The sequence below is a fragment of the Rhodococcus sp. USK13 genome (assembly GCF_018343855.1).
Lineage (GTDB): Bacteria > Actinomycetota > Actinomycetes > Mycobacteriales > Mycobacteriaceae > Rhodococcus_F > Rhodococcus_F oxybenzonivorans.
The window spans coordinates 5,347,462-5,402,805 of sequence record NZ_CP069242.1 but is presented as its reverse complement, the minus strand read 5'-3'; the positions used below and the strand labels follow the sequence as shown (position 1 = coordinate 5,402,805).

Annotated in this window: 56 protein-coding genes, 1 tRNA gene and 4 pseudogenes (2 of these 61 cut by a window edge); 36 read left to right on the top strand and 25 right to left on the bottom strand. The window is 65.9% G+C overall.

The genetic code is table 11. The annotated features are described in order from the left end of the window. Positions 1-423, bottom strand: the 5' end (the start) of a protein-coding gene (gene pdhA / locus JQT59_RS27365; RefSeq protein WP_213572726.1) for a pyruvate dehydrogenase (acetyl-transferring) E1 component subunit alpha. It extends 675 nt beyond the left edge of the window; 423 of the gene's 1,098 nt are visible here — the first part of the coding sequence; its start codon is at positions 421-423; its stop codon lies beyond the left edge, outside the window. Between the two features lie 342 nt (positions 424-765). On the opposite strand from pdhA, the gene JQT59_RS27360 reads away from it, so the two are divergent. Next, positions 766-1,794, top strand: a complete 1,029-nt coding sequence (locus JQT59_RS27360) for a phosphotransferase family protein (protein ID WP_213572725.1) — start codon at positions 766-768, stop codon at positions 1,792-1,794. 30 nt (positions 1,795-1,824) lie between these two features. On the opposite strand, the gene JQT59_RS27355 is transcribed toward JQT59_RS27360, so the two are convergent. After that, positions 1,825-2,286 (bottom strand): acyl-CoA thioesterase, encoded by a 462-nt coding sequence (locus JQT59_RS27355; RefSeq protein WP_213572724.1) that lies wholly within the window; start codon positions 2,284-2,286, stop codon positions 1,825-1,827. 80 nt (positions 2,287-2,366) lie between these two features. Between JQT59_RS27355 and JQT59_RS27350 the strand changes: the two genes are divergently transcribed. Both JQT59_RS27350 and JQT59_RS27345 read left to right on the top strand, forming a co-directional pair. Further along, complete coding sequence (locus JQT59_RS27350) at positions 2,367-3,557, top strand: benzoate/H(+) symporter BenE family transporter (RefSeq protein ID WP_213572723.1); 1,191 nt, start codon at positions 2,367-2,369, stop codon at positions 3,555-3,557. A 7-nt stretch (positions 3,558-3,564) separates the two neighbouring features. Then, on the top strand, positions 3,565-4,074 hold the full coding sequence (locus tag JQT59_RS27345; protein WP_213572722.1) for an O-acetyl-ADP-ribose deacetylase: 510 nt from the start codon (positions 3,565-3,567) through the stop codon (positions 4,072-4,074). Positions 4,075-4,093: 19 nt separating this feature from the next. On the opposite strand, the gene JQT59_RS27340 is transcribed toward JQT59_RS27345, so the two are convergent. Beyond that, on the bottom strand, positions 4,094-4,909 hold the full coding sequence (locus JQT59_RS27340) for a shikimate 5-dehydrogenase (protein ID WP_213572721.1): 816 nt from the start codon (positions 4,907-4,909) through the stop codon (positions 4,094-4,096). Between the two features lie 84 nt (positions 4,910-4,993). On the opposite strand from JQT59_RS27340, the gene JQT59_RS27335 reads away from it, so the two are divergent. Beyond that, the gene (locus tag JQT59_RS27335) at positions 4,994-6,568 is read left to right on the top strand and encodes a molybdopterin-dependent oxidoreductase (RefSeq protein WP_213572720.1); all 1,575 of its coding nucleotides are present in this window, start codon (positions 4,994-4,996) and stop codon (positions 6,566-6,568) included. 5 nt (positions 6,569-6,573) lie between these two features. Here the strand turns inward: JQT59_RS27335 and JQT59_RS27330 are convergent, their stop codons facing one another. From JQT59_RS27330 to JQT59_RS27320, 3 genes are all read right to left on the bottom strand, one after another. After that, positions 6,574-7,269: an HNH endonuclease family protein gene (locus tag JQT59_RS27330; RefSeq protein ID WP_213572719.1), complete on the bottom strand. Its 696-nt coding sequence runs from the start codon at positions 7,267-7,269 to the stop codon at positions 6,574-6,576. Between the two features lie 68 nt (positions 7,270-7,337). After that, on the bottom strand, positions 7,338-7,655 hold the full coding sequence (locus tag JQT59_RS27325; protein WP_159921106.1) for a hypothetical protein: 318 nt from the start codon (positions 7,653-7,655) through the stop codon (positions 7,338-7,340). A gap of 120 nt (positions 7,656-7,775) precedes the next feature. Next, on the bottom strand, positions 7,776-9,044 hold the full coding sequence (locus JQT59_RS27320) for a DICT sensory domain-containing protein (RefSeq protein ID WP_213572718.1): 1,269 nt from the start codon (positions 9,042-9,044) through the stop codon (positions 7,776-7,778). Positions 9,045-9,218: 174 nt separating this feature from the next. Between JQT59_RS27320 and JQT59_RS27315 the strand changes: the two genes are divergently transcribed. After that, the gene (locus JQT59_RS27315; RefSeq protein WP_213572717.1) at positions 9,219-9,602 is read left to right on the top strand and encodes a hypothetical protein; all 384 of its coding nucleotides are present in this window, start codon (positions 9,219-9,221) and stop codon (positions 9,600-9,602) included. Between the two features lie 24 nt (positions 9,603-9,626). Here JQT59_RS27315 and JQT59_RS27310 read toward each other — a convergent pair whose 3' ends face one another. Then, entirely contained in the window at positions 9,627-10,535 is a 909-nt protein-coding gene (locus JQT59_RS27310) for an NADP-dependent oxidoreductase (protein ID WP_213572716.1), read from the bottom strand. An 86-nt stretch (positions 10,536-10,621) separates the two neighbouring features. Continuing rightward, positions 10,622-10,747 carry a hypothetical protein gene (locus tag JQT59_RS37770; RefSeq protein WP_268962579.1) on the bottom strand — a complete coding sequence of 42 codons (126 nt, stop codon included), beginning with the start codon at positions 10,745-10,747 and terminating at the stop codon, positions 10,622-10,624. Positions 10,748-10,903: 156 nt separating this feature from the next. Between JQT59_RS37770 and JQT59_RS27305 the strand changes: the two genes are divergently transcribed. The 3 genes from JQT59_RS27305 to JQT59_RS27295 are packed head-to-tail and all read left to right on the top strand — an operon-like array spanning position 10,904 to position 14,998. Then, positions 10,904-13,738, top strand: a complete 2,835-nt coding sequence (locus tag JQT59_RS27305) for a DEAD/DEAH box helicase (RefSeq protein WP_213572715.1) — start codon at positions 10,904-10,906, stop codon at positions 13,736-13,738. Beyond that, positions 13,735-14,508, top strand: a complete 774-nt coding sequence (locus tag JQT59_RS27300; RefSeq protein ID WP_213572714.1) for an SWIM zinc finger family protein — start codon at positions 13,735-13,737, stop codon at positions 14,506-14,508. The genes JQT59_RS27305 and JQT59_RS27300 overlap by 4 nt, the downstream gene beginning before the upstream one ends. Before the next feature lie 58 nt (positions 14,509-14,566). Further along, the gene (locus JQT59_RS27295) at positions 14,567-14,998 is read left to right on the top strand and encodes a YkvA family protein (RefSeq protein WP_502939881.1); all 432 of its coding nucleotides are present in this window, start codon (positions 14,567-14,569) and stop codon (positions 14,996-14,998) included. 43 nt (positions 14,999-15,041) lie between these two features. On the opposite strand, the gene JQT59_RS27290 is transcribed toward JQT59_RS27295, so the two are convergent. Further along, a complete protein-coding gene (locus JQT59_RS27290; protein WP_109334986.1) occupies positions 15,042-15,215 on the bottom strand; it encodes a CsbD family protein in 174 nt (57 codons plus the stop codon). Positions 15,216-15,431: 216 nt separating this feature from the next. Between JQT59_RS27290 and JQT59_RS27285 the strand changes: the two genes are divergently transcribed. Beyond that, positions 15,432-15,911, top strand: coding sequence for a DUF1990 domain-containing protein (locus JQT59_RS27285; protein ID WP_213572713.1), 480 nt, complete (start codon positions 15,432-15,434; stop codon positions 15,909-15,911). Here the strand turns inward: JQT59_RS27285 and JQT59_RS27280 are convergent. Together JQT59_RS27280 and JQT59_RS27275 are read right to left on the bottom strand one after the other, a co-directional pair. Further along, a complete protein-coding gene (locus JQT59_RS27280) occupies positions 15,897-16,370 on the bottom strand; it encodes a hypothetical protein (RefSeq protein ID WP_213572712.1) in 474 nt (157 codons plus the stop codon). The genes JQT59_RS27285 and JQT59_RS27280 overlap by 15 nt on opposite strands. A 117-nt stretch (positions 16,371-16,487) precedes the next feature. Further along, positions 16,488-16,739, bottom strand: coding sequence for a hypothetical protein (locus JQT59_RS27275; RefSeq protein ID WP_159921120.1), 252 nt, complete (start codon positions 16,737-16,739; stop codon positions 16,488-16,490). Between the two features lie 157 nt (positions 16,740-16,896). On the opposite strand from JQT59_RS27275, the gene JQT59_RS27270 reads away from it, so the two are divergent. The 6 genes and pseudogenes from JQT59_RS27270 to JQT59_RS27245 all read left to right on the top strand — a co-directional run. Continuing rightward, a complete protein-coding gene (locus tag JQT59_RS27270) occupies positions 16,897-17,340 on the top strand; it encodes a protein-tyrosine phosphatase family protein (protein ID WP_213572711.1) in 444 nt (147 codons plus the stop codon). A 139-nt stretch (positions 17,341-17,479) separates the two neighbouring features. Then, positions 17,480-19,015: a CoA-acylating methylmalonate-semialdehyde dehydrogenase gene (locus JQT59_RS27265; RefSeq protein ID WP_213572710.1), complete on the top strand. Its 1,536-nt coding sequence runs from the start codon at positions 17,480-17,482 to the stop codon at positions 19,013-19,015. 11 nt (positions 19,016-19,026) lie between these two features. Beyond that, positions 19,027-20,178, top strand: coding sequence for an isobutyryl-CoA dehydrogenase (locus JQT59_RS27260; protein WP_213572709.1), 1,152 nt, complete (start codon positions 19,027-19,029; stop codon positions 20,176-20,178). A 5-nt stretch (positions 20,179-20,183) separates the two neighbouring features. Then, complete coding sequence (locus tag JQT59_RS27255) at positions 20,184-21,290, top strand: enoyl-CoA hydratase/isomerase family protein (protein ID WP_213578123.1); 1,107 nt, start codon at positions 20,184-20,186, stop codon at positions 21,288-21,290. Continuing rightward, positions 21,287-21,925 (top strand): annotated as a pseudogene (mmsB, locus tag JQT59_RS27250) (3-hydroxyisobutyrate dehydrogenase); the annotation flags it as partial. The gene JQT59_RS27255 and the pseudogene mmsB, both read left to right, overlap by 4 nt. Positions 21,926-22,662: 737 nt before the next feature. Then, positions 22,663-22,917: pseudogene (locus JQT59_RS27245) on the top strand (enoyl-CoA hydratase-related protein); the annotation flags it as partial. Positions 22,918-22,975: 58 nt separating this feature from the next. Here the strand turns inward: JQT59_RS27245 and JQT59_RS27240 are convergent. Continuing rightward, positions 22,976-23,509, bottom strand: coding sequence for a MarR family winged helix-turn-helix transcriptional regulator (locus JQT59_RS27240; protein ID WP_009474224.1), 534 nt, complete (start codon positions 23,507-23,509; stop codon positions 22,976-22,978). 54 nt (positions 23,510-23,563) lie between these two features. Continuing rightward, entirely contained in the window at positions 23,564-24,814 is a 1,251-nt protein-coding gene (locus JQT59_RS27235; protein WP_213572708.1) for a multidrug effflux MFS transporter, read from the bottom strand. Between the two features lie 93 nt (positions 24,815-24,907). Between JQT59_RS27235 and JQT59_RS27230 the strand changes: the two genes are divergently transcribed. Next, positions 24,908-24,979, top strand: a tRNA-Cys gene (locus JQT59_RS27230). Positions 24,980-25,026: 47 nt separating this feature from the next. Here the strand turns inward: JQT59_RS27230 and JQT59_RS27225 are convergent. Together JQT59_RS27225 and JQT59_RS27220 are read right to left on the bottom strand one after the other, a co-directional pair. Next, the gene (locus JQT59_RS27225; RefSeq protein ID WP_213572707.1) at positions 25,027-26,331 is read right to left on the bottom strand and encodes an MFS transporter; all 1,305 of its coding nucleotides are present in this window, start codon (positions 26,329-26,331) and stop codon (positions 25,027-25,029) included. Between the two features lie 53 nt (positions 26,332-26,384). Next, a complete protein-coding gene (locus tag JQT59_RS27220) occupies positions 26,385-27,998 on the bottom strand; it encodes a class I adenylate-forming enzyme family protein (protein WP_213578121.1) in 1,614 nt (537 codons plus the stop codon). Positions 27,999-28,202: 204 nt separating this feature from the next. On the opposite strand from JQT59_RS27220, the gene JQT59_RS27215 reads away from it, so the two are divergent. The 3 genes from JQT59_RS27215 to JQT59_RS27205 are packed head-to-tail and all read left to right on the top strand — an operon-like array spanning position 28,203 to position 29,202. Beyond that, on the top strand, positions 28,203-28,505 hold the full coding sequence (locus tag JQT59_RS27215) for an ArsR/SmtB family transcription factor (RefSeq protein ID WP_213572706.1): 303 nt from the start codon (positions 28,203-28,205) through the stop codon (positions 28,503-28,505). Further along, positions 28,502-29,020, top strand: a complete 519-nt coding sequence (locus tag JQT59_RS27210; RefSeq protein WP_213572705.1) for an SRPBCC domain-containing protein — start codon at positions 28,502-28,504, stop codon at positions 29,018-29,020. Before JQT59_RS27215 ends, JQT59_RS27210 begins: the two co-directional genes overlap by 4 nt. Continuing rightward, positions 29,017-29,202, top strand: coding sequence for a hypothetical protein (locus JQT59_RS27205; protein ID WP_213572704.1), 186 nt, complete (start codon positions 29,017-29,019; stop codon positions 29,200-29,202). Before JQT59_RS27210 ends, JQT59_RS27205 begins: the two co-directional genes overlap by 4 nt. Before the next feature lie 6 nt (positions 29,203-29,208). On the opposite strand, the gene JQT59_RS27200 is transcribed toward JQT59_RS27205, so the two are convergent. Further along, the gene (locus tag JQT59_RS27200; protein ID WP_213572703.1) at positions 29,209-29,817 is read right to left on the bottom strand and encodes a TetR/AcrR family transcriptional regulator; all 609 of its coding nucleotides are present in this window, start codon (positions 29,815-29,817) and stop codon (positions 29,209-29,211) included. 97 nt (positions 29,818-29,914) lie between these two features. Between JQT59_RS27200 and JQT59_RS27195 the strand changes: the two genes are divergently transcribed. From JQT59_RS27195 to JQT59_RS27175, 5 genes and pseudogenes are all read left to right on the top strand, one after another. Then, the gene (locus JQT59_RS27195; RefSeq protein ID WP_213572702.1) at positions 29,915-31,702 is read left to right on the top strand and encodes an N-acyl-D-amino-acid deacylase family protein; all 1,788 of its coding nucleotides are present in this window, start codon (positions 29,915-29,917) and stop codon (positions 31,700-31,702) included. After that, the gene (locus JQT59_RS27190; RefSeq protein WP_213572701.1) at positions 31,699-32,544 is read left to right on the top strand and encodes an alpha/beta fold hydrolase; all 846 of its coding nucleotides are present in this window, start codon (positions 31,699-31,701) and stop codon (positions 32,542-32,544) included. Before JQT59_RS27195 ends, JQT59_RS27190 begins: the two co-directional genes overlap by 4 nt. 212 nt (positions 32,545-32,756) lie before the next feature. After that, positions 32,757-33,470, top strand: coding sequence for a cold-shock protein (locus JQT59_RS27185; protein ID WP_249353844.1), 714 nt, complete (start codon positions 32,757-32,759; stop codon positions 33,468-33,470). 239 nt (positions 33,471-33,709) lie between these two features. Further along, positions 33,710-33,979: pseudogene (locus JQT59_RS27180) on the top strand (MmyB family transcriptional regulator); the annotation flags it as partial. Positions 33,980-34,091: 112 nt separating this feature from the next. Next, a complete protein-coding gene (locus JQT59_RS27175; protein WP_213572699.1) occupies positions 34,092-34,424 on the top strand; it encodes a helix-turn-helix domain-containing protein in 333 nt (110 codons plus the stop codon). Here JQT59_RS27175 and JQT59_RS27170 read toward each other — a convergent pair. Then, positions 34,421-35,017 carry an ATP-dependent Clp protease proteolytic subunit gene (locus JQT59_RS27170; RefSeq protein ID WP_213572698.1) on the bottom strand — a complete coding sequence of 199 codons (597 nt, stop codon included), beginning with the start codon at positions 35,015-35,017 and terminating at the stop codon, positions 34,421-34,423. The genes JQT59_RS27175 and JQT59_RS27170 overlap by 4 nt on opposite strands. A gap of 4 nt (positions 35,018-35,021) precedes the next feature. Continuing rightward, on the bottom strand, positions 35,022-35,630 hold the full coding sequence (locus tag JQT59_RS27165) for a ClpP family protease (protein WP_109328632.1): 609 nt from the start codon (positions 35,628-35,630) through the stop codon (positions 35,022-35,024). Positions 35,631-35,916: 286 nt separating this feature from the next. Between JQT59_RS27165 and JQT59_RS27160 the strand changes: the two genes are divergently transcribed. Beyond that, on the top strand, positions 35,917-36,627 hold the full coding sequence (locus JQT59_RS27160) for an arsenate reductase/protein-tyrosine-phosphatase family protein (protein ID WP_213572697.1): 711 nt from the start codon (positions 35,917-35,919) through the stop codon (positions 36,625-36,627). On the opposite strand, the gene JQT59_RS27155 is transcribed toward JQT59_RS27160, so the two are convergent. The 3 genes from JQT59_RS27155 to JQT59_RS27145 are packed head-to-tail and all read right to left on the bottom strand — an operon-like array spanning position 36,617 to position 39,764. After that, a complete protein-coding gene (locus JQT59_RS27155; RefSeq protein ID WP_213572696.1) occupies positions 36,617-37,774 on the bottom strand; it encodes a sulfotransferase family protein in 1,158 nt (385 codons plus the stop codon). The genes JQT59_RS27160 and JQT59_RS27155 overlap by 11 nt on opposite strands. A 20-nt stretch (positions 37,775-37,794) precedes the next feature. Further along, complete coding sequence (locus tag JQT59_RS27150; RefSeq protein ID WP_397517759.1) at positions 37,795-38,583, bottom strand: SDR family oxidoreductase; 789 nt, start codon at positions 38,581-38,583, stop codon at positions 37,795-37,797. An 8-nt stretch (positions 38,584-38,591) separates the two neighbouring features. Further along, the gene (locus tag JQT59_RS27145; RefSeq protein ID WP_213572694.1) at positions 38,592-39,764 is read right to left on the bottom strand and encodes a DUF1214 domain-containing protein; all 1,173 of its coding nucleotides are present in this window, start codon (positions 39,762-39,764) and stop codon (positions 38,592-38,594) included. A gap of 100 nt (positions 39,765-39,864) precedes the next feature. Between JQT59_RS27145 and JQT59_RS27140 the strand changes: the two genes are divergently transcribed. From JQT59_RS27140 to JQT59_RS27110, 7 genes are all read left to right on the top strand, one after another. Further along, positions 39,865-40,791: a helix-turn-helix domain-containing protein gene (locus JQT59_RS27140; protein WP_502939880.1), complete on the top strand. Its 927-nt coding sequence runs from the start codon at positions 39,865-39,867 to the stop codon at positions 40,789-40,791. A gap of 102 nt (positions 40,792-40,893) precedes the next feature. Next, on the top strand, positions 40,894-41,820 hold the full coding sequence (gene cysD / locus JQT59_RS27135; protein ID WP_213572692.1) for a sulfate adenylyltransferase subunit CysD: 927 nt from the start codon (positions 40,894-40,896) through the stop codon (positions 41,818-41,820). Next, positions 41,820-43,670 (top strand): adenylyl-sulfate kinase, encoded by a 1,851-nt coding sequence (gene cysC, locus JQT59_RS27130; protein ID WP_213572691.1) that lies wholly within the window; start codon positions 41,820-41,822, stop codon positions 43,668-43,670. The genes cysD and cysC overlap by 1 nt, the downstream gene beginning before the upstream one ends. Then, positions 43,660-44,799: a 3'(2'),5'-bisphosphate nucleotidase CysQ gene (locus tag JQT59_RS27125; RefSeq protein WP_213572690.1), complete on the top strand. Its 1,140-nt coding sequence runs from the start codon at positions 43,660-43,662 to the stop codon at positions 44,797-44,799. The genes cysC and JQT59_RS27125 overlap by 11 nt, the downstream gene beginning before the upstream one ends. Then, the gene (locus JQT59_RS27120) at positions 44,786-45,184 is read left to right on the top strand and encodes a nuclear transport factor 2 family protein (RefSeq protein ID WP_213572689.1); all 399 of its coding nucleotides are present in this window, start codon (positions 44,786-44,788) and stop codon (positions 45,182-45,184) included. The genes JQT59_RS27125 and JQT59_RS27120 overlap by 14 nt, the downstream gene beginning before the upstream one ends. Before the next feature lie 159 nt (positions 45,185-45,343). After that, positions 45,344-46,336 carry a phosphotriesterase family protein gene (locus tag JQT59_RS27115; protein ID WP_213572688.1) on the top strand — a complete coding sequence of 331 codons (993 nt, stop codon included), beginning with the start codon at positions 45,344-45,346 and terminating at the stop codon, positions 46,334-46,336. Positions 46,337-46,441: 105 nt separating this feature from the next. Continuing rightward, complete coding sequence (locus JQT59_RS27110) at positions 46,442-47,089, top strand: TetR/AcrR family transcriptional regulator (RefSeq protein ID WP_213572687.1); 648 nt, start codon at positions 46,442-46,444, stop codon at positions 47,087-47,089. Here the strand turns inward: JQT59_RS27110 and JQT59_RS27105 are convergent. Continuing rightward, positions 47,083-47,709: a TetR/AcrR family transcriptional regulator gene (locus JQT59_RS27105; RefSeq protein WP_213572686.1), complete on the bottom strand. Its 627-nt coding sequence runs from the start codon at positions 47,707-47,709 to the stop codon at positions 47,083-47,085. The genes JQT59_RS27110 and JQT59_RS27105 overlap by 7 nt on opposite strands. Before the next feature lie 192 nt (positions 47,710-47,901). Here JQT59_RS27105 and JQT59_RS27100 point away from each other — a divergent pair, with 192 nt between their 5' ends. Continuing rightward, positions 47,902-49,278 carry an MFS transporter gene (locus tag JQT59_RS27100; RefSeq protein WP_213572685.1) on the top strand — a complete coding sequence of 459 codons (1,377 nt, stop codon included), beginning with the start codon at positions 47,902-47,904 and terminating at the stop codon, positions 49,276-49,278. A gap of 69 nt (positions 49,279-49,347) precedes the next feature. Here JQT59_RS27100 and JQT59_RS27095 read toward each other — a convergent pair whose 3' ends face one another. The 3 genes from JQT59_RS27095 to JQT59_RS27085 all read right to left on the bottom strand — a co-directional run bounded on the left by JQT59_RS27095 (position 49,348) and on the right by JQT59_RS27085 (position 52,455). Continuing rightward, on the bottom strand, positions 49,348-50,361 hold the full coding sequence (locus JQT59_RS27095) for an NADP-dependent oxidoreductase (RefSeq protein ID WP_213572684.1): 1,014 nt from the start codon (positions 50,359-50,361) through the stop codon (positions 49,348-49,350). After that, positions 50,358-51,887, bottom strand: coding sequence for an AMP-binding protein (locus tag JQT59_RS27090; protein ID WP_213572683.1), 1,530 nt, complete (start codon positions 51,885-51,887; stop codon positions 50,358-50,360). Before JQT59_RS27090 ends, JQT59_RS27095 begins: the two co-directional genes overlap by 4 nt. An 88-nt stretch (positions 51,888-51,975) precedes the next feature. Further along, entirely contained in the window at positions 51,976-52,455 is a 480-nt protein-coding gene (locus JQT59_RS27085) for a MaoC family dehydratase (RefSeq protein ID WP_213572682.1), read from the bottom strand. Between the two features lie 248 nt (positions 52,456-52,703). On the opposite strand from JQT59_RS27085, the pseudogene JQT59_RS27080 reads away from it, so the two are divergent. The 3 genes and pseudogenes from JQT59_RS27080 to JQT59_RS27070 all read left to right on the top strand — a co-directional run. Next, a pseudogene (locus JQT59_RS27080) lies at positions 52,704-53,895 on the top strand (acyl-CoA dehydrogenase family protein). Beyond that, positions 53,892-55,016, top strand: coding sequence for an acyl-CoA dehydrogenase family protein (locus tag JQT59_RS27075; protein WP_213572681.1), 1,125 nt, complete (start codon positions 53,892-53,894; stop codon positions 55,014-55,016). Before JQT59_RS27080 ends, JQT59_RS27075 begins: the two are co-directional and overlap by 4 nt. A 34-nt stretch (positions 55,017-55,050) precedes the next feature. Then, positions 55,051-55,344 carry the start of an NADPH:quinone oxidoreductase family protein gene (locus JQT59_RS27070; protein WP_213572680.1) on the top strand. Its footprint extends 690 nt past the window's final position, so 294 of the gene's 984 nt are visible here — the first part of the coding sequence; the start codon lies at positions 55,051-55,053; its stop codon lies off the right edge, out of view.

Here is a 55,344-nt window from a genome sequence, read left to right as displayed (position 1 = left end):
GGCGTGCAGTCCTTGAGATCCGACGACGATGGCCGGGTTGGTGACTTTCACCGCGTGTGGATCCCAGCCCGAGTGGGCCGTTCCGCGCCACATCCGGGTCATGTCTGCAGGATCGACGCCGCGGCAATAGGCGACGGCATGCTCGCGGTAGCTGACGAAGGCGTAGTCGTCGGGGCGGAGGGCTCGGGCCGAACCGACCTGCGCTGCCTCCTGGCCGAGCATGGGCGCCCACAGGCCGAGTTCGCCTTGTCGTTGCAGAGCAGTGGCTTCCACGTCGATGCGGCGGGTGACAACCAGATCTTCGTACAGTGCGCGCAATTCGTCCGGACCGATATCGCGCACCAGGTTCGTGTACTCGGGCCGCAGGACCCGTCGGCCGTCCGGCTGTAGGAGCTGGACCGGATAGGCAATCTTGTCGACCATCGGACTCACCTCGCTGTGTCGAGTCCCGGAGACCTTGTGAGTTCGCGGGAGACGTGCGCTGCGTTCAGGACGTGTATGTGTCCTACTTCACAGCATCCACGGGAACGCGAACTGCGCAAGTGGTCGCATTTCGGTAGAGCACATTGCCCAGTCGACGGGCCCGTGGAGGAGTCGTACTGCGTCTTATGACCAGTCCGGACGTCGCCGAAGCTGAACTGTTATGGAGTGGTGATCCGAGGATCCGTCCGGCGTGGCGGTCTCGGACCGATTCCACCTCACCGTTACCGCCGGTGCGTCACGGTTCCCACCGCACCGGGCCCCCGAGCGGTTAGCATCGAGCGCGTGAATGCTGTGGGGTTGAACGAAGATGCCGTCTCCGCGTGGATTGCCGGACTCGGTGTAGGAGCGATCGCACCGCTGAGCTTCGAACGGATCGGAAACGGTCAGTCGAACCTCACGTATGCGGTCAGTGATGCAGGTGGCGGTCGATGGGTGCTTCGGCGTCCGCCGCTCGGAAACCTGCTCGCCTCGGCGCACGACGTGGTCCGGGAACATCGAATCCTGTCCTCGCTGCAGGGTTCGGACGTGCCGGTGCCGAAGATTCTCGGACTCACCGAAGATCCCGAGGTGACCGATGCCCCACTCGTGTTGATGAGTTACGTGGCCGGCGTGGTGATCGACAGCATCGGGGTCGCCAAGGATTTGACACCCGAGCAGAGGCGCGGTGTCGGGCTCGCGATGGCGCGCGCGCTCGCGAAGATTCACGCCGTCGACCTGGCGGACACCGGGCTCGAGGACCTGGCGAGCCACAAGCCCTATGCGGCAAGACAATTGAAGCGTTGGGCAGACCAGTGGGAAAAGTCGCGGACACGTGATGTCCCGGAGGTCGAGCAGCTGGCGGATATTCTCCAGCGCAACATGCCCGAGCAGAAGGAGTTGTCGCTCGTGCACGGTGACTTCCATCTGAGCAATGTCATCACTTCGCCCGAGGAGGGCGAGGTGCTCGCTGTGGTGGACTGGGAACTCTGCACCCTCGGAGATCCGCTGGCTGACGTCGGTGCACTTCTGGCATATTGGCCGGAGGCCGGTGACGAGGATGCCGGACCCTTCCCTGCTTCCACACTGGAGGGATTCCCGACGAGGGCCGAACTCGTGGAGGCGTACACCCAGGAAACCGAGCGCGACGTCACTCATGTGGGTTATTGGCACGTTCTGGCACTGTGGAAACTGGCGATCATCGCCGAAGGCGTCCTGCGCCGGGTGACGGACGATCCACGAAACCAGGCCGAGACAGGTGCGCCCACGGTCAAGCTGATCGACGGCATCATCGCTCGGGCCGTGGCCACGGCGGAGGCCGAGGGCCTGCGCTGAACCGAGGCGCTGCTCAGTGGTGCCGGGCGCTCACTTCGTGCCCGGCACCACCAATAGCTCTGCCGCACTGAGAATGTCGGGTGGGATGGGCACCGGCTTGCGCGTCTTCGCGTCGACGTACACGTGGACGAATCGGCCGAGAGCCGCCAGGTCGAGGGCCTCGCCGCGTTCCCGGAAGATGGCGAGCGCGTACACGATGCTGCGAGTGCCGAGGCGCTCTATCGACAGTCCCACCTGGAGGCGGTCCGGGAAGGTCAGTTCACCGAGGTACTTGCAGGATGTCTCGGCAACGACGCCGATCGCCGGCAACTCCCGGATGTCCGTGCCCGTTTCCGCGATCAGCCAGGCGTTGACCGCGGTGTCGAAGTACGAGTAGTAGGTGACGTTGTTGACGTGACCGTAGTGGTCGTTGTCTGCCCAGCGGGTGGGTACCGGCCAGAGGACCGGGAAGTCGTCGGCGGTCGGCAAGGCGGGAACGTCGTCGTGTTTCATCGGTTCGACCTTAAACGGCGGGGTTCCCGTGCCCTGGCAGGCCCGCCGGACGTGCCGCGCATCGGGCAGAATCGCGTCCTATGTCCGTACCCGACAGTGACGTGCGTTCGCCTTCTTCCGCCGCCCAGCCGGTCAGTGCGGGAATCGTCACGGCCCTGGTGGGATTCACCAGTTCCTTCGCCGTGGTCCTCACGGGTCTGACCGCGGTCGGCGCGAATTCCGCCGAGGCGGCGTCGGGCCTCCTCATACTGTGTGTGACGCAGGCACTGGGGATGCTGTGGTTGTCGCGGCGTTATCGCATGCCGATCACCCTCGCCTGGTCGACGCCCGGCGCCGCGCTCCTCGCCGGGGCCGGGACCGTGGGCGGTGGCTGGCCCGCTGCGGTGGGCGCCTTCGCCATCGTGGGTGTTGCGATCCTTCTCACCGGGTTGTGGCCACGGCTCGGGCGGGTGATCGCCGCAATTCCTTCCGCGTTGGCGCAGGCGATGCTGGCCGGGGTGCTGCTGCCCCTGTGCCTGGCCCCGGTGCTCGCGTTACGGGACGCACCGCTCGCCGTCGCCCCGGTCGTGCTGGTGTGGCTGATTCTGCAGCGGTACTCCACACGGTGGGCGGTCCCGGCAGCATTCGCCGCTGCGGGTGTGGTGATCGCCGTCAGCCTCGTCGTCGGGAAAGTCGGACTGGATGCCAGCGCCTTGCTGCCGGAGCTGGTGCTGACGACACCGACGTGGTCCTGGCAGGCATTGATCGGGATCGCGGTGCCGCTGTACATCGTGACCATGGCGTCGCAGAACATTCCTGGAACCGCAGTGATGAAGTCCTTCGGATACGAGGTCCCGTGGCGGCCCGCGATGCTGGTGACGGGGATCGGAACCCTGGTGGGGGCACCCGCCGGTGGGCACGCCATCAACCTCGCGGCGATCAGTGCCGCCCTCTCCGCGGCACCCACCGCCCACCCCGACCCCCGGAAACGGTGGCGTGCGGCCTTCACCGCAGGCTGGGCGTATCTGGTCCTCGCGGCCTGCTCGGCGGCTGTGGCCGCGCTCATTGCGGCGGCTCCGGTGGGCGTCGTGGAGACGGTGGCCGGTCTCGCCCTACTCGCGACTCTGGGTGGTGCGCTCGCGTCCGCGCTCGCCGACATACGCGAACGTGAAGGGGCTGTCGTCACATTTCTGATCGCGGCGTCCGGGGTCAGCGTCCTCGGAATCGGTTCGGCCTTCTGGGCGCTGATCGCCGGACTGATCGTGCGGACGGCCCTGCACTTCCGGAGATAATGGACCGATGACGACCATCGAGGTAGTGCAGGGCGACATCACGACCGTGGCGGTGGACGCGATCGTCAATGCGGCCAACTCCGCCCTTCTCGGCGGCGGCGGCGTGGACGGAGCGATCCACCGTGTGGGCGGACCGGACATCCTGGCCGAGTGCAGGAAGTTACGGGCTACGGAACTGCCCGACGGACTGCCAGCAGGGGAGGCAGTGGCCACGACGGCGGGGAGGTTGCCGGCCCGGTGGGTGATCCACACCGTCGGACCGGTGTACTCGTCTTCCGAGGATCGATCACACCTGCTGCGGGGTGCGTACCTGAGCAGCTTGCGCGTGGCGTCCGACCTCGGCGCGGAATCGGTTGCCTTCCCGCTGATCTCGGCCGGTGTCTACGGGTGGCCGGCCGACGACGCCGTCCGTCAGGCCGTCAGTGCAGTGCGCGGATCGGACAGCGGTGTGCCGCGCGTCATGTTCGTGGCGTTCGACGCGCGGATGGCGGAAAGGCTTCGCGCGGTGGTCGGGTGATCCGCGACCCGCGCGTGTTTCACGACCGCGAATACTCCGACGCCCGCCGGATCTCTTCCGGAGAGGGGCGGACGCCGGTGTAGAGGACGAACTGCTCGGCCGCCTGCAACGCGATCACCTCGGCGCCGGTGATCACGGTCTTGTGGCGTTCGGCCGCCGCTCTGATCAACGGCGTGGTCGGGGGCATCGCCACCACGTCGAACACCGCCTCCGCGGCCTCGATCGCGTCCAGTTCGAACGCCAAAGCGTCCTCCTCGGCGCCACCGGCCATCCCGATCGGCGTCGCGTTGATCAGCAGGCCCGGACGAGCGTGACCCAATTCGGGTTGCCACGAAAAGCCGTACTGCTTCGCGAGCGCGCCGCCCGTCTCTGCGTTGCGGGCCACCACGGTGACATCGGTGAACCCGAAGTCGCGTACTGCTGCCACCACCGCCTTGGCAATCCCACCACTGCCCGCGACGGCCACGGACAGTGAATGTGGAAGTGCGTTCTCCCGCAGCAAGTTTGCTACTGCCTGATAGTCGGTGTTGTAGGCGTGCAGCACGCCGTCCTCGTTGACAATGGTGTTCACCGACTCGATGACCGACGCCGACGAGTGCATGACGTCTACGTGGTCGATCACCTGCTCCTTGAACGGCATCGAGATACCGGCCCCGCGGATACCGAGTGCGCGAACTCCGCCGACCGCGGCCGGCAGGTCGGTGGTGGTGAACGCCTTGTAGACGTAATTCAGACCAAGCTCACCGTAGAGATAGTTGTGAAATCTGGTGCCGATGTTGCTCGGTCGACCGGAAAGCGAGATGCAGAGAACGGTGTCTTTGTCGAGCGTGTTCATCAGCGCAATACTAGTGGTGGGCTCCCATCCGCGCGTGTTGTCGGCTCCGAATACCCCGTGACCACAACGAAGGAGCACGGCTGCATGACTACCACGATCGGTGACCGGCCCCACGCCGCACGAGCGCCCGAGAGGCGACGGCATCTGTTCTCCCGTGCACTCGCGGGAGTGATCGCCGCCGGTGTCGTTCTCGCGGTCGGTGAACTCGTGTCGGTGCTGATCGACCAGAACAGCTCGCCCTTCTATGCGGTGGGTTCCACCACGGTCGACCGCAGTCCGGCCTGGGCGCGCGAGTTCGCCATTTCGACGTTCGGAACGAACGACAAGCCGGCGCTCTTCGTGGGGATGACACTGCTGATCGTGTTGCTTGCCGCAGCGGCAGGCATCGTCGAGCGACCGCGCGCCCCCTTCGGCAGTGCCATCCTCGGAATTCTGGGCGCAGTCGGCGTATTTGCCGCCACACAACGCCCGAGCGCCTCGTGGGTCTACGCGGTGCCGACGCTCGCAGGGGTCGCGGCCGGAATCGTCGTACTCCGCATCTTGACGGCGGCGGCGCAGATGCCGGAAGGGGCCGATGGTGCGGATTCGCGGTTGCCCCGCCGAAAGTTTCTCGTGCTCGCGGCCACTGCCGCTGCGGCGGCAGCGGCGGCGGGAGCTGTCGGACGGCATCTGGGCCAGCAGATCGCTGGGGCCATCGACAACCGTCGGAATTTCGCGATTCCCTCGGTCGCGGACAAGGCGTCTCCGATCGCTCCGGGAACCGACATCGGCGTACCGGGCGCCACCCCGTTCGTCACCGCGAACGACGAGTTCTACCGCATCGACACCGCGCTGCGGGTCCCGCGGATGACGACGGACAATTGGGAGCTGCACATCCACGGAATGGTGGATCGGGAACTCACCCTCACGTGGGACGACCTCGTTGCACGGACCCCGGTCGAGCGGATTATCACGTTGACGTGCGTGTCCAACGAGGTCGGGGGAGTCCTCGCCGGCAACGCCACCTGGATCGGGTACCTGATCAGGGATCTCCTCGACGAGGTGGGCGTCGGTGCCGAGGCCGACATGCTGCTCTCGATGAGTATCGACGGCTTCACCGCAGGTACACCGATCGAAGCATTGCGCGACGGGCGCGACGCAATTCTCGCGGTGGCGATGAACGGTGAGCCCTTGCCGTTCGAGCACGGCTACCCCGTGCGCCAGGTCGTGCCCGGTCTCTACGGTTACGTCTCCGCCACCAAATGGGTGGTGGACTGGGAGTTCACCCGCTTCGACGCGGCCGAGGCGTACTGGACGCAGCGGGGGTGGGCCGAGAAAGCACCGATCAAGACCGCCTCCCGCATCGACGTGCCCGCTCCCTTCGCGCCGTTGGTACCGGGTCCGGTACTGGTCGCCGGAACCGCCTGGGCGCAGCGCCGAGGAATCGAGACGGTGGAAGTGCGGGTAGACAACGGCCCGTGGGAAAAGGCCGCGCTCGCACAGCAATACACCATCGACACCTGGCGTCAATGGACCTGGGAATTGCAGGCGACACCGGGCCTGCACACACTGCAAGTGCGGGCGACGGACCTCAGCGGCAACGTACAGGTCGAAGAACGGACGCCGCCGATTCCAGGCGGCGCCACCGGGTGGCACACACGCTCGTTCACGGTGTCCTGAGGAGCTCACGGGCACCTTTCCGCCACATCGGCGAGTGCCTTCCGGTCGGCGACGGTGACAGGAAGGCCGTACTCGACGGCGACGCTGAGATACTTGCCCGCATAGAAGCAGTGATACGCGGGATTCGGCGGAAGCCAGTCGCCGGGAGTCTGGTCTCCCTTGTCCTGGTTGTCGTCGCCGTTGACGGCCAGCAATTCGAACATCACGTCGTTGGCGAACCGCAGTCGGCGCTCCAGTGGCCACGTGGACGCACCCATGTCCCAGGCCGCGGCCAAAGGGTAGACGTGGTCGATCTGCACGGCCTTGGCGTCGCTGCGGTCGAAGGTGACGAGCTCGCCGGAGTACGGGTCGGCGAGGACCCCGCTCAGCACGACACACTCCCGGGTGCCGTCCCGGAACGACACCGATCGCAGGTCGGTGGCCAGCACGTTGTTGCGGGTGTCGCATCCGTCGTGCCCCGCTGGAGCGCTCTGGGCGTCTGTCCACGCCGGACCGAAGACGCACTGTTCCTTGCCTGAGCACCCGCGTTGGTACCCACCCGGGTGCGGGCGGGACTCGACCGTGTCGACCTGTGCCAGCAACTGTTCGATGTGCTCGCGCGGCGGACTGCCGGGCGCCGGGCCCGGCCCGCTCAGATCAAGGATTGATACCCCGCAGCCACTGACCGCAAGAGCCCACAGCACGACATACAGAACCCTCATTGCGTCCCCCCGGCGCTCGACGAGTGTCCGAACCGTCGACCCGCAGTATTGCGCGGGCCACCGACACGTCAGGCGAAGGGTAACTGCACGGCGGCGATCGAGGACAGGTGGGCACCGTCGTGCCCGATCACCCACGACCCACCACTCTCTCGGCACTCGGCCAGGACGTCGAGGGTGCGGAGGAGGAAGAAGATGGCTTCGCTGGGGACCGGCGTGATGGCAAGTTGATGCGCCTCACCGTGTTTCATCCCGTCGAGCCAGACGCCGGACTGCCCGTCGAGGCGGATCGTCACGATGTGCGTTGCGTCGACGAAAGCATACTTTCGCTGCTCCCACGGGGTGGTGAGTGCGTATCCCTGCTCGAGAACCTGAATGAGGATGCTCATGGGCCGACTCCGAGTCTCCGGCGTGGCGGGCGGACAAGTTCCAGCATCTCACCTGCCTCCTGCACGACGCCATGGCCCGGGCGGCGGAAATGTCGACACGGCGGTCGACCTCCGGCCGCTCTACCCGGCGCTCCTCGGATCGGCGGTGAACCGGTCGAGGACGGCGCGCGCACACCGCACAACCGTCGAGCGGTCGTAGGAGACGACGTAGTCGAATTCGCGTTCCGAATCTGCCTCTCCGCGGTGAAGATCCACGGCGGAGAGAACGCAACCGAAGTGGGGGCCCAGAACCACGACGTTCCACTCCTCCACCAGCTCGTCGTCGGCCGCGAGGGGAGCCTGATGAATGCCCTCGTCCACCGTGTGACCCATGCCGACGCCGTACACACCCGCGTAGGCGATCCGGCTCGCCATGTTCTGCCAACGGGTGCGCGTCCGGTCGGTGAAGTGCTCGGCGCGCTGGAAGGTTCCCAGCACCAGGGTTTCGGGCCCCGCGGCGGCGGCGTGCGTCTCGAGGGTGGTGCTCATGGTCACCAGGAGTCGCTTGAGACTGCGGACAGCGGTGCGCCCGGAGGAGGCGATGGCGTGTGGTGAGCGCGAGTCGTGGTCGGGAGTGTTCCAGGTCGGCGTGGGCGGGAACGGCTCGACAGTCGCGGAAGCCGGCCACGACGCCGGGGCCGACTCGATGTCCTCGAGATGCTCGCCGACCCCGTACGTCGCTCCCAGGCTGAGCGCACGCCGGCGCTGCACCTCGGTGCCCACTCCGGTGGCGACCACCACAGCACCGGAACTCTCCACGCGTGCAGCCACCGCATGCGCGGTGCGGGCGATGTCCGAGTCCGGGCGACGCGTGATCATGACGGGCGCGAGGAGGATGATGTCCGGCTCGATCAGCGACAGCAGTGCGATGGCTGCGGGGTGGGTGCCTACCTCGTCCACGGCGATGAGCCTTCCGCGGCCGCGTGCATCTGCGACGGCCCGCAGTGCGCGGGACGGATCGGCAGTGAATATCGCGGCGGTGACCACGACGATCTCTCGGCGCTGGCACTCGGGATCAGCCGCGCGATTCGCCAGGCCGGGGAGGGAGTCGAGGTCGATCGACACCAGTACGGGAACGCCGTCCGCTGCGACCGTACCGGCGACGTCCCAGGTGAGATGGTCGAGCTCGCGCTTCTCGTTCATGGCCCGGGCCACGGTCCGCAGTGCTTCGGGGGTCGCGAGTGGGCCGTCCGCTGGCCCGCGCAGCTGCACCTCGAGAGCGGCGAGGGCCCCATTGTCCAGGCGCCGCACGGCCGCCGTGTGCGGCGAGACCGCCAGTCCGCCCACCTCAGCAGTGTCGACGGACCGGTCAGGATTGTCGACGGACTGGTCAGGGGCGAGAACGAACATGCCGCGATTCTCGCACTGGTGCTCGCGCGCCGCAGCAGGGCACGGAGATTGCCGTTACCGTTCCGTGACTATTCGTTATTGTTTCGTGACTTTGTGGTCGCCCCCGCGACATGAGCGGCGGCAACGATCAGGACAGCGTCGTACGGTTCGGTCTCAGTAGAAAAGGTGGCGAACATGAGTGACTCACCGAAAATCGGGCGTTACCACGATGCTCTCCTCGCTCTCACCCTGGCGACAGATCGACCCGCACGCCTCGTCGAGACGGCGGCAGGTGTAGGTGTGCGCGTCGATCTGACGCTCGGCTGTCACCTCCTGGCGATCGCCACGGCCGACGGCGCCCTGCGGGATGCCGACGCCGATGGTGGCTGGACGGTGCACTTCGTCGGCCGCGGATCGGTCGACGCCGAAGAACCACTCGTCACCGTGCACGGCGACTGGCTCGTCGATGCGGTCGACCAGGTCTTGGCCCGAGTCGGTGCGCTCGACGGCCGGCAGTTGTGCCGCCCGACCCCCGGCCGGTCCACACGCTGGCCCTCCGCCGCTCGCGAAGCTGTCTGACGGGACGAGCCGAGCGGCGGGCGACTAACCCACCTCGATCACGACCTTGCCCGCCGCGTGGCCGGACTCGACCAGCGCCAGTGCCTCACCCGCCTGCGCGAGAGGGAAGCGGTGGGTGACCCGCGGGTCCAGGACACCGGAGGCCACCAGGGCAGCCAGTTCGGCGAAGACTGCGGTGGTGCGCCTTCGTTCCACGCCCGAACCGCCGAGATCACGGGCAGCGAGCGGGTCGCCGACGCTGACGATCGCGGCCGGATCTCGGGCGACCCTGACCGCATCGGCCAGCGCGTCACCCCCGACCAGGTCGAATACGGCATCGACCGGCTCCGATATCCGCGTCGCCAACCCGGTGCCGGACTCGAGCCACTCCGCGCCGAGGGACTCGACCACGTCACGCTTACTCCGGCTCGCGACTCCGAGAACAGCGATGCCCCGGGCGGCCGCCAATTGCAGCGCAGCGACCCCGACGCCGCCGCCGGCACCGATCACGAGTAATCGGCTTCCTGCGGGCAGGTTCAGCGTGGACATCGCGTCGTAGGCGGTGCCTGCTGCCACGGGAAGGGTGGCGGCGTCGGCGAAGGAGACGGACCCGGGCTTGTGTGCCGTCGACGACGCATTCAGCATCGTGTGATCGGCGTACCCGCCGTAACCGGTGGCCGTCGCTCCGAACACGGCATCGCCGACCGCGAAGTCGGCGACCCGAGGACCGACCGCGGTGACCACTCCCGCCACCTCGCGGCCCAGCACTGCCGGAAGCGTGACGGGCACGGTGTCCTTGCGGGTACCTGCCCGCACCTTCCAATCGGCGGGATTCACCCCGGCCGCGTGCACAGCCACCTGCAGCTGTCCGGGGCCCGGGAACGGGACGGCGACGTCGAAGAACTGCTGGGTTTCGGGGCCACCGTACTCGCGGAAGCCGTATGCGGTGCTCACGCCTCAACTCCTATCACGGACGGCGCGTTCGCGGATCGGGCACGACGAAGCCCGCCGGGCATCCCGACGGGCTCATTGTCGACAGGTCAGGAGCTGCCGAACAGGCCGCCCAACGATCCTGTGCCGCCCCCGCCGCCACCCTCGCCGCCCATCAAGGGTCCGAGCGCCTCGAGCAGGGCGAGCAAGCCTTCGAGAATCTGTGCAAAGTCCATGTCTTCCTCCGATCACTGCAGTGGTTCCGGCAGCGATCCGTGGTGCGCTTCGGCGCGGACAGCCGCCACCACGTTCATCGGTTCGGCCCCGGCCACGGTTACACGGAAAATGCAGGGACTTCGGATGCTGTCGGCTCCGCCTGATTGGATGGGTCCATGCTGCACGGTCTCTGGACACCGGGTTCGGGACTCATGCTGTGGGTCGAGGACCGCGATCTCGTGGCTGAGGAGTCCGCCGCCGATGCTGTCGGCCGGGTATTGCAGCGCAAGTTCCGGCACCATGTCAAGGTGCCGATGCCGGCGCCCTCGGGTCCGGAGCTGGTCGAGTGGCCGGCGGTGGCTTTGGCCCCGCCCGATGCCGCGGAGTTCCTGCTGGCGGTGTCGCCGTGGGATTCGCGGATCGCCGGCGATTTGCGGTACCTCGCCCATACGGTGCGCGGAATCGAGCGATGGGCGCGTGCCGGTCGGGTGGTCCCCGAAACGCATCGTGCGGAGGGCACATGGTGGCCGCGTTGGCGACTGCTCGGCGGTGAACGACAGCGTGCCTGGCTGACCGAACTTACTGTCGCGATGCCGCCGGTGCAGCGCCACGGGAGCGGCGCCCGCTCCGTGCTGGACGACCTCGTCACCGAACTCACCGACCCGATCACCCGTCACGTTCTCGGCCACCGCCCGCTCGACGGTCGGCGCAGCCATCCGCCGCATCCGCTCCTCGCCGCGCTCGCGCACGGCGATTCCTACGACGAGGGAACGCCGCAACTGTCCGGTTCGCTCGACCGCTGGCGTGACAGCCTCACCGTGGACGAGCCCGAACTGGTGTTGCGCCTGCTCGAACCGGACGACGCCGACGTCGAGGGGGACTGGGATCCGGACACCGCCCTGTGGCGGCTGGAGGTGTGCCTGCGTCCGGAAGGCGAAGCCCCGGTTCCGATTCCCCTGCATCACACGGACGCGAGCCGCCTCCAGATCGGTGTCCGCAAATTGACCGAGGCCGTGGCGGCGTATCCGCGACTGCAGGACGTGCCGAGCGACCCCGACAGCCTCGATCTGTTCCTCCCCACCGCGGTCGTGATCGACCTGGTCGGGCACGGGGCGGTCGCGTTGAAAGAGAAGGGCATCAGCCTGTTGCTGCCGCGGGCCTGGAGTGTGGCGTCGCCGTCCATGCGGTTGCGGGTCAGTTCGCCGGGGACCCCGGCGAGCGCGGAGAACCGGTCGGTCGGCAAGGACCAGTTGGTGCAGTACGACTGGGAGCTGGCGCTCGGGGACACCGTCCTGACGGCCGCCGAAATGACTCGATTGGTCAATTCCAAGAGCGATCTGGTGCGGCTGCGTGGTGAATGGGTGCGGGCCGATTCCGAAGTGCTCGCTCGCGCGGCACGCTACGTGACGGAACGGCAGGGAAGTGGCGACCGTGCCATCGTCGACTTGATCAAAGACCTTATTGCAGATGATCTCTCGCGCCTTCCGGTGGACGAGGTGACGGCGAGCGGGTGGGCTGCCGCGTTACTCGAAGGCGACGTGCAGCCGGAGCAGGTTCCGGTCCCCGACCGGCTGGACGCCACCTTGCGGCCGTATCAGCAGCGGGGGCTCGACTGGCTGGCGTTCATGAGCAGGCTCGGACTGGGGGCCGTCCTCGCCGATGACATGGGCCTGGGTAAGACCCTGCAACTGCTGGCGTTGCTGGCGCACGAGAACGCGCCTTCGCCGACACTTCTGGTGTGCCCGATGTCCGTGGTCGGCAACTGGCAACGAGAGGCGGCCCGCTTCGTTCCGACCTTGCGTGTGCATGTCCACCACGGCCCGCAACGGCTGACCGGTGAAGAGCTGACGGTTGCGGTCGGTGCGAGTGACCTCGTGATCACCACATACGCGTTGCTGGCACGCGACCTTGCGCAGTTGAAGGAACAGCAGTGGCGCCGGGTGGTGCTCGACGAGGCGCAGCACATCAAGAACTCGAAGACGTCCCAGGCCAGGGCTGCCCGTAGTATCCCCGCTGCGCACCGGGTGGCGTTGACCGGCACACCCGTCGAGAACCGGCTCGACGAATTGCGTTCCATTCTCGATTTCGCGAATTCCGGCATCCTGGGCTCCGAGGCGATGTTCCGCAAACGCTTCGTCGTTCCGATCGAGCGGGAGCAGGACGAGACCGCCGTGGCCCGGCTGCGGGCTGTCACCTCACCGTTCGTGCTCCGCCGGGTAAAAACCGATCCGGCGGTCATCGCCGACCTCCCCGACAAGTTCGAGATGACGGTGCGCGCCAATCTCACCGCAGAACAGGCGGCGCTGTATCGGGCGGTGGTCGACGACATGATGGCGCAGATCAGGGACAAGAAGGGGATGAAGCGCAAGGGTGCCGTGCTTGCCGCGCTGACCAAACTCAAGCAGGTATGCAACCATCCGGCGCACTTTCTGCGGGACGGGTCCGCGGTGACGCGCCGCGGTCAGCACCGGTCGGGAAAGCTCGGTCTTGTCGAGGACATCCTGGACTCCGTACTGGCCGACGGCGAGAAAGCGTTGCTGTTCACCCAGTTCCGCGAGTTCGGCGATCTCGTGGCACCGTACCTGTCCGAGCGTTTCGGTACCGCCGTGCCGTTTCTGCACGGAGGCGTCACCAAACAGAAGCGCGACGACATGGTGGCGGCATTCCAAGGTGACGGCGGACCGCCGATCATGCTGCTCTCACTCAAGGCGGGGGGTACCGGGCTCAACCTCACGGCGGCCAATCACGTCGTGCACCTCGACCGATGGTGGAATCCGGCGGTCGAGAACCAGGCCACCGACCGGGCGTTCCGCATCGGGCAGCGCCGAGACGTCCAGGTGCGGAAACTGGTGTGCGTGGGCACGCTCGAGGAACGGATCGACGCGATGATCGCGACCAAACAGGAGTTGGCCGATCTCGCGGTCGGAACCGGTGAGAATTGGGTGACGGAGATGAGCACCGAACAGCTCGGCGAGCTGCTGCGACTCGGCGACGAGGCGGTCGGCGAATGACGGATCGGCGACCGGCACCGCATTTCGCTCGGTACGGCTCACGACGACCGGTGCAGGGCGGCCTGGCAGCACGCTCGCGGCGGGGAGCATTCGGCCACACCTGGTGGGGACGGGAACTGGTCGACATCATCGAGTTCGTCGGCGACAAGGGGCGGATGAGTCGTGGCCGCAGCTACGCGCGCAGCGGACAGGTCGTCTCCCTCGAAATCAGCCATGGGATGGTGACCGGCGAAGTCCAGGGCAGCCAGCTCCAGCCGTTCGTCGCAACCGTCTCGATCGACCGGCTCGACGAGGACGAGATCGCCGAATTGGTCACGCTGGTGCGGAAACAGCCCGGCAGCCTTGCGATGCTCGCGGGTGGGGCGGTGCCGGAAATTCTCGGTCCCCTCCTGTTACCGTCCGGCTCTTCGGCGCTCCACTACGACTGCACCTGTCCGGACGACGGCTGGCCGTGTAAGCACGCCGCTGCGGTCGCATATCTGACCACGGAGCGGATCGACGAGAACCCCCTGGAGATACTGACCCTGCGCGGGGTCGACCTCGACATGCTGATCGAGGGAGTCGGCGGTGGCAACGCCGAGGAAGATGTCGCCGATTGGTTCGGTGACAGCGCCCAACTACCCGCCCTGCCCGACACCGACTTCCGGGCGGCGGTCGACGACCTCGACCCCCTGTTGCTGCGCAAGGCGATCCGATCCGTGTGCGCCGATGAGCGCGGGGTGGACGCCGTCATCGCGGACCTGAACACGCTATATCAGCATCTCCGTTGATCCTGGCGTTGGGTGATGTGGTGCTCCCCGCCGTGTGCGGGAAAATCGGTAGGTGACCCTGCACGAGCTGTGGGCAGCGGCCTGGCCGATGATCGTCGGTGCGGCTGCCGGCATCGCTGTGCTCTGGCTGCTGCTGGTGGTCGCTCTGATGCGAACAAATTCCGGGACCATGCCCGTCACCGATGTACTTCGGTTGTTGCCGGATGTCGTGCGTCTCGTGCGTCGACTGGCGGGAGATCCCACGCTACCCCGGGGCATCCGGATCCGGCTCACGCTTCTCCTGATCTACCTCGCCGCACCGATCGACGTCATACCCGACTTCATCCCCGTCATCGGATATGCCGATGACGTACTGGTGGTGGCTCTCGTTCTACGCTCGGTGACCCGTCGAGCGGGCGCACACGCACTTGCCCGGCATTGGCCCGGCACTCCTGAAGGTCTTGCGGCCGTTCAACATATCGCGCAACCGCGAACGCACCGTCGTGCCTGACGGTGCGTTCGGTTGGGAGGCGCTCCGGAAAGTTCGCTCCGCGTCAGTGTTTGAACACGTCCTTGACTCGCTCGGCGGCCTTCTTCACACTGGCCTTCCTTTGGTCCGCTTTGCCGATGTTCTTCAGCTCGTTGTCTCCGGTGGCCCGGCCGATCGATTCCCGGGACCTTCCCGCAGCGTGCTGGACGGCGTTCTTGGCCTTGTCGACGATGCTCATGGCGTGCTCCTCCGAGTGGATGACGTCCACTGCAATCCTAATCCGATTGCGGTTCGGCCACTCGACTACTTCTCGGGTGCACATCCTTTCGATGCGCCCCCGGCCGCACCCGGACTAGGCTGGCGTTCGTGCGGTCGGCATCGACCGACCGGGGATCGGGAGGAGCCTGCCGTCAGCCGCAAACCCTGTGACACGCGTGAGTTCACCTATACCGAGGTGGGCGCCAGTCGTGACCTTCCGTTTCCGAGTGGATACCACCATCTCGACGAGCAGAAGGTGATCGGTCGTGGTTCCGCAGTGTTCGACTCCGCCGTCGCACAGCTGTTCACCTGGGGGATGCACCGCGGCGCCGGCGTGAAGGTCGGCCTCAATACTCCTACGGCGACTCCCGACGCCGCCGTCGAGCTTCGGTGGGGGATCGGTCCGGTCGGACTCACCTTCTGTTGCCGGGTGATCTACGTCGTCGACGAGCCCCGTGTCAAGGGTTTCGCCTACGGGTCGCTCGAGGGACACCCGGAAACGGGGGAAGAGCGATTCGTCATCGAACACCGACCGGACGACGCCGTCGTTGCGAGTATCTCCGCTTTCTCGCGGCCCGGCCGGTGGTTCACCCGACTCGGCGGCCCCGCGAACCGGGCAGTGCAGAAGGTGATGACGCGGCGCTATCTCGACGCGTTGGTGTCACAGAAGCGATAACTTCGCGTCCTGCTGTCGGAGAACTGCATGGACGGCCGCGCCGTATGCTAGATGCGGGACGATGTCGCTGAGCCAATCCTGGACCGACCAATTCCGCGGATCACTGATGCCGCGGACGGCGATCGGGATGTCCGTGGCAGCCATCGCACCCGCACCGATGGCTACGGCACCTGCTGTCGGCGACAAGCGAAATCCGGTGCGGCGGACCAGGCCGGCGCCCACAGCAATGCCCAGGCCTACAGCAATTCCGCCGAGTGCGCCCAGCCCCGTCCGGCGGGACTGCATGGCACTTCCGCGCCCCGGTATTCGAACCCCGAGACTCGCGGCGACCGAATCGATCGTCTCTTCGGGGACCGTACTTGCGGGACGGCCGCGGACCACCATGTCGAGGTACGTCACCGTGTTGAGTGCGGTCACCCCGGCCGCTCCGGCGACGAGTCCGGACGTGACTGTGTTCATGACGACCCTCCCCGAAAAATTCGGCCGGATGCAGCGCGGATGCGCTCACAGAGCGAGCATCCCCACTCGGTGGAGTCGGCAAACCTCACAGGTAGCAGTCGGTGGCGGCCGCTGCGGTCAAGCCAAGGACAGCCGCTCGACGTGCCGCACAGCGGCCTCGAGGTGCCGGTCTGCGGTGGTCAAATCCAGACGGGCGTCACTGAGGTTGTCTATCACCTCGAGCACCATGGATTCGTCGCTGCTGGTGAGCATGCTCCGGTCGAGCAAGTCGAATGCTTCGGTCAGGTCCTTGATCCGCTGTTCGAACGCGTTCAGATCGGACCGCAGTCGAGCGGTGGACTGGGCAAGGTCGTCAACCGTCGCGGTCATGCCGGCACCCCTCGTTCGCACCACGTCGGGTCGCGTCCGCGGAAAACCGGGCGGCCTGACTCCACCAAGGAGATACCACCGTTCCTTGATTGGTAAACCAGGCGCGCCGGTTTCGTCGACGGGCATACGGGCGAACGATGCGGGTTATGGTCGTGCGGTGACCGATCCGTGGCAGCCCGGCGCGGCCGGAGTGCTGGAACTTCCGTCGGGTCGACGCGTGCGCGGACGGGGGCTGAGGCGCCCGCTTCCGCCCGCTCCCCATCCCACCTTTGCGCTGTATCTGCTGGGCCGCCGCCCGCCGTTCGTCGAGTGGGAACATCGCTGGCTTCGCTGGCCCGATTTCTGGTTGCCGTCCGATCGCAGCGAGGCGACGGCTGCGCTACGCGAAGTGTGGGCGCGCGCAGAGTCGGATCGCGTCGAGATCGCCTGTGGGGGAGGCGTCGGGCGCACCGGCACAGCGCTTGCCTGCCTCGCCGTACTCGACGGAGTGCCCAACTCGGCGGCGGTCGACTACGTCCGCCGGCACTATTCTCCCCGTGCCGTGGAGACACCGTGGCAACGCCGGTTCGTTGCTCGCTTCCCGTCTGCCGACGGGCCGTGAGTCGTCGGCGTGACCGACGGTTGGCTCACGACGCCCGGCGTCTCGCGATTCACACCTAGACATGCAAGGACATCCAACTATAGGATGGGCTATATATTCGGAACTCCCTGATTCATCGAGCAAGAAACGGGTTCGCACAATGGTTCAAGAGCTATCCCACTTCGTCGGCGGCAAGCGTGTACCGGGTGCCTCCAACAGGTTTGGCGACGTCTACGATCCCAACACCGGTGCGGTGCAGTCGCGGGTGCCGCTGGCGGACAAGGCCGAGACCGAGGCGATCATCGCCAACGCGGTGGAAGCGCAGCGCGAATGGGCCGCTTTCAATCCGCAGAAGCGCGCACGCATCCTCATGAAGTTCCTGCAGTTGGTGCAGGGCGAGATGGACTCGCTGGCACGCCTGCTCTCGTCCGAGCACGGCAAGACCGTTCCCGACGCGAAGGGCGACATCCAACGAGGACTCGAGGTCATCGAGTTCGCTGTCGGCGCCCCGCATCTGCTCAAGGGTGAGTACACCGAGTCCGCGGGCACCGGCATCGATGTGTACTCCATGCGCCAGCCACTCGGCGTCGTCGCCGGGATCACCCCGTTCAACTTCCCGGCCATGATTCCGCTGTGGAAGGCCGGGCCGGCCCTCGCGTGTGGTAACGCCTTCATCCTCAAGCCCTCCGAGCGCGACCCCTCGGTGCCGCTGCGCCTCGCCGAACTGTTCCTCGAGGCCGGTCTGCCGGCCGGAGTCTTCAACGTGGTCAACGGTGACAAGGAAGTGGTCGACGTCCTCCTCACCGACGATCGCATCAAGGCAGTCGGTTTCGTCGGGTCCACCCCGATCGCGCAGTACATCTACGAGACCGCTGCTGCCCACGGCAAGCGCGCGCAATGCTTCGGCGGCGCCAAGAACCATGCCATCGTCATGCCCGACGCCGACCTCGACGAGGTGGCCGACGCGCTCATCGGCGCGGGTTACGGTTCGGCCGGCGAGCGCTGCATGGCCATCTCGGTTGCCGTTCCGGTCGGCGAGGAGACGGCCGACGCTCTCGTCGCGAAGCTGAAGGACCGTGTCGCCGGCCTGAAGATCGGTCGCAGCGACGACGAGAACGCCGACTTCGGACCTCTGGTCAGCAAGGACGCCCTCGAGCGCGTCGACAGCTACATCCAGATCGGCATCGACGAAGGTGCGGAGGCCGTGGTCGACGGCCGGGGCTTCACCCTCGAGGGGCACGAGAACGGCTTTTTCGCCGGCGCGACCCTGTTCGACAAGGTCACCACCGACATGCGCGTCTACAAGGAAGAGATCTTCGGACCCGTCCTGCTCGTCGCCCGTGCCGCGGACTACGAGGAAGCACTCCGCCTGCCGACCGAGCACGAGTACGGCAACGGCGTCGCTATCTTCACCCGCGACGGCGACACCGCCCGCGACTTCACCAACCGCGTGAACGTCGGCATGGTCGGCGTCAACGTCCCGATCCCCGTGCCGATCGCGTACCACACCTTCGGCGGGTGGAAGCGCTCCGGCTTCGGCGACCTCAACCAGCACGGACCCGACTCGTTCCGCTTCTACACCAAGACCAAGACCGTGACCCAGCGTTGGCCCTCAGGCAAGAAGGAAGCAGGGCCCGAGGGTCGCTCCGCAGGCTCCGCTCCTGACAACCACTTCGTCATCCCCACCATGAACTGAAACGGAACCCCATGTTCACCTTGACCGATGACGAGCGGGCGATCAGTGAGACGGCCCGTGACTTCGCGGCCGAGCATCTGGCGCCGTATGCCGTGGAGTGGGATCAGACCAAGCATTTCCCGGTGGATGTGCTGCGGAAGGCGGCGTCGTTGGGGATGGGTGGGATCTACATTCGGGAGGATGTGGGTGGCTCGGAGCTGACCCGGGTCGACGCCGCCCGGATCTTCGAGCAGCTCGCGAGGGGGTGTCCGTCGATCGCCGCCTACATTTCGATTCACAACATGGTGACGTGGATGATCGACCGGTTCGGCACCGAGGAGCAGCGCCGTGCGTTCGTGCCGGGGTTGTGTGCGATGGATCAGTTGGGTAGTTACTGCCTGACCGAGCCGGGTGCCGGGTCGGATGCGGCGGCGTTGAGCACCCGGGCGGTCCGCGACGGTGACGACTACGTCCTGAACGGGGTCAAGCAGTTCATCTCCGGTGCGGGGACGTCGGATGTGTATGTGGTGATGGCCCGCACCGGGGAGGGTGGGCCGAAGGGGATTTCCGCGTTCATCGTTCCGAAGGAGTCGGCGGGGCTGTCCTTCGGGCCGAACGAGGTGAAGATGGGCTGGAACGCCCAACCGACCCGGCAGGTGATCTTCGAGGATGTGCGGGTGCCGGCGGCGAATCTCCTGGGCAGCGAGGGGGGTGGGTTCCGGATCGCGATGGCCGGTTTGAACGGGGGCCGGCTCAATATCGCGGCGTGCTCGGTCGGCGGCGCGCAGGCCGCGCTGGAGAAGGCGGTCGCGTATCTCGCGGACCGGAAGGCGTTCGGTGCGCCGCTGCTCGACTCGCAGGCGTTGCAGTTCCAGCTCGCCGACATGCGCACCGAACTCGAGGCGGCCCGCACCCTGTTGTGGCGGGCGGCGGCCGCGTTGGAGGAGGGGGCACCGGAGGTGGTGGAGTTGTGTGCGATGGCGAAGCGGTTCGCCACCGACACCGGTTTCGAGGTCGCCAACAAGGCGCTGCAACTCCACGGCGGGTACGGGTATCTGGCCGAGTACGGCATCGAGAAGATCGTCCGGGATCTGCGGGTGCACCAGATCCTCGAGGGCAGCAACGAGATCATGCGGGTCGTCATCGCCCGCAGCGTCGTCGGAAATAAAGGAGCGGCAGGGTGAGCGACCTGAATTCGGAATCTGAGGTCATTGTCGACACGCGGGACGGTGTGGGCCGGCTTGTGCTGAATCGGCCCAAGGCGATCAACGCCCTCAACCACTCGATGGTGCGGCAGATCGCGGCGGCGTTGGCCGCATGGTCCGACGATGATCGGGTGCGGGCGGTGGTGATCACCGGGGCCGGCGAGCGGGGGTTGTGCGCGGGTGGCGACATCGTGTCGATCTACCACGACGCCCAAGAGGGCGGTACCGGGTCGCGGGAGTTCTGGCGCGACGAGTACATCCTGAACGCGGCCATCGCGAACTACCCCAAGCCGTATGTGGCGATCATGGACGGCATCGTGATGGGCGGCGGCGTCGGGGTCTCCGCGCACGGCAGCGTCCGAGTCGTCACCGAACGGTCGATGATCGGCATGCCCGAGACCGGTATCGGGTTCGTCCCCGACGTGGGCGGCACCTACCTACTCGCCCGCACCCCGGGCGAGTTGGGCACCCACATCGCGTTGACCACCGCCCGGCTGAGCGCCGGTGATGCGATCGCGTGCGGATTCGCCGACCACTACATCCCCTCGGCGAAGATCGACAGCTTTATCGAGGCACTCACACAGACCTCGATCGACGACGCCCTCGCCCGGTTCACCGAACCCGCCCCTGTGTCCGAACTGTTGGCGCAGCAGGGGTGGATCGACGCCGCCTACTCCGCGGGCAGTGTTCCCGAGATCGTTGCCCGCCTGCAAGGCAGTGGGGTGCCGGAGGCTCAGAAGGCGGCCGAGCAGATCCTGTCGAAGTCGCCGACCGCGTGCGCGGTCACCCTGCAATCGTTGCGCCGGGCCCGGCAGGCCGGCGGCCTCGAGGAAGTCCTGAACGACGAATTCCGGGTGTCCGTCGCTTGCCTGAGCTCCCCTGATCTGGTCGAGGGCATCCGGGCGCAGGTGGTGGACAAGGACCGCAACCCGCAGTGGTCGCCCGCCACCCTCGCCGACGTGACCGACGAGCAGGTCGACGCGTTCTTCGCCCCGCTCGGGGACCTCGAACTCGGCCTCACCCCACCCACCGCAGCCGTCCCGGCAGCGGCTTCGACCAGCGACACGCGTCCAGGAGGGACTGCATCATGAGCACGATCGGATTTCTGGGACTCGGCCACATGGGTGGTCCGATGGCGGCCAACCTCGTCAAGGCCGGGCACACGGTGGTCGGTTTCGACCTCGCCCCCGCCGCCCTCGAGCAGGCCACCAAAGACGGTGTCACCGTCGCCGAGTCGGCCGTCGACGCCGTCCGCGAGGCGGAGGTGGTGATCACGATGCTGCCGAACGGCAAACTCGTCCTCGGCCTGTACAAGGAAATTTTGCCGGCCGCGAAGCCGGGCACCCTGTTCATCGATTCGTCCACGATCGACGTCGCGGACGCCCGGGCGGCACACGAGGAGGCGGTCACCGCCGGGCACCGTTCGGTCGACGCACCCGTCTCCGGTGGGGTCATGGGCGCGGCCGCGGGAACGCTCGCGTTCATGGTCGGCGGCAGCGACGAGGACTTCGAGGCCGCGAAGCCGCTACTCGAGGTGATGGGCAAGAAGGTCGTGCACTGCGGGAACCCCGGGAACGGGCAGGCCGCGAAGATCTGCAACAACATGATCTTGGGGGTGTCGATGATCGCGGTCAGCGAGGCGTTCGTCCTCGGCGAGAAACTCGGGCTCAGTCACCAGGCCCTGTTCGACGTCGCGTCCAACGCGTCGGGGCGAGTCTTCAGCGTTCTGCTCGCGACCTTCGACACTGAATAAAGATATGAGGCGAGCTGATGATAACGACTACCCAAGCGTTCATTCTGCGAGTGAGATGACAAGGACGCTCAGTTCAGTACGATTGTGATACCAAATGATATCGAGGGAACGACATCAACTGAGTCATAAAAACTTTACCACAACAGTTTTTGCCTAAATTGTAGCGGTTTCTCAATGGTATCAATCAACAACATCACGTTAACTCAGCGCTTTGTCATTTGGAGTGGGGAGGAATGAAGAAACTGGTTACAGTTATTCTACTCGAACACCAGATGAGATGGGATTCATCACCCCTCAGCACTGAGAGGACATCCAGCCTTTTTGGGCTACCAGCGGGGCGCGAGACCGGATGAGGTCCGTATTCTGATCAGTTCAGACAGATGCGATCGGAGTTCGTCGTGGACAAGGATCTGGACGCTCTGCAGCGCTGAACATCGGAGGGCCGACCAGGATGTGGTGTCCTCGACAACTGCTCTCTTTTTCCTGGAGATGGGGCAGCGCTGCCTGATCGCGGTCTTGCAGTTTTGCTCAACGATGCAGGTGGGATCAGCGTTGCTCTACAATATCGATTCGTTTACCGAAATTCAGTGACCAGATCAGCTCAGAAGATGATTGCGCTGCCAGATCAGCGCTCAACGACGGTAGCCTGTGCTGGGGATCAAGCAAAAACGCAATGAACTGATAGCGGATGTGGACAGAATTGGGCACCCGGACTGGTCTCCCGGATCGTCCCCGCCGCGGACCTGCTCGACGAGGCGTTGCAGACCGCGACCACCATCGCCGAAATGTCGCTACCGGTCGCGATGATGGCGAAAGAAGCCGTCAACCGGTCCTTCGAAACCACCCTCACCGAAGGCGTCCGGTTCGAGCGTCGGGTGTTTCATTCGACGTTCGCCACCGAGGACCAGAAGGAAGGGATGGCGGCGTTCGTCGAGAAGCGTGCGCCCGTCTTCAAGCACCGCTAGAAGCCCCGAAAACGACTGTCGCCCCGTACCGGATCCGGTACGGGGCGACAGTCGTCTCTCACCACTTGGTGGGGGCGTCTCCGGTGTCGAAATCGCCTGCCTCGCGGCGCAGTTCGGCGAGGATTGTGACCAGTTGTTCCAGCTTGTCACCGGACACCCCGGGGCGCGAGAACACCTGGGCGTTGAGTCGCTCAGTGGACTCGACAGCCAGTTTCCTTCCCGCGTCGGTGATTTCGATCAGGGTCGCCCGGCGATCGCTAGGGTGCGGGACACGCCGCACGAGGTTGGCCGTCTCGAGCCGGTCGACGGCGTTCGTCACGCTGGTGGGGTGAACCTGAAGGCGCGCGCTGGCCTTCGCCATCGGGAGTGCGCCGGTGCGCGTGAACGTCAGCAGTGTCAACAATTCGTACCGGGCGAACGTGAGCCCCGACGGCTTGAGCACCTCTTCCACCCGGGCCATCATGATCTGCTGTGCCCGCATCACCGAGGTCACCGCAGCCATCCCGTCGGCGACATCACCCCAGCCGTGCTTCGTCCACTGCCGGTGGGCCTCTTCGATGGGGTCGAGATGAAGTGGTGACGGTGGTGGCATGCGTCGATCATCCCATGTCGGGTGATGGGCCGCGAAAGTCTGCCGAGCGTGTCGTCAGTGCGCTTCCGCCTTCGCGGCGGCCGCCAACGCCACCAGCCCGAGTCCCGCGCACGCCGTCATCGTGACCGCGAGTGCGACGCCGGTGTTGCCGAGCACGCCGACCAGGGGAGCGATCAGTGCGCCGACGCCGAACTGCAGGGCGCCGAGCAGTGCGGCCGCCGTGCCGGCCGCCTCCCCGTGCCGGCCGAGGGCCAGTGCCGGGGCGTTGGGCAGGACGAAGCCGACACCGGCGAGGAGGAACCACAGCGGAACGATGAACCCGACGAGCCCGCCGAACTCGAAGTGGGCGGTGGTGACCAGCGCCAGCCCGGCCACCGTCGCGAAGGCGAGGGCCGACACCGTGATCTGCAGCGGTGACCACCGTGCGAGGGCGCGGACGTTGAGTTGCGAGGCGCCGATCAGAGCGATCGCGCCGGAGCTGAACAGCAGCGCGAACTGCTGCTCGTCCAGGCCGTACTGGTCCTGGAACACGAACGACGCACCGGAGACGTACGAGAACAACGATCCCATCGCCACACTCGACACGAGTGCGAGCACCATGAACGTGCGGTCACCCAGCAGGCTCTTGTAGGTGCCCAGCACGGCGCGCAGACTGCTCTTGCGCCGCCGCTCCGGCGGCAGCGTCTCCGTCAGACCCCACACCCCGATCAATGCCGTCAGGGTGCCGATCACGGCGAGGACGACGAAGATGCCGCGCCAGTCGAGGGCGATGAGGAGCGCCCCGCCGATACTCGGGGCGAGAACGGGTGCGACGCCGAGCACGAGCATCAGCCGCGACATCACGACGGCCACGGTGTTCCCAGAGAACAGGTCGCGGACGACCGCGAGCGCGACCACCGCTGCGGCGGCGGCCCCGATGCCCTGGAAGACGCGGAGCACACCCAGCACGGCCACGGTCGGCGCGAAGACCGCGAGCACGGACGCGACGACGTGGACACCGATACCGGCGATCAGGGGACGCCTGCGCCCGAGGCTGTCCGCGAGCGGTCCGACGATCAACTGCCCCAGCGCGAGGCCGAGCAGGGTGCCGGTGATGGTCAGCTGGACCGCGGACGAGGACGCGCCGAGGTCGGTTCCGATGTCCGGAAGCGCGGGCAGATACATATCGATGGTGAAGGGGCCGAGGGCCACCATCGCGCCGAGCACCAGGATCACCCGAAGGCTGGGACGGGTGGTTGTCCGGTCGGCCGTCGGGGCGGCGCGTTCTTCGGTGTCGGTCACGGAGGAACACAGCAACGAGGGCACGTGGTTTGTTCCCGCCCCGGCGTGTCGGTTTCAGAATCACCGTGAGCGCAACCCTCGCGCCCGGGGCACCGGCCGGGCACAGTAATCATCGATGCGGGTGTGACTGAGTGGTTGAGGTACCGGCCTGCAAAGCCGTTCACACGGGTTCGAATCCCGTCACTCGCTCGGGTGAGAACCGGCAGGTGATGCACCTGCCGGTTCTCTTCGCGTGGTCACACGTCTTCGAGGCGAATGCCCTTGGTCTCCTTCATGAACAGGCACGCGACGCCGGTGAGGACGGCCAGCACCATGATGTAGACGCCGAACACCCAGCCGAGGTCGAGTCCGAGGAGAAGCTGGTTCAGGTACGGGGCGGTGCCACCGAACACCGCGACGGAGAAGGAGTACGCGAATCCGATCGCCTGCGTGCGTAGTCGCGTCGGGAAGCTCTCCGACAGCGTGGAGGACAGAATCGACGCCGGGACCGCGACGATCAGCAGGGCGACGGTGGTGGCGACGAGCAGGGTCCACCCGTCGGACGTGATCATCATCGTCAGCGGCAACTGCAGGACGAACATCAGAACCGCGAAGGCGCCCAGCATGGGCCGTCGGCCGATAATGTCGGAGAGCAACCCGAGGAACGGCAGCGAGACCAGAGCGATCAGCTGAGCGATCACCAGCATCCAGTACGCGGTGTCGGGATTCATGCCCTGCTGCGTGATCGCGTACGTGGAGATGTACGACGTCCACGTGTAGTGCGCGGCCGTGATGCCCGAGGTCATCCCGATCATGAGGAGGATCGCCCGGACGACGGTGCGGCGGGGGATGCTCGGCTGATCCTCATCCTTCTGCGCAGCATCGAAGACGTCGCTCTCGTCCATGCTGCGGCGCAGGTACAGGGCGAACAGTGCCAGGAGCGCGCCGATGAGGAAGGGGATACGCCAACCCCATTGACCGACAGCGGTGTCGGACAGGGAGGAGGTGACGACGCCGCCGACGGTGTAGGCCAGCACCGAACCGCCGAAGATCGCGATGAACGCGACGCTTCCCCACATGCCGCGCCGGTGCGGAGGCGCGATCTCTCCGACGTAGGAATACGCGGTCGCGGACTCGCCGCCGTGCGCGAAGCCCTGCATGACGCGCGCCGCGAGCAGGATCAACGACGCCCACGCGCCGATGGTCGAGTAGGTGGGCATCACCCCGATGATCAGGCTGCCGGTGGCCATCATCAGCATGGTCGTGACGAGGACGAACTTACGTCCGCGCTTGTCGGCGATCCGGCCGAAGATGATCCCGCCGAGTGGGCGCATCAGGAACCCGACCGCGAACACCGCGAGCGTGGACAGCAGGGCCGAGACCGGGTCCGAGTTGCTGAACATCGCCGCCGCGATGAACGGGGCGAACACCGCGTACGCGCTCCACTCGTACCACTCGAGGACGTTGCCGACGGAGCTGGCGAGGAGCGATTTCTTGCGGGAGGCGAGGGTGGTGCCGGAATGGGTGTCAGGCTGCGCCTGGCGAGTGAGGTCGACGTTCACGTGCAGTCACTTTCGTCGGGGTCGCGGAGTCGAGATGTCGAGGGGAGGAGCCGTCAACGCAGGTCGCTGCGACGGATCTTGCCCGTCTGGGTCTTCGGGAGGTCGGTGATGATGTGCACCAGCCGCGGCCGCTTGTACGCGGCGAGCCGGTCGCGGGCGAACGCGACGAGTTCGTCCTCGGTGGCGGTCGCGCCCTTGCGGAGCGAGACGTAGGCCACCACCGATTCGCCCTGGTAGTCGTCGGGTTGCCCGACGACGGCGGCCTCGTGCACGGCCGGGTGTTCGTAGAGGGTGTCCTCGACCTCACGGGGCCACACCTTGTACCCGGACACGTTGATCTGATCCTTGAGCCGGTCGACGAGATACACCCACCCCGCCTCGTCGATGATCGCGACGTCCCCGGTGCGCAGCCGTCCGCCGGGCAGTGTGTCCCGCGAGGCGTCCGGGTTGCGCCAGTAGCCCGAAACAACCTGCGGTCCGGCGATTTCCAGTTCGCCTGCGGTGTGGGGCGGAACAGGGTCACCATTCGGGTCGACGGCGCGGATGTCCACCCGGGGCAGCGGGAGTCCGATGGACAGCGAGCCACTCGACGGGTCGACCGGCGCCCGCAGGCCGGGTGGCACCGCAATCACTCCGGCCGTCGTCTCGGTCATCCCGTACGCGTTGTGGATGTACTTGCCGAATCGGGCTTCGAACTTCTCCACGGTGGCAGGCGGGATGGGCGCGCCGCCCGAGTAGAGGGTCTTGACCGAGGCGAAGTGGTCCGCGCTCACGGCCGGAACCTCGGACAGCGCGTTGAACACGGTGATCGAGCCGATTGTGTAGGTCACCCGGTGCTCCACGAGCGTCTCCAGTGCGACGGCCGCGTTGAACCTGTTCGCGAAGACGAGCAGGCAGTCCCGGACGAGGGCGACACCCGCATTGAGCACGGCGCCGGTGATGTGGAACAGGGGAGCGACGGCGAACACGACGTCCCCGTCGACGACGCGGGCGCACTCACCGAAGTCGAGTGCGGTGGCCAGCACGTTCGCGTGGGAGTTGAGCGCGCCCTTCGGTGGGCCGGTGGTCCCGGAGGTGTAGGTGAGCAGCGCAAGGTCGTCTTCGTCGAGTTCGACCAGGGGAGGCCGCCTGCCGCGAAACCGCGCGAGGAGTTCGACGAGGTCGCCGTCGGCCGCCGGCGTGGCGCGCGTGGTTGACTCGAACACCCGCGGATCGTTGCGGGTCTGGAAATCGAGGGCGCTGGTGCTGATCGAGAATCGCACGCTGCTGCCACGCAGGGTCTCCGCCGTGGCCGCGACGCTCACGTCTTCGCAGAGGATGCCGATCGGCTCCGCATCGTCGACGAGGCGGCGGAGTTCGTTTCCGCGGTACATCGGATTGAGCACCAGCGCTGCAGCGCCGACCTTCCACAGCGCCAGCAGAGCGAGGGCGTACTGCGGCACGTTCTGCAGGTAGATGCCCACCCGGTCACCGCGCCCGACACCCCACTCGTCCAGTGCGACGGCGAGGGCATCCGACAGGTCGTCGACCTCGCGCGCCGTGAGGGTGCCATCGAAATAGGCCACGGCGGGGTGATCGGGATGCGCCTCCACGCGCGACCGCCACGCGTCGAGAGTGGTCGCCACGGGTGGCTCCTGGATTCCGTCGTTGATGAACGTCGACGACACCGCATGTCCTTTCTCCGGCTCGGTCGGAACGGGATGTCCGAATTCGAGCGGCCGACCGATCACTCGCTCGGTCGGTGTGGGCAAGTGTTGTGTGTCACACGAGAAGTGTCAAGTCGGGGCCCGCCCGCCGCTCGGCAGAGACCGGGTTCCGTGGCCACCCCAGCGACGGTTGCAGCTCATATTTCCATCTGGCAATATGAGGCTATGAGCGCCTACGCCGCCCTGGCCGAGCCGCACCGCAGACAGATTCTGGACCTGCTGCGTGAGGGTGAGCGGCCCGCCGGAGAACTGGTGGAGCGCATCGCGCTCAGTCAGCCCGGCGTGTCCAAGCACCTCAAGGTGCTGCGCGAGGCCGGGCTCGTCGTGGTGCGCGCGGATGGCAAACAACGTCTGTACGCGCTGCGCCCAGAACCCCTCGCCGAGGTCGACCAGTGGCTGGAGCCGTACCGCGTGTACTGGTCGAGGCGCCTCGACGCCCTCGAACGACACCTGGAGGAGAACCCATGACCGACGGAACCCTGGAGACGATCGACGGCCGCCCGGCGCTGCGCTTCGAGCGCACACTCGCCCACTCGGTCGAACGCGTGTGGCGGGCGGTCAGCGTGCCGGCGGAGCTCGAGCGCTGGTTTCCCGCCGCCGCCGAGTGGACACCGGCGACAGGGGAGACCTTCGAGGCCTACGGCGCGACCGGCGAGGTGACCGAGGTCGATGAACCCCATCGGCTGGCGTGGACCTTCGGCGGTGAGCGGTACAGCTTCGATCTGACCGCTGAGGGCGACGGATGCCGGCTGATCTTCATCCATGTCTTCGGCGACCGTGCGATCGCAGCGCAGACCGCGGCCGGCTGGGAGACCTACTTCTCGCGGCTCGAACCTCATCTCGCCGGCGGGTACCTCTCCGAGGCGGAGGCGCACGGGTCGTGGGATGGGTGGGAGGAACTTCACGAGCGCTACGCCGAGCGCTTCGGCGTCGACCCGACGCCGGGACGGAAATTCCTGGAGGCGCAGCGCGCCGGCCAATGACATCCGGTAGACCCTCTGCCGAAACGGCGCTCGTCCAGCAGTTCCAGCCCGCACCGGACGCGCTCCGGGAGAGACCGGGTGCCGCCTCCCGCAACGACGGGAACGACGAACACCTGGCACGCGTCGACCAACCCGGCCGCGAAGGCGTGGGAGGCGAGCCCGGGGTTGCTGTCCGGGTGTGATCCGGATCAGCGTGTCACGTCCAGTGCGTCGACGTCGACGCCTGCCGCCGGAAGCAGGTGATAGAAAGCGCGTTCGCAGAGATCGATCATGTCCGTGCGGTCCATGGTCGGTTCATCGAGCCACGACAGCACGATCTCTTCCATCAATGCCTGCCACCCCGAGATCGCCGCCTCGAGCGCGGGTGTCGTCGACACCCCGAGCTCGGCCAGCGACGCGCCTATCCAGCGGGTGAACGTGCGCCGCATTCCCCGGTAGATCTTTCGCATGCCGTGGTCCCCGCTGCCCGCCATGCGCATGACGGCTAAATAGATTGCGGGGTGCGCGATTACCGCCTCGGCGAACGTCTCGACACCCGCGCGCAGCTGCGCCGGAAGGGGGAGCGACGTGTCGGGCGTCATCCTCCGCTGCAACTCGGTGGCCGAGGCTACGAGCACTGCGTTGCGAAACCCGTGCTTGTTCTTGAAGTAGTGAAACAACAGTGGCGACGAGACGCCTGCCTCGGCCGCCACCTGGTCCATCGACAGCTGCTCGAACGGCACCGAGTCGAGGAGTCGCATGGCGACGTCGAGGATCTGCGCGCGCCGATCTGCGGGGGAGCGGGGAGCGGCGGGCATCTCTGCACTCTAAGGGACGGGACGGCACACCCCATTGACTTTCACTCAACGGTGTACGTAACGTCGTGTAACACCAACTGAGTGTGAGGAGCGCAACATGTCGGACTTCGACATAGTGGTCGACGGAGGGCTGTGGTTCGACGGAACCGGGTCTGCGCCTCGCCGCCGAAATCTGGGCATTCGGGACGGAGTCGTCGTCAAGGCCTCCGCGGAGCCCCTCCTCGTCGGGCCCGACACCGAAGTGATCGACGCGGCGGGCAAGTGGGTGGTGCCCGGCTTCGTCGACGTGCACACGCACTACGACGCCGAGGTCCTGGTCAGCCCCGGCCTGCCCGAATCCGTCCGGCACGGCGTCACCACCGTTGTCCTCGGGAACTGCTCGTTGTCGACGGTGTATTCGACACCCCGCGAATGCGCCGACCTGTTCAGCCGGGTCGAGGCCGTACCCCACGACTCGGTGCTGCGCATCCTCGACGACAACAAGAGTTGGCAGAATCCGGCCGAGTACGTCGACGCGCTCGAATCGCTTCCGCTCGGTCCCAATGTTGCCGGTTTCATCGGGCACTCCGACATTCGCACCCGCGTGCTGGGGCTCGGCCGCGGCACCGACAGGCGGGTGGAGCCCAGCGCCGGAGAACTCGAGCGGATGGGTGCGATGGTCACCGAGGCCCTCGATGCGGGTTTCCTCGGTCTGTCATCGATGACGAATGCGCTCGACAAGATCGATGGCGACGAATATCGTTCGCGTTCTTTGCCTTCCACGTATGCGCGGTGGCGCGAATTCCGCTTCCTCAACCGGATCCTGCGCGAGCGCGGCAAGATCCTGCAGAGCGCACCCACGATCAACCTGCATCCCAACATTCTCGGATTCTTCGCCGAGAGTTCGGGTCTCGGCCGCCGCAGGCCCCTCAAGACGTCGCTACTCTCCGCGGCGGATTCCAAGGCGTACCCGCCGATCGTGTACTTCATGCTCGGCGCTGCGCCGCTACTCAACAGATTCGCCAAGACCGACTTCAAGTGGCAGCACCTGCCCGTGCCGTTCACCGTGTACGCGGACGGCATCGATCTGGTGGTGTTCGAGGAGTTCGGCGCCGGCGCGGCGGCTCTGCATCTCAAGGACCAGGTGGAGCGAAATGCCCTGCTGCAGGACGAGTCCTACCGACGCCGGTTCCGCAAGGACTACGACAACAAGTTCAGCCCCCGCATCTGGCACCGCAACTTCTACGACGCGGTGATCGTCGGGTGCCCCGACGAGACGTTGATCGGCAGCACCTTCGGCGCGGTCGGTGAGCTGCGCGGCGTCCATCCGGTCGACGCCTACCTCGACCTCGTCGTGAAGTACGGCACGGACCTCCGGTGGCGCACCACCATCGCCAATCACCGGCCGAAGTTCGCGAAGAAGCTGGCCGCCAGTTCCGGTGTGCAGATGGGATTCGGTGACGCGGGTGCGCACCTGCGCAACATGGCGTTCTACAACTATCCGATCCGGTTGCTGAAGAAGGTCAAGGACGCGCAGTCCGACCGCAAGCCCTTCTTGTCCGTCGAACGCGCCGTCCACCGGCTGACGGGAGAACTGGCCGACTGGTACGGCATCGATGCCGGCCACCTGCGGGAAGGGGACCGCGCCGATCTCGTCGTCATCGATCCGGCGGGCCTCGACGCCACCGTGGACGGATTGTTCGAGGCCGAGGTCCCCGAGTACGGCGGTCTGCGCCGAATGGTGAACCGCAGTGACGGCGCGGCGGTCGCGACGGTGATCAACGGCAGGCTCGTCTACCGCGACGGGGAGTTCACCGGCGGGTTCGGCGTCACCAAGACGGGACGGTTCCTCCGCGCGGGAGCGTCGGCCGCAGACCACAGCGAGCGTGAGCCGGCCGTCCGATGAGCGGCACGGGACGGATCGGCACGTTCACCCGGGACGGGCTCGTGTTCGACGTTCGCGACGAGGGTCCGATCGACGGAGCCCCCGTGGTGCTGCTCCACGGTTTCCCACAGGATTCGAGATCATGGGACAAGGTGGCGCCACTGTTGCACAGGCGCGGTTTCCGCACCCTTGCGCCGGACCAGCGCGGCTATTCGGCCGGGGCCAGGCCTCGCGCCCGTTGGGCGTACCGCACCTCGGAGCTGGTAGCGGACGTCGTCGCGCTCATCGACCAGGCAGGCCTCGGCCCGGTGCATGTCGTCGGGCACGACTGGGGCGCTGCGGTGGCGTGGGGTATCGCGGCGGAACGGCCCGACCGGATCCGCACGCTCACGGCGTTGTCGGTGCCGCACCCGGCGGCGTTCCTACGGGCGATGCTCACCAGTCGACAGATCCTGCTGTCCTGGTACATGTTCGCGTTCCAGCTGCCGTGGATCCCGGAGCGGATGATCGCCTCGGACGGTTACGGCTACCGTGCCCTGCTCTCCAGCGGGCAGGCCCCGGACCGGGCGAAGCGCGACCTCGAATCGATGCGCGACCGAAGTCGGGCCCGGGGGGCCCTGAACTGGTATCGCGCAATGTTCTTGGCCTCGCCGGGTTCGGTGACCGGCAAGGTCCGCGTACCCACTCTCTTCGTCTGGAGCGACGGCGACACGGCAATCGGCCCGGTCGGACCCGAACTGACCGCGAGGTTCGTCGACGGCCCGTACACGTACGAGGTGCTGCACGGCGTAAGCCACTGGATCCCCGACGAGGCTGCCGAGCGCCTCGACGAACTACTCGGCAACCACTTGCGCGATCACTAGCGACCCGCCGCGACACCTGGTACTCGCCGGGAGGCGCTTCGCGCGGGCTGCGTCTGGGACCATCCAAGAGTCGCGTGCGGTCCTCCGCGCCTACATGATCTAGGTGTCCCCCCAAGTCGTCGCAGCGTGACAAGCTAGTGCCAAGCACGCTCCATCAACGATCGGGTATCGATCCGTTGGGTTCGGACGGGCCGGAGGTGGAAGGAGCCACTGTGCGCAAGCCCCTTGCGTTCGCGGCCGGCGGTGTGGTGGTTGCCGGTGTGGCAGTAGGGCTGCTAATCAACGGTGCAGCCTCCGACCCCATTCCCGCCTCCGTTCCCGGCGCACCAGGTGGCGGCGCTGAAGATGGACCGATGACGAGCCGAGGAGTGGTCCGTAGCTGGGATATCGAAGGCATGCAGGGTATTATCGACGGCGACGATATTCCAGGTGGATGCCACATCATGTTCGGTGCGGTCGCGGTAGACGGATTCCCCGCATTGTCCGAAGGACAACAGGTGGAGTTCGAATGGCATCGCGGCGAACAGCCCGAGTCGGGCCTTCTCTACGAATGCAGTCGGGCCTGGCCGGCCGGCGAGCAGCCCTATGACGAGCCGAAGGCTTTCAGGTCGCGGGCGTGGACGGTACACGCGGACGGCAGCGTCGAAGAGATCACCGAGGCAGAACTGGCGGAGCCGGTGCCAGCTCTGCCCCGTGTTACCGGCCAAGCCATGGGCACCGTGCAGATGTGGAATGACGAAGAGGGGTGGGGAGTTATCGACTCCGCTCAGACACCGGGCGGTTGCTGGGCCTTTTACAGCGACATCGTCGGAGAAGGGTTCCGAACCTTAGCTGTGGGTGCCACCGTCACTCTCGACTGGGAACAGGTAACCGATCAGGACGGCTATCGGTATCGGGCCACACGCGTGGAGCAACACGGCAGCTAGCACCCCGCCGCGATACGACAGGGTCACAGCAACAATGAGATTCGAGACCTTTTGCGGCCTCGTCGCCGACGAATTCGGCATCGACCTCCGAGTCCCGTCGTACTAGGGCATCGTTGTCTTCCGGAACGAGAGCAGCGCGGCGGTCAGCGGTCGATGGTGGCCATGTTCGCCTCGTCGTGGCGCTCGCCTGCGGCGGGGGGTGAGGTTGATCAGGCGGCCGAGTTGAGCGGCACTGCGCTCGGGACCAGGTCGTAGGAGACACGTTCGCCATGCTGCGCGCCGAGGCCGGCCGTGATCTCTACGACCGGCGGCTGACGGACCTGATCGGGGAGCTGTCCACCCGCAGCGAGACCTTCCCACTCGGCGACGGCCCCAGCCAGTTCCTCCTCACCTACACCGCCGAGCCCACGTCGCCCTCACAGGACGCGCTGAACCTGCTGGTCAGCTGGACCGCGACCAACGAGAACATCGAGCGGTCCGCGCCTGCCCACGATTCGGAGTCAAGCTGAGGATCTCGAGCGCCGGCTGCAGATTCCGGCGAGAATTTACGCTACCGACCGGCTGTCCGCTGTCGGTGAACGCCGCCTCGTCCGGGAACGTCGTCTGGAAGACTCCGGAGGTATGGAACCGCAGCGCAGACTCACACTGGTGACGGGCGCTCCCGAGCAGCCGCGGGAGGAGCCGCTGGTGCGCGAGCTCTACGGTCGGGTGCTTCGGGACGCGCGCCGGGACCAGGACCGGAGTCTCGAGGATGTCGCCGCAGAGGTCGGCATGTCCAAGCAGTACCTCTCCGAAATTGAACGCGGCAAGAAGGAACCGTCCTCGGAAATGCTGCGCGCAGTGTGTGGCGCGCTCGGTCTGCCGGTGGAACACCTGCTGTTCCGGTCGGGGCGCCGGATCGGTGCCACGAATAGAAACGCCGGCCGAGGAACTCCCACGATGCTCGCGGCCTAGTTCTCCTGGCCCGTGGTGATCAGTGTGTCGGCCAACCCGTAGTCGATGGCTTCCCGGGCGCTGAAGATTCGATCCCGGTCGGTGTCCTGACGAAGACGGTCGACGCTCTGCCCGCTGTGCTTGCTGAGAATTTCTTCGGTCTGCGAACGGACCCGCAGTATTTCGGCGGCTTGCAGGGCGAGATCGGAGATCGTGCCACTGCCCTGCGTGGACGGTTGATGCAACAGAACTCGGGAATGTGCGAGAACGTGACGGTGACCCTTCGTTCCCGCGGCGAGTAACACGGCGGCGGCCGAAGCGGCTTGGCCCATGCAGTACGTCGCGATCGTCGGTCGCAGGAACTGCATCGTGTCGTAGATCGCGAGCATCGCCGTGGTGGACCCGCCGGGTGAATTGATGTAGAGCCCGATTTCTCGGTCGGAGCTGTCTGCCTGAAGGTGAAGTAGTTGAGCCATCACCACATTGGCGACACCGTCGTCGATCTCCGTGCCGACAAAGACGATCCGTTCGTTCAACAACCGGCTGAAGATGTCGAACGACCTCTCACCCGCCGGCGTCCGCTCGATGACATTCGGAATGGTGTACTGGGACATGGCGTCAGAGTCCTATCCTGGGAGCGGTTGTATGGGGCGCGATTTCAGCGAAGGTCGATACCACCCGGTCGACGATCCCGTACTCACGGGCCTCGTCTGCGGTGAACCAGCGATCGCGGTCGCTGTCTGCTGCGATTTCCTCGACAGGCCTACCGGTCTCGTCGGCGAGTATCTGCTGCGATTGACGTTTCATCCGTTCGAGACTTTCGGCCTGAATGGCGATGTCGACGGCTGTTCCGCCGATGCCTGCCGAGGGCTGGTGCATCATGATCCGGCTGTGCGCGAGAGCGATTCGCTTGCCTCGGGTTCCGGAGCAGAGAAGCACTTGCCCCATGCTGGCCGCAAAACCCATGGCCACCGTGACCACGTCGTTGGGGATCAGTTTCATGGTGTCGTAGATGGCCAGTCCCGCGAAGACGGAACCGCCCGGCGAATTGATGTAGATGACGATGTCGCGCTCGGGGTCGGCGGCCGCGAGCAGAACCAGCTCCGAGCAGGCACGCTCCGCCATTGCGTCGTCCACTTCGCCCGTGAGGCGGATGGTTCGCTGACGGAAAAGCCGGTCTGCCAGTAGATCGCGGTAGTTGAGGTCGGCAAGTGTGGCTGTGGTCATGACCTCAGTACTACCGCCCTATGAGTACTCGATCGGCGATTGTCCGCTGTGGGCAGACACGGCATCTACTGACGTCGGAACATCGGTGGGCACGATGTGACGCAGATCGCGCGCGTCGCTTCGGGCCCCTCGGGCCGAGGTCGAGCTGGGCATTCACCCGGAAAGGTGTCCGGGCGGCGACGAGTAGATGAACTACTCACGACCGGAACGTGAACGACGTAAACAGACCGCTCGGCCAGTGGACATCGGTCTGTCTCCGAGTGGATTTGGTGGTTAGGGTGCCCTCATGCACGTTCTGTTCGTTTGTAGCGGCAACGTCTGCCGTTCGCCGATCGCAGAGCGGTTGACGCGCGCCTATGCCGTGGACCGCGGTATTTCGCACCTCACTGCGGAAAGCGCCGGCGTGCGGGCGCTGGTCGGATTCCCCATCGAACCGATCGCGGCGAGAGTAGTGGAAGGTCTCGGCGCCAGCGCCGAGGGTTTCACCGCACGACGACTACGCCCCGAGATGATCAAGAGAGCCGACCTCGTGCTCGCCATGACCGAGCAGCTCCGGGATCGCTCGATGGAGCTGGTCCTCGGGACGAGTCACTGCACGTTCACGCTGCGCGAAGCGCACCGGATCGCGAGGGACACCGGTGCCCGCACCGTCGCCGAACTCGCCGTAGCTCGACGGGACTACGGGCCGATCGAAAATCTGAACATCAGCGACCCGGTCGGGCTGAGCGAGGCCGCGTTCACGCAGGTGGGTGATCAGATCGCCGCATCGTTGATGTCACTGCTCGATGTACTCGACCTCGAGGCGGTCACGAATCCCGAGGCCGACGAGGCCTTGTGCCCGGAGCCGGAGCCGGAGCCCGTGCCGACGCCGGACCGGGCCGCCGCGCCGACGGCGGCGCCGACGGCGGCGCCGACGTTCATGCTGCCCTTGTCGCCGCGACCCCTCGTCGCGGCGCGGGCGGCATCGTCGATCCTCGACTATCCCGTCACCTGGTAGCGCTGAACCGGTAGTCGGCGAACCTCTCATCCACCTGTTCAGCCGAGAGTCCGAAGTCCTCGAGGGTGTACTTGTGGGACGGCCGTCGGTTGCCGGCGCGGCTCTCGGCATGCATGGCCTCCATGGCCGACTGCGCCGACGGGGTCAGCTCGAGTCCGAAATGGGTGTAGACACCCTCTACGGTCCCCAGTGGATCCGCCACGAAGTCGTGGTAGTCGACGTCGAGAAACTGGGCGCTGTCGTGCCGAGCGCGAACTTCGGTGAACTGCTCGAGCCCGCGCGCCCACAAGTCGAGCTGGCTCTCACCGATCACGTTGCCGCGAAACTTCTCCGACCATCCGTCGGTTGCCTGCTCCGCCAGGCTGCACACCGAGGGGACGATGGTGCGTGGGGGTCGGTGCGTCTGGATTACCACAGCATCCGGATACACCGCGAGTAACTCGTCGAGCGCGAACAGATGGCTGGGATTTTTGAGCACCCAGCGGCGGTCGCGGTCGGGGAGTCCGATCAATTGCAGGTTCTTCTTGTGCCGCTGATAGGCGTTGGTCCATGTCTGACCGGCAAGCCACTGCGAGTACGTCGGCAGATACGCGAGGCACTCGTAGGAAATCGATTTGAAGGTCTGCCGGAGCAGCTGCCAGCATTCCTCGACCTCGCTCGCGGACATGTAGTGCACACCCATGAACTCGGGTCGTTCGATGTGGTGACGACTGAAGCCCTCCTCGATCTTCTGGAACACCGAATTCGACGCCCATGTCTCCCGCGGCGGCCGTGGTTGCGGCATCTCCGTCAACCACATCTCGAGTCCCTGGTGCGACGGATCGGCAGTCAAGAGCCGGTGCAGAGCCGTGGTCCCGGTTCGTGGAAGCCCGGTGACGAAAATGGGGCGGTCGATCGAAACGTCGGCGTACTCGGGGTGCTGCTTCCACGCGGCCTCGCTGAGCAGCCGGGCCACCAGCGCGCCGCGCAGGAAGACCCGCGCGACCTTGCTGCCCAGCGGTGTCAGTTGCTCGTCGGTGGCGTAGGAGTCCAGCAGTACGCCGAGTGCTTCGGTGTAGTCGTCGGAGCCGAAGTCGGTCAACCCGGTCATGCGGGTCGCCGACTCGTGCAGGTTCTCGACCGTGCCGACGGTGGTGCGCTCACTCATGATGGTCCGGTTCTCTCTCGCTAGTGATGGAATTCGCCGCAGTTGACGTCGAGGCACTGACCGGTGACGGCGCGTGCCATCGGCGACGCGAGAAAGATGACGGCATCGGCCACTTCGTCGGTCTCGGGTAACCTCTTCAGATCGGTGCCCGCGGCGGTGTGTTCGTAGATTTGCTCCATCGTTGTCCCGTACTTCTCGGCCTGGTGTGCGAAGTACTGCTTCAACGTCGCCCCCCAGATATAGCCCGGTGCAACGGAGTTCACCCGGATGCCCTGCGGACCGAGTTCCGTCGCGAGAGATTGCGACATAGCCAGCAGGGCGGATTTCGCCATCTTGTAACTGCCGTAACGCTCCTGCGAGTGGCGGAGAACCATCGAGTTGATGTTCACCACAGCACCCGAAGATTCGGCCAGAGCCGGGGTGAAGAGTTGAGTCAGGCGTAGCGCGCCGAGAACGGTCAGTTCGAAACTGCTGCGAATCGAATCGAAGTCGGTGCGGGCCAGAGGTTTCATCGACGGGACCGAGAACGCGTTGTTCACGAGTACGTCGACCTTGCCATACGCATCGACTGCCGCGGCGACGAGATTCTCCGCCGAGGCGGGGTCGGTGATGTCCGTCGGAACCGTCACCGCGCGGCGGCCGAGCGTGATGATCTCCTTGGCCACCTCCTCGAGCCGGGAGGCGGTGCGAGCGGCGAGCACCATGTCGGCACCTGCTTCCGCACACCGCACCGCGAGCGTGCGACCCAAAGCGGGCCCGACACCGGAAATGACGACTACTTTGCCGAGCAGCAGGTTGCTGTCGCTCACGGCGGCGCTCATCCCAGCATCCGATCCGCGACAGCCGCTTGCCGCCCGGCGATCCGCGCGGCATAGCTCTCGGATGTGATGGTGTTGGACCGGTAATACGGGAGCTTTCCGGGAATCTCCTCGATCCCGACGATCTCCATACGGGGCCCGTCGGCCTCGGTCAGTTCCCGGGACACTCGCTGCCAACGGAATTGGAGGTAGCCGCGAAGATGACCTGTGGTCTCGATCCAGTTGGTGACTCCCGGATCGGCTTCGCTGACGACGAGACGAATCATCCCATCGGGGTCCACCTGCGACTGCGAGACGTTCAGCGACGTTTGGTGGTTGATGTAGTCGAGGGAGATGTACCACAGACTGCCGAGCTGAAAGCCCTGGTACGGAGCGTCGGACCGCGGAACGGTGATGATGATGGTCTGGTCCTCGGAGATGTCGTAGTGACCGACGGAGGAGTACTGGGTGGCCAATCCGCCCGGTGTGAGCCGGGGTTCGGTCATCGTGTTGACCGGAAGGTTGAGATAGAACCACTCGGGGAACTGCAGCCACGTCTTGACCCGTGACACCAGTGCCTTGCCTGCTCGCGCATAGCGCTTCTCCACCGACTCCCGGGTGAGGGGGTCCGGCGCGGTACCGCTCGTGTCGGCGCGCGCGATGCGGATCGTTCCACGTCGCTGACTCCAATCGCTGTAGACCTCGCGGACCACCAGTTGGGAGGATCCGGGCGCGAGCGGAAAATAGTTGCGCCGGCTCGCATCCGGCTCGGCTCCGGGACCGAACCGGACCTCGAAGCTGCCGTCGGCGGCGATATCGATCTCACGATCGTCGAAAGCGGTCACACTGCCGGGCACATCTGCGGCGGTGTAGTTTCCGCTGAGAATCTGGAAGCTCAGGTCTGCTGTGGTGCCTCGTGTGCCGGTGACGACGTATTCGACGTCGTCACTGATTCGTGCGCCGAAGTACAGGGTGTCGGGGTTGTCGAGGCCCATCTTCATGTATGGCCCCGTGCCGGAGATGAACGTCGGGTGGGATCGTTCGGTGGCCCAGGCTGCATGGGTTGTCGCGAGGATTCCGCCGGCGAGGTACTGGTAGCCCTCGAGCAGATCTTGCTCGGTCCGGATGTGCGGGGCGGTCTCGATCAGTTTCTCGGCCTCGGCCAGTGCGTCGGCGAATGGGTCGGTCAGCACATCGTGCTCCTCACGATGGGGTGGTACATATATGTACCTGCGTGGTAGAACGTGATGGACCGACAATAGAACGTGTTCTAAGGAGTGGTCAATGGCTGCCATGGACGACGGCGTCGACAGAGCCCAGGGGCGACGGTCCCCGCCGACGGAACGGGTGGTGCAGGTGCTCGACTTCCTGGTGTCCCGCAAGGAGCGCCGGTTCGGCCTCTCCGAGCTCGCGCGGACCCTCGACATCAGTAAGCCGACGTGTCTCGGCATCCTCACCGAGCTGGTCCGCGGCGGCTATCTGGTCCGCGACCCGATTGCGAAGTCCTACGGCCTCGGTCCCGCATTGATCGCGGCCGGGCGTGCGGCGCAGCAGGGATTCGCGGCCGGTCCGGTCGCGCGCAGGCATCTCGCGGCTCTCAGTGTCGAGTATCAGACGACGTGTACGGCGTCGGCGGTGGTGGGCGACCGGATCGCCGTTCTGGAACTGACGAGTCCTCCCGGCGTGCGAGCGGCTGCCAAGGTGGGGGAGATGTACCCATTTGCACCACCCGTCGGCTTGATGTATGTGCTCTGGGACGGTGAAGACGCGCTGCAGTCGTGGCTGCGGCGGGAACCGACCCTGCCGGTTCGTCTCGATCGGGGGCGGCTGCGCAAGGTGGTCGAGGAATGCTCACGGACGGGATATCTCGTCGAAACGCTCACTCCGGTGGGTCAGCGTTTGCACACCTTGATGGCCGGCGTGGCCGCCCACGATCTGCCTGCGGAACTGCGCGACGTTCTCGGCGAGATGGTGTCCAGTCTGGGTGAGCGCGTGCACCTCGATGCCGAACATGCCGATCCCGGCGCGATGCATCCGGTCAGCCTGATTGCCGCGCCGACATACGACGCGGAGGGGCATCAAGCCATGGTGCTCACGTTGTATGTGGGCGCGGAGCTCGCATCGGACGACATCGCTCGTCGAGGTAAGGCGCTCGCGGCGGCCGCGGACGCGATCACCCAGGAGGTGGGGGGACGGCGGCCTCGTACGGGCGGGCATTGACCTACTTCTGAAACACGTTCTATTGTCGAGGGGACCTTTTCGACCGGTCCGGTCCAAATATGAACCGCGCTCGGTTCGGCACTCGCGACGAGGAGTCGCCCCATGACCTCATCCATGGCACCGCCCGTCTACGAGCTGTCGCACCTCGGCGCGCTCGAGGCCGAGGCAGTGCACATCTTTCGTGAAGTGGCCGCGACGTTCGAGCGTCCGGTTCTGCTCTTCTCCGGTGGCAAGGATTCCGTGGTGATGCTCCACGTCGCCGCGAAGGCATTCTGGCCCGCACCTGTTCCTTTCGCCGTCATGCACGTGGACACCGGGCACAATTTCGACGAGGTGATCGAGTTCCGTGATCGCACGGTCGAGCGTCTCGCACTGCGGTTGGTGGTCGCACGTGTGCAGGACGACATCGATGCGGGACGTGTCAGCGAAGAGACGGGAGCGCGGGCCAGCCGGAATCGGCTCCAAACTGCGGCTCTGCTGCGCGCGATCACGGACAACGGCTTCGACGCCGTCTTCGGTGGTGCCCGCAGGGACGAGGAAAAGGCGCGCGCGAAGGAGCGGATCTTCAGCTTCCGTGACGAGTTCGGGCAGTGGGAGCCTCGGGCGCAGCGCCCGGAACTGTGGAGCCTCTACAACGGGCGGCACCGCAAGGGTGAGCACATCAGGGTCTTCCCGCTGTCCAACTGGACCGAACTCGACATCTGGCAGTACATCAGCGAGGAAGGCATCGACCTTCCCCCGCTCTACTACGCACACCGCCGCGAGGTGGTGCCCCGCGACGGAATGCTCCTTGCGCGTACTCGTTTCCTGACACTGCTGCCCGGCGACGAACCGTACGAGGCGCTCGTGCGGTTCCGGACCGTCGGCGACGCCACCTGTACGGGATGCGTCGAATCCTCGGCCGCCACGGCCGAGGCCGTCGTGACGGAGGTGGCGGCCAGCCGAGTCACCGAGCGTGGGGCGACCCGGGCGGACGACCGGATCTCCGAGGCCGGCATGGAGGATCGCAAGAAGGAAGGATACTTCTGATGCCGCAGCTACTTCGGGTCGCGACCGCGGGAAGTGTCGACGACGGCAAGTCCACTCTCATCGGCCGTCTGCTCTACGACTCGAAGGCGATTTTCGAGGACCAACTCGAGTCGGTGGAGCGCACCAGCCGCGAACGAGGCGACGAGCACGCCGACCTCGCACTGCTCACCGACGGCCTCCGCGCGGAACGGGAGCAGGGCATCACCATCGATGTCGCGCACCGCTACTTCGCTACCCCGCATCGCAAATTCATCATCGCGGACACGCCGGGACACGAGCAGTACACCCGGAACATGGTGACCGGTGCCTCGACCGCCGACCTGGCATTGATTCTGGTCGACGCCAGAAAAGGGGTGCTCGAGCAAACCCGTAGGCATGCCTTCATCGCGAGCCTTCTCGGGATCCCGCACCTGGTGTTGTGCGTGAACAAGATGGATCTGGTGGGGTGGTCGGAGCAGCGGTTCGAGGAGATCAAGGAAGAGTTCCGTCAGTTCGCGATCAAACTCGAGGTGCACGACCTCACCTTCATCCCCGTCTCCGCGTTGCGTGGCGACAACATCGCGCAGCGGACGGCCACCATGTCCTGGTACGAGGGTGCGTCACTACTGCACCATCTCGAGCAGGTGCACGTCGCCTCCGACCGCAATCTCATCGACGCGCGCTTCCCGGTGCAGTATGTGGTGCGGCCGCAACGGCAGACCGATTCCCCCTGGCACGACTTCCGAGGCTATGCAGGCACGATCGCCAGCGGAGTATTCAAGCCGGGGGACGAGGTGGTGGCGCTCCCGTCGGGATTCACCTCGAAAATCAGCGCCATCTGGGGCCCGGGCGGAACGGCCCTCGACGAGGCCTTCGCACCGTCCGCGGTGTGCGTCCAGCTGGTCGATCAGTTGGACGTCAGCCGCGGAGACATGTTGTGCCGTCCCAACAACCGACCCCTCGTCGGCAGCGAACTCGACGCCATGGTGTGCTGGTTCAGTGACCAGGCTTCCCTGAATCCGGACGCGCGGTACACCCTGCTTCACACCACCCGCGCCGTCAGGGCCACGGTGGCCCGCCTCGACTATCGGCTCGACGTCAACACCCTGCATCGCGACGACACGGCCCGCTCGCTCTCACTCAACGAGATCGGCCGAGTGCAGCTGAAGACCTCCCAACCGCTGATGTTCGACCCGTACCGCCGCAACCACATGACGGGCAGTTTCGTTCTCGTCGACGAGAGCACGAACAACACCGTCGGTGCCGGAATGATCACCGGGCCGACCCTCTCCCCGGCGAAGGTGGTCTGGCATGCGGCGGAAGTGTCGCGCGAGGAGCGCCCCACCCGTGGTCGCACCGTCTGGCTCACCGGGCTCTCCGCTTCGGGGAAGTCCACCGTCGCGGTCGAACTCGAGCGGCGGCTGGTCGCCTCCGGCGTGCCCGCGTACCGGCTCGACGGCGACAACCTGCGACACGGGCTGAACTCCGATTTGGGGTTCGGTGCCGCGGACCGCTCGGAGAATGTCCGACGGGTAGGTGCGGTGGCGCAGTTGCTCGCCGATGCGGGCGTCGTCGCGATCGCCTGCCTCATCAGTCCCTACCGTGCGGATCGCGAGCGCGTGCGCGAAGAGCACCGGGCCGCCGGGCTCGACTTCGTCGAAGTGTTCGTCGACACCCCGGTCGAACGATGCGAGGCCCGTGATCCCAAGGGCATGTATGCGAAAGCGCGGGCCGGGGAAATCACGGGATTCACCGGAGTCGACGACCCGTACGAGGCACCCGAGCGCGCGGAACTCGTACTCCGGCCGGAGGACGGCACGCCGACCGAACAAGCGGCGAAGATTATGGAATTGTTGAGGCGTGACCTCTGACGCGCGGCTCGCGGCCGATATCGCCTCCGGTGCCGGTGCCCTGTTGCTGGATATCCGTGCTGCCGGACTCGGATCCGCGGACGGGCGTGAACTCGGCCGGCGTGGTGACGTCGCCGCCGACGCCTTCATCGCCGGAAAGCTGGCCGCCGAGCGTCCCGGAGATTCCATCCTTTCCGAAGAGTCGGCCGACGACCGGTCTCGCCTCGACAGCGATCGGGTCTGGATCATCGATCCCCTCGACGGCTCGAAGGAATACGGCCTACCCGGGCACTCCGACTGGGCGGTGCACGTCGCGCTGTGGGAGCGTGGCCGGGGTGTCACCGCCGCCGCGGTCGCACAACCGGCCCTGGGGGCGGTGTACGCGAGTGACGACCCGAGCCGCGCAGTCCACGCCGAGGAATTGCCGGCGCGGCCCCGCATCGTGGTGAGTGCCAGTAGACCGCCGGCCTTCATCGACGCCGTGGCGACCCAGGTCGGCGCCGAGGTCCGGGCCATGGGATCGGCTGGGGCCAAGGCGATGGCCGTGCTGAGGGGTGACGTGGACGCGTATGTGCATGCGGGCGGACAGTGGGAATGGGACTCGGCGGCCCCGGTCGGTGTCGCCGCCGCCGCGGGCCTCCATTGCTCACGCATTGACGGGACTCCACTGCAGTACAACCAGTCTCATCCCTATCTCCCCGATCTGGTGATCTGTCGGCCTGAGCTTGCGCAAGTCCTCCTCGCTGCGATCGCGGACCACGCCACCGACTCTGCCGACAGCGGACGCGTCGCGATGGCCCGGGCCTACATCGACGCGCTCGTGAGCCACGACGCGACCAAGGTCCGCCTCTCCGAGACGGCCTGGCGTGTGGAGAACGGTCAGCACACCGGCGACTCGGGGGCGTTCATCCGGGACGAACTCGAGAACGGTCCGCAATACCAGGCCATCCAGGCAGTTCGCGATCTCTCGTTCCACGAGTGGGGGGAGAATGTGGTGGCGCGATTCCTGCTCGACCTCGGCGCCGCGCCGACCGAGGTGACGACGGTCCGCATCACCGAGCATTTCCACATTCCGGCGGGAGCGATCCAGTCGGTGATGGCCATCATCGAACCGCACGCAACCGAAGGGAATGCCGATGAGCCCCGATGAGCTGGTCACGCAATTCTGCGCCGAATGGTCTGATCCGGACCCCGCGGCGATCGCGGAGTACTTCTCGGAAGACGCGGTTTATCACAATATTCCGATGGAGCCGGTCTGCGGGCGTGAGGCGATCCGCGAATTCGTGGCAGGCTTTGTCGCCGCTTTCGGCGGCATCGAGTTCCGGGTGCAGCGCCAGGTCGGCAGTGTCGGCAGCGCTGACGACGCCGGCGGGAACGGAGTGATCATGAACGAGCGGGTCGACGTGTTCGACATCAACGACACCCGGGTGGAGCTGCCGGTCGTCGGCGTCTTCGAGATCGCCGACGGCAAGATCACCGCGTGGCGGGACTACTTCGACATGGCCCCGATCCAGGCGGCAACGGCCGGAGGTTGACTCCCGCGCAGGCCGCAAGTTGACGTCAGATTCACATGCGCTCTACTGTGACCGGACCGAACTATGACGGCCGTCACATGCGAGCGGTGGGAGACCGTGCCGGGTGTTGATTCGCCCGGTAATTCAGCCGAACACCGCCCGACCAGGAGGAGGGCGCCGATGACCCAGATCAACACCGTCCGTGGGCCTGTCGACAGCGCGGACCTCGGTCGTACCTACATGCACGAGCACGTGTTCGTGCTGACCGCCGATGTGCAGCAGAACTATCCGGATGAGTGGGGAAGTGAGGACGAGCGCGTTGCGGACGCGGTGGCGAAGCTCCGTGCGCTGACCGAGCAGGGAGTCCGGACCATCGTCGACCCCACTGTCGTCGGCCTCGGTCGATACATACCGCGCATCCGTCGTGTGGCCGAACAGCTCCCGGACCTGAACATCGTTGCCGCAACCGGGTTGTACACGTACGACGACGTACCGTTCTTCTTCCATTATCGAGGTCCCGCACTCGACGCCATGGTGGGCGCCGAGGTTCCCGATCCGATGGTCGACATGTTCGTCAAGGACATCGAGGTGGGAATCGCCGACACCGGGATCCGGGCAGGGTTGCTCAAGTGCGCTATCGATGAACCCGGATTGACGCCCGGCGTGGAGCGCGTGATGCGGGCGGTAGCGAAAGCCCATCGGCGTACGGGGGTGCCGATCACCGTACATACCCATCCGGGCAGCGCCGCCGGTGTGCACGTCAAGCGGGTCATGTGCGACGAGGAGGGGGTACGGCCCGACCGGATCGTCCTCGGGCACAGTGGTGACACAACGGACGTCGAGCATTTGACGAGCCTGGCGGAGCAGGGGTTCATCCTGGGAATGGACCGGTTCGGCATCAATCTGGACACGACTTTCGAGGCGCGTGCGGACACGCTCGTGGAGATGTGCCGCCGCGGGTTCGCCGGACAGATGGTGTTGTCCCAGGACGCATCCTGTTACATCGACTGGATCGATCCGAATCTGATGGCGGCGCTCCCGCAGTGGCACTACCTCCACATCGAGAACGACGTGCTGCCGTACGTCCGTGAGCGTGGTGTCACCGAGAACATGATTTCCGAGATGCTGGTGGAGGTCCCGCGGCGATATTTCGAGAACGCATCTGCGTATTGAGCAGATTCACTTGAAACTGAGGCCGGATTCAAGTAATACTCGAGTATGGAGAAGTCGGATGGTGGGGGAGTTCTTCCAGAACGAGGAGACGAAGGTCCGCCCTCGATGGCGAACGCCACCCTCCTCCGGGAGCCGCCCGTTACCGCACGAGGAGTCCGTACTCGGAATCGGCTGGTTGCCGCCGCGCGGGTTGTGTTCGAGCGGGAGGGCTATCTCGATGCCCGACTCGCCGACATCACCAGGGAGGCTGGGCTCTCGACGGGCTCCTTCTACACGTATTTCACCAACAAAGAACAGGTTTTTGCCGCCGTCGTCGAGGTGACCCAAAATGACCTGCTCCACCCCGGCATGGGTCGAGTGGCCGACGAAGGCGATGTACACGCGATCGTCGAGGCGAGCGTCCGCGCGTATCTGCACGCGTGCCGCAGAAACGCGCGGCTGCTGGCGGTGCTGGAGCAGGTGGCGCACGTCGACCCCGAATTCCGGGAACTCGAACGCCGTCGCGACGACATCTTCTTCCGACGCAACGCCCGAGCGATCGCGGACCTGCAGGATCGCGGCCTCGCAGATGCGGTACTGGATCCGATGCTCACGTCCAAGGCGCTCTCTGCCATGGTCGGCAGGACGGCGTACAGCTATTTCGTCGGACCGGTGAGCGAACGGAAATCCCTGTCGTTCGATCAGTTGGCGACGGGCCTGGCGCGGATGTGGACGAATGCCCTGCGTGTGCCGGATTCTGTCCGAGGTCAGTAGCCGGGCGCGCGCAGAATTCGCAGGACGAGGTCGGCGTTGATGTCGCCCAGCTCTTCGGGGGTGAATTCGCCGTCGGGGTCGTACCAACGGCAGATGTCGATGGCGAGCGACATGATGGCGAGCACCGCGACTCGGGGATCCGGGATCAGGAAGACGCCCTCGTCGATTCCCCTGCGCACCTCGCGCATTGCTGCGACACGGATCCGCAGGCGCGTCTGAGCCACGGCCTCACGGTGCTCCGCGCGGAGGTGCCGGCTCTCGTACTGCGCGATACGGGCTTTCCGAAAGTTCGTGGCGTGCAACATGCTGAAGTCCCGAACCAAGGCGCGAACCCGGTCGATCGGGTCGGTGAACGGTGCAACCGCATCGAGCACCTGGGCCAGTGCCCGCTCATGGGCGCGGCACACGAGCCGGAACAGTAGTTCTTCCTTGGAGGAAAAGTGTACGTACATCGCGGCGGGACTCAGTCCTGCCATTGCGGAGATGTCCCGGGTGGTGGTGGCCTCGAAGCCCCTGTCGGAGAACAGCATTGTAGCTGCGGTGAGTAGGCGTTCCTCGGAGGACGACAGATCCCGAATGGGTTGACCGGGAGCTGGGGTTTCGTCCCGTAGATCTGTCATGCGTAGTCCTCACCGGTGCGGCGGGCCGGGAGCGCCCACCGAACGTATATGTCGAAAGCATCGCCTCGAGTGATTGACATCACACGACAAGTGAAACACACTAAGCAAGCGCTCACAGACTTGAAGTTGGCGTCATGTTCTAAAACTTCATCTCTAGCCACACCCCACAGACCTATCTCGAGGAGTGATTGGATGACTACATCCGCGGTGCAGCCGAGTAAGGACGCAACCGGCGACACGGCCGTCCAGCGGAAGCGGGCACACCGGAAGCTGCTGGCGGCAGGTCTCGTCGGCAGTTCCATCGAGTGGTACGACTTCTTCCTCTACGGAACAGCTGCGGCTCTTGTCTTTCCGCAAGTCTTTTTTCCCGACTCATCGGCGCTGATGGGCACTCTGCTGTCGTTCAGCACGTTCTGGGCGGGATTCGTCGCCCGGCCTCTCGGTGGACTGGTCGCCGGCCACTTCGGCGACAAATACGGGCGCAAACCCGCGGTGGTGACCTGCCTGCTCTTCATGGGCATCGCCACCTTCCTCATCGGATGCCTCCCGGGTGCGTCGACGATCGGAGTGGCTGCACCGATTCTGCTGGTGGTGCTGCGCTTCATCCAGGGCATCGCGTGCGGCGGTCAGTGGGGTGGGATCGTCCTTCTGCTGACCGAATCGGCGAGTCCCAAACGCAGAGGGTTTTCCGGCACCTTCGGTCAGATGGGTGTCTCGTTCGGTGTGCTGCTCGGCAACCTCGTGTTCCTGGGCGCCACCGCCGCCATCTCGAACGAGGCGTTCCTCAGCTGGGGTTGGCGTATCCCCTTCTTTGCCAGTGCATTGCTCTTCCCCGTCGTGCTCTACATCCAGACGAAGGTCGAGGACACACCGGAGTTCCGCGAGCTGCAGGAAGAGGCACAGAAGGGTAAGGAAACGGTAGTCCGGGCACCGCTCACCCAGGCGATCAAAGACCACTGGCGCAAGATTCTGCTCGGGTGCGGCCTTCTCGCGGCCACCAACTCGTTGTTCTACATCTCGATCGCCGGCGTGCTCAGTTACGGCACTGCCGAACTGGGCATGAAGCGCAACGATCTGCTGGCGATCTCCCTGCTCAGTGCCGGCCTCACCGTCGGTGTGGTGTTGTGGTCGGGGCACGTGTCCGACAAGATCGGTCGTCGGCCGATGATCCTGTTCGGCGCCGGAATGATCGTGCTCTGGGCCTTCCCGTACTTCTGGCTGATCAACACGAAGAACCTGATGTTGTTCTTCATCGCCGTCACCGTCGGAAGTGTGTTCCAGTCCATGACCTACGGTCCGATCGCGGCCTACATGGGCGAGCTGTTCGCACCCAACGTGCGCTATTCGGCAGCCTCCCTGGCCTACCAACTGGCTGCGATCACGGTCAGCGGTGGCACTCCCTTCATCATGACCGCGCTGATTGCCAAAACCGGCACCACCACACTCGTCGCCGTATTCGTCGCCTTGATGGGGCTGGTCACATTCCTTTGCGCGTGGCGGCTCCACGAGACCAACCCGGCGGAAGTCCGTAACGACCCGAACGCTGTTCCCGGAGCTCAGTTCTACTAGTACGGCATCAAGGCCGAAAGAATGCCCACCGCCGAACGGCGGTGGGCATTCCTTTCGCGGCAGGGGTGTTCAGTTGTCGCTGATCTTCAGTACCAGCTTGCCCGTGTTTGCGCCGTCGAACAGCATGGTCAGCGTGCGGCCGAAAGCTTCGACACCGCCGGTTTCCACCTGCTCACGGGTCACGATGTCACCGTTGCGAATCCACTCCGACATCGCCTCCATGCCCTCCTCGAACCGATCGAGATAATCGAAGACGATGAATCCGGTCATCGAGGCCCGGTTGACCAGTAGCGACAGGTACCGCGACGGACCGGGTTGTGGATCGGTGGCGTTGTATCCGGAGATCGCACCGCACAACGCGACCCGCGCATTCTTGCGCAGACGCCCCAGTGCGGCGTCGAGAATGTCACCGCCGACATTGTCGAAGTAGATGTCGATGCCGTCGGGTGCGGCCGCCCGCAGCGCGCGGCCCACCGGCCCCGCCTTGTAGTCGATCGCCGCATCGAAACCGAGCTCATCGGTGAGCCACGCGCACTTCTCGCGGCCACCGGCAATGCCGATCACCGTTGCGCCGTTCAGTTTGGCGATCTGGCCGGCGATGCTTCCTACCGCTCCCGCCGCTCCCGAGATGAGCACGACGTCGCCCTTCTCGAGCTTGCCGACATCGGTGAGGCCGAAATACGCGGTCATCCCGGGGAATCCGAGCGCACCGAGCCAGGTGGGCGCGGGTGCGAGTGTCTCGTCCACGACAAGAGCGCCCCGACCGTCGGACACCGCGAACTCCTGAATTCCGAACTGTCCGGAAACGATTGCCCCTTCCGGGAACGCCGGATTCCTGGACGCCACGACGCGGCCCACGGCATGCGCGCGCATCACCTCACCGATCTGAACGGGCGGCACGTACGACTTCACGTCGTCGAGCCAGCCACGCATGGCGGGATCGAGCGAGGCATAGTCGACCTGCACGGTGAACTCGCCGTCCGATGGTGTGGGAATCGGTTCGGAGACGATCTCCCAAGTGGAGTCGTCGGGCAGGCCGATCGGGCGTTTCGCCAGTCGAACCTGTCTGTTGACAGATGTCACGGTGTCACCTTTCGGGGTATCTCAACGGTCAATGGGTCAGGTCTCAGCGCGGCCTTGTCGATCGACCGCTTGAGGATTTTTCCGGTCGAGCCCTTGGGAAGGGCGTCGACGATCGAGATGATGCGGGGAATTTTGTACGCGGACAGCCGCTCCCGAGTCCACCGCGTGAGCTCGGCGCCGTCCAGTTCTGATCCAGGCAGGAGGGCGACTACCGCGGCCACCTCTTCTCCGTAGTGGTTGTCGGGAACGCCCACGACCGCGGCCTCGACGACGTCGGGGTGCGTGTACAGCACCTCCTCGATCTCACTGGGATACACGTTGTAGCCGCCGCGAATGATGAGGTCCTTGACCCGGTCGACGATGCGGAGGTCTCCGTCCGAGTCGACACAGCCGAGATCGCCCGTGCGGAACCAGCCGTCCGGTGACAACACGCCTGCGGTGTCGACGGGCCTGCGCCAGTACCCCTTCATCACCGTGGGACCTTTCACGAAGACTTCACCGACGGTGCCGGGTGTGCACTGGTTCCCGTCGTGGTCCCGGACCTCGACCTCCATACGGGGAACGGCGCGTCCCGTGTAGCCGATCTTGCCACCGCGATCGATGTCGTTGAACGTGCCGAACGCGGTCGTCTCGGTGAGTCCGTACCCCTCGAGGATGGTGCACCGGAAGCGCGTTTCGAATGCGCGGGCCACCTCTCCGGGCAGCGAGGCGCCGCCGGAGATAGCGATCCGAAGCTGAGCGAAATCCTCCGGGTCGGCGTCGCCGGCCGCGTGGAGCATCGCATTCCACATCGTCGGGACACCGGCCATGATGGTCAGGCGGTCGCGGCGCAGCATCGCCAGCATCGCGGACGGGTCGAACCGCGCCAGCAACGACAAGGAGCCGCCACCGGTGAAGGTCGCCATCATGACCGAGGCCTGTCCGAAGACGTGGAAGAGCGGGAGCCCCGTCCCTGTGCGGTCCTCGCTCGAGCCGCGACTGCATTCGGCGCCGATCTGCCCGCCCGACAGTAGGTTTTCCACGGTCAGTTCCGCACCCTTGGGCCGCCCGGTCGTTCCGGACGTATAGAGAATGGCGGCGGTGTCCTCGCCGTCCCGGTCGACGATGGACTTCGGGAGCCCGTCCGAGACAGTTATTTCCGGGGACAACGTCCAGACCGGGACGTCGAGCGCTGCCGCCGCCTGGCTCATCGCGGGCCCCAGTTCGTACCAGAGGATCGCCAGCGACACACCGGCGTCGCTCAGGACGTACTCGGTTTCCGGCCGAGTGGACATCGTGTTCACCGGGACCACCACGGCCCCGGCCGCCTGAATCGCCAGGTATGCCACCACGAACTCGAGCACGGACGGGGCGGCGAGGAGCACGCGGTCGCCGGGCGAGATACCCCATTCGCGAAGCGCGCCCGCGTAAGTCGTGCTCGCGATTTGCAGCTGTCGATAGGTCAGGGTGCTGTCTGCACCCCGCAGAGCAATGTTGTCGGGGGTGGTGTCCGCGTGGAAGCACACGGGGTCGATCACGTTTGCCATATACGTCAGCCTCCGAGTCGAGCTTCGATCAAGGGATCACGCGCGAGTACGTGCCGCCGCAGGAGTGGCGGCACGTACAGACCGAGGCCTAACCGGCTTCGACGACCCGGGCTACCGACTCCGACACGACCACCGGCTTGTCGGAGCCTTCCCGTTCGACCACCTGAGTCATCGTCACCTGGATGCCGCCGCCGACCTGTTCGGCGGCCGTCACGGTCGCCCGCATCCGGATCCGCGAACCGACGGGAACGGGCGCGGGAAACCGGACTTTGTTGTATCCGTAGTTCAGGCTGTGCGCGAAACCGTCGAATCGCAGCAGGGTCGCGGAGAGGGCGGGTCCGAGGGACAGGCTGTAGAGACCGTGCGCGATAGTTCCGCCGAGCGGACTCGATGCGGCGCGTTCGGGGTCGACGTGAATCCATTGATGGTCACCGGTGGCGTCGGCGAACGCGTTGACCCGTTCCTGGGTGACCTCATGCCACTCGGTGGGGCCCAATTCTCTCCCGATCAGAGCGGTGAGCTCGTCGTAGCTCGCCGGGCGGACGGGCAGTTGAGTTGTGTCGGTCATCGGTCTCCCTCGATCGCGGATGGTGGGTGTCGGTCATGTCTGAGGCGAACTGCTCTGCGGTTTCGCCGCACCGCCACTTGAACTTGACGACGGGTTCAACTATACAAAAGAGAGACGCGAGTCACAATGTACGGCGAAGGAGAGGAAGCCTCGTGAAGGTTGCACAGAAGGTCGCCATCGTGACCGGCGGTGGAAACGGGATCGGCGGAGCGATCGCCGACGTCTTGCCACGAACTGAGGCGGAGATCATGACTACTGACGAACAAACGATCGCGCGAGAACTGACCGAACGGGTCACGGCGCTGCTCGAGCAGAACGACACCTCGAATCCGACGCAGTTCCTCGGCGCGCGGTTCGACGCCGGCCTCGCGTGGGTTCACTTCGCGCCCGGACGTGGCGGGCTCGGTCTGCCGCAGAGCTTCCAGGCCCAGGTCGACGCGCAGCTGGAAGCGGCGGGCGCGCCGGCACCGGCAAAGGGCCGCAACGGCATCGGCCTGGGGATGGCCGCGCCCACCATCGCGGCCTTCGGGACCGACGAACAGCAGCGAAAATATCTGCGTCCGATTTTTACCAGCGAGCACATCTGGTGCCAGTTGTTCAGTGAGCCGGGGGCGGGTTCCGACCTCGCTGCCGTGGCGACGCGTGCGGTCCGTGACGGCGACAACTGGATAGTCAACGGCCAGAAGGTGTGGACGTCGGGCGCGCAGAATGCGCAGCGGGCCATCCTCGTGGCCCGCACCGATCCTGCCGTGCCTAAACATGCGGGTCTCACCTACTTTCTCTGTGACATGAGCGATCCCGGCGTCGACGTTCGCCCCCTGCGCCAGATCACCGGCGAGGCCGAGTTCAACGAGGTGTTCCTCACCGACGTGCGAATTCCCGACGTCGATCGGCTCGGGGACGAGGGGCAAGGCTGGCGGGTGGCAACCGCGACCCTCAACAACGAACGCGTTGCGATCGGCGGGTCGGCCGCAGCGCGCGAAAGCGGCATGATCGGCCCCGTGGCCGCGGCCTGGCGAGAACGTTCCGAACTGCGGGACCCGGCAATGCACGACGAACTTCTCCGGTTGTTGGGTCGAAGCCGAAGTCGCCCGGCTGACCGGTGAACGGCTACGGCAGCAACTCGCGGCCGGGCAACCCGGCCCCGAGGGGTCCGGACTGAAGCTCGCCTTCGCCCAGCTCGCACAGACTATCTCCGGATTCGACATCGAGCTGCACGGCGAAGCGGGTTTGCGTTACGACGACTGGACCATGCGCAGGCCCGACAAGGTGGACTTCACCGGACGTGAACCCGGATACCGCTACCTGCGCGCGAAAGGTAATTCGATCGAGGGCGGCACGTCGGAAATCCTGCGGAACGTTATCGCAGAACGTGTTCTCGGGCTGCCCCCCGAGCATCGCGTCGACAAGGACATCGCCTGGAAGGACCTGCCCCGATGAGCACCGCAGATCTGCTGTACACCGACACCGAAGACGCCCTCCGCGACAGTGTCCGGCGGCTGCTCGCCGACCGTTGCCCGCACGAGCTCGTCATGAGCGCCTACGACTCGTCGCCCGGTGACTTCTCCGCCGTCTGGAAGTCGCTCGCCGTCGAACTCGGACTGTCCGGTCTCCTCGCCCCCGAATCGATCGGCGGGGCAGGGGCGGGCGCAAGGGAAGCCGCCGTGGTCATGGAAGAGATCGGACGTGCCGTGGCGCCCGTCCCGTATCTCTCCAGCGCTGTACTCGCGACGGTCGCGCTGGTGAAGGCGGGAGACACGACCATCGTCCGGGATCTCGCCGAAGGCACCACCACCGGTGCCCTCACGATCGGCCTGGCCACGCCGCCCGACCGCTTCAGCGCGACCGTCCGACTGGGCGCCGACGGGTTGACCGGCCGCGTCACCAGTGTTGCGGGCGCCGCGGAAGCCGAACTACTGGTCGTTCCGGTGCAGGGGCCCGACGGGCTCGAGCTTCACACTGTGCGCACGGACAGCGCCGGCGTCACCGTGACCCCGATTCTCGCGCTGGACATGACGCGTCCCCTGGCCGATGTCGACTTCACCGCACCGTCGTCGACTCGGGTCGACGACGGTGCGGCAGTAGAGGCCATTCGTGGCGCTCTTCTCTGCGGTGCTGCGCTCCTCGCCTCCGAACAACTCGGAGTGGCACAGTGGTGCTTCGACACCACGCTCGCCTACGTCAAGGAGCGCAAGCAGTTCGGGCGTGCCGTCGGCTCGTACCAGGCGCTGAAGCATCGCCTAGCCGACTTGTGGCTGGAGATCACCTCCGCCGCTGCGGCTGCTCGTTACGCGGCTGACACCGCTGCTCGTTACGCGGCTGACACCGCTGCTCGCGGCGACGCGGACGCCGAGATCGCGGCGGCGATCGCACAGGCGTATTGCAGTGGTGTCGCCGTTCATGCCGCCGAAGAATGCGTCCAACTGCACGGTGGACTCGGCATGACCTGGGAATATCCCGCGCACCTTTATCTGAAGAGGGCGAAAAGTGATCAGCTCGCCTTCGGCACGGCCTACCGTCACCGAGCGCGTCTCGCCGAATTGATCGATCTGCCCGCGTAACCCGGGCCACCCACCGACAGTCAGGAAGAAAACGATGAAGGCATGGCGTGTCCACGAACTCGGCGAGCCGCGTACCGCGCTGCAACTCGAGGAGGTCCCGGACCCGGTAGCAGGTCCCGGCCAGGTACTGGTCAGGGTGCTCGCCGCACCGGCGAACTTCCCCGATGTGCTCCTGTGCCGAGGGGAGTACCAGATCACGCCGCCGCTGCCCTTCACCCCGGGTGTCGAACTGTGCGGTGAGGTGGTTGCCGTCGGAGACGGTGTCACGCGGTTCAGGCAGGGCGACCGGGTGATCGGTAATCCGAACCTGCCCGGCGGCGGGTTCGCT

What these genes read in the sequence shown, in the direction of transcription:
- JQT59_RS27355 (WP_213572724.1), bottom strand. Translation starts at nt 2,286, where the DNA reads ATGAAACACGACGACGTTCCCGCCTTGCCGACCGCCGACGACTTCCCG.
- JQT59_RS27350 (WP_213572723.1), top strand. Translation starts at nt 2,367, where the DNA reads ATGTCCGTACCCGACAGTGACGTGCGTTCGCCTTCTTCCGCCGCCCAG.
- JQT59_RS27345 (WP_213572722.1), top strand. Translation starts at nt 3,565, where the DNA reads ATGACGACCATCGAGGTAGTGCAGGGCGACATCACGACCGTGGCGGTG.
- JQT59_RS27340 (WP_213572721.1), bottom strand. Translation starts at nt 4,909, where the DNA reads ATGAACACGCTCGACAAAGACACCGTTCTCTGCATCTCGCTTTCCGGT.
- JQT59_RS27335 (WP_213572720.1), top strand. Translation starts at nt 4,994, where the DNA reads ATGACTACCACGATCGGTGACCGGCCCCACGCCGCACGAGCGCCCGAG.
- JQT59_RS27330 (WP_213572719.1), bottom strand. Translation starts at nt 7,269, where the DNA reads ATGAGGGTTCTGTATGTCGTGCTGTGGGCTCTTGCGGTCAGTGGCTGC.
- JQT59_RS27325 (WP_159921106.1), bottom strand. Translation starts at nt 7,655, where the DNA reads ATGAGCATCCTCATTCAGGTTCTCGAGCAGGGATACGCACTCACCACC.
- JQT59_RS27320 (WP_213572718.1), bottom strand. Translation starts at nt 9,044, where the DNA reads ATGTTCGTTCTCGCCCCTGACCAGTCCGTCGACAATCCTGACCGGTCC.
- JQT59_RS27315 (WP_213572717.1), top strand. Translation starts at nt 9,219, where the DNA reads ATGAGTGACTCACCGAAAATCGGGCGTTACCACGATGCTCTCCTCGCT.
- JQT59_RS37770 (WP_268962579.1), bottom strand. Translation starts at nt 10,747, where the DNA reads ATGGACTTTGCACAGATTCTCGAAGGCTTGCTCGCCCTGCTCGAGGCG.
- JQT59_RS27305 (WP_213572715.1), top strand. Translation starts at nt 10,904, where the DNA reads ATGCTGCACGGTCTCTGGACACCGGGTTCGGGACTCATGCTGTGGGTC.
- JQT59_RS27300 (WP_213572714.1), top strand. Translation starts at nt 13,735, where the DNA reads ATGACGGATCGGCGACCGGCACCGCATTTCGCTCGGTACGGCTCACGA.
- JQT59_RS27290 (WP_109334986.1), bottom strand. Translation starts at nt 15,215, where the DNA reads ATGAGCATCGTCGACAAGGCCAAGAACGCCGTCCAGCACGCTGCGGGA.
- JQT59_RS27280 (WP_213572712.1), bottom strand. Translation starts at nt 16,370, where the DNA reads ATGAACACAGTCACGTCCGGACTCGTCGCCGGAGCGGCCGGGGTGACC.
- JQT59_RS27275 (WP_159921120.1), bottom strand. Translation starts at nt 16,739, where the DNA reads ATGACCGCGACGGTTGACGACCTTGCCCAGTCCACCGCTCGACTGCGG.
- JQT59_RS27265 (WP_213572710.1), top strand. Translation starts at nt 17,480, where the DNA reads ATGGTTCAAGAGCTATCCCACTTCGTCGGCGGCAAGCGTGTACCGGGT.
- JQT59_RS27260 (WP_213572709.1), top strand. Translation starts at nt 19,027, where the DNA reads ATGTTCACCTTGACCGATGACGAGCGGGCGATCAGTGAGACGGCCCGT.
- JQT59_RS27240 (WP_009474224.1), bottom strand. Translation starts at nt 23,509, where the DNA reads ATGCCACCACCGTCACCACTTCATCTCGACCCCATCGAAGAGGCCCAC.
- JQT59_RS27215 (WP_213572706.1), top strand. Translation starts at nt 28,203, where the DNA reads ATGAGCGCCTACGCCGCCCTGGCCGAGCCGCACCGCAGACAGATTCTG.
- JQT59_RS27210 (WP_213572705.1), top strand. Translation starts at nt 28,502, where the DNA reads ATGACCGACGGAACCCTGGAGACGATCGACGGCCGCCCGGCGCTGCGC.
- JQT59_RS27205 (WP_213572704.1), top strand. Translation starts at nt 29,017, where the DNA reads ATGACATCCGGTAGACCCTCTGCCGAAACGGCGCTCGTCCAGCAGTTC.
- JQT59_RS27200 (WP_213572703.1), bottom strand. Translation starts at nt 29,817, where the DNA reads ATGCCCGCCGCTCCCCGCTCCCCCGCAGATCGGCGCGCGCAGATCCTC.
- JQT59_RS27195 (WP_213572702.1), top strand. Translation starts at nt 29,915, where the DNA reads ATGTCGGACTTCGACATAGTGGTCGACGGAGGGCTGTGGTTCGACGGA.
- JQT59_RS27190 (WP_213572701.1), top strand. Translation starts at nt 31,699, where the DNA reads ATGAGCGGCACGGGACGGATCGGCACGTTCACCCGGGACGGGCTCGTG.
- JQT59_RS27175 (WP_213572699.1), top strand. Translation starts at nt 34,092, where the DNA reads ATGGAACCGCAGCGCAGACTCACACTGGTGACGGGCGCTCCCGAGCAG.
- JQT59_RS27170 (WP_213572698.1), bottom strand. Translation starts at nt 35,017, where the DNA reads ATGTCCCAGTACACCATTCCGAATGTCATCGAGCGGACGCCGGCGGGT.
- JQT59_RS27165 (WP_109328632.1), bottom strand. Translation starts at nt 35,630, where the DNA reads ATGACCACAGCCACACTTGCCGACCTCAACTACCGCGATCTACTGGCA.
- JQT59_RS27160 (WP_213572697.1), top strand. Translation starts at nt 35,917, where the DNA reads ATGCACGTTCTGTTCGTTTGTAGCGGCAACGTCTGCCGTTCGCCGATC.
- JQT59_RS27155 (WP_213572696.1), bottom strand. Translation starts at nt 37,774, where the DNA reads ATGAGTGAGCGCACCACCGTCGGCACGGTCGAGAACCTGCACGAGTCG.
- JQT59_RS27140 (WP_502939880.1), top strand. Translation starts at nt 39,865, where the DNA reads ATGGACGACGGCGTCGACAGAGCCCAGGGGCGACGGTCCCCGCCGACG.
- cysD (WP_213572692.1), top strand. Translation starts at nt 40,894, where the DNA reads ATGACCTCATCCATGGCACCGCCCGTCTACGAGCTGTCGCACCTCGGC.
- cysC (WP_213572691.1), top strand. Translation starts at nt 41,820, where the DNA reads ATGCCGCAGCTACTTCGGGTCGCGACCGCGGGAAGTGTCGACGACGGC.
- JQT59_RS27120 (WP_213572689.1), top strand. Translation starts at nt 44,786, where the DNA reads ATGAGCCCCGATGAGCTGGTCACGCAATTCTGCGCCGAATGGTCTGAT.
- JQT59_RS27115 (WP_213572688.1), top strand. Translation starts at nt 45,344, where the DNA reads ATGACCCAGATCAACACCGTCCGTGGGCCTGTCGACAGCGCGGACCTC.
- JQT59_RS27110 (WP_213572687.1), top strand. Translation starts at nt 46,442, where the DNA reads ATGGCGAACGCCACCCTCCTCCGGGAGCCGCCCGTTACCGCACGAGGA.
- JQT59_RS27105 (WP_213572686.1), bottom strand. Translation starts at nt 47,709, where the DNA reads ATGACAGATCTACGGGACGAAACCCCAGCTCCCGGTCAACCCATTCGG.
- JQT59_RS27100 (WP_213572685.1), top strand. Translation starts at nt 47,902, where the DNA reads ATGACTACATCCGCGGTGCAGCCGAGTAAGGACGCAACCGGCGACACG.
- JQT59_RS27090 (WP_213572683.1), bottom strand. Translation starts at nt 51,887, where the DNA reads ATGGCAAACGTGATCGACCCCGTGTGCTTCCACGCGGACACCACCCCC.
- JQT59_RS27085 (WP_213572682.1), bottom strand. Translation starts at nt 52,455, where the DNA reads ATGACCGACACAACTCAACTGCCCGTCCGCCCGGCGAGCTACGACGAG.
- JQT59_RS27075 (WP_213572681.1), top strand. Translation starts at nt 53,892, where the DNA reads ATGAGCACCGCAGATCTGCTGTACACCGACACCGAAGACGCCCTCCGC.